The following is a 53,351-nucleotide window of genomic DNA, read 5'->3' as shown; positions in this document are numbered from 1 at the left end:
GAACTCACTAAGTACATCAAATTTTTTAATAAAGAAAGAATTTCATTAAAAATGGCTGCGCTTATTCAAGCGCAGCCGAGTAACTGATTTTATTTTTTTACGTGTCTACTTGACGGGGTGATGTTCACCTCTTTAATCTTATTCTTTGGATACTTGAACAGATGGATGTGTCGCTTCCTTGATCAGCTGCTCGAGTTCCGCTGTGTATTCATTCACCTGCTGGTCATTATAGTGAAGCAGTTCCGTCATCGCCGCAATAACCGCTTCTTTGTACTGGTTGACAAAATGAATGTCGAAGTAAAGTGCACCGGTACGACGGACAAAGAAGTCAGATGGTGTCTGCAGCATTTCGTTCTGGATGCTGTATACAAGCTGGCTGTACACTTTGAGCGGCAGACCTTTAGTATCTCCGCGCTGAGCTTGCGCAATGTTCAGGATAAGCGGTGTATTTGAACCGTAGTGGTCAATCAGCGAAATCACTTCTTCGCGGGTTAGACCGACGTCTGGCATCGACTGCAGCAGTTCTTTCTTGTAGAGTTCAAAACCTTTCGATCCACCGACACTACCACCGGAAATCGTCGTATTTTTAGTGCGGCATTCCGCAAACTTGAGACCATGCTCTTCTTTTAATCTCAGCGCTACACGGTCCACAATTTCTTCAGCCATATGACGGTAACCTGTTAATTTACCACCGGCAATCGTCAGGAGACCTGATTTACCTTCCCAGATTTCATCTTTACGGGAGATTTCAGAAGGATCTTTCCCTTCTTCCAGAATAAGCGGACGGATACCTGCCCAGGTTGACTCGATGTCCTTATCTGTTACTTTGACAGTCGGGAACATGTAGTTAATCGCATCGATGACATAGTCTCTGTCTTCCTGAGTGACTTTCGGATGCGCTTTTTCACGATTGTAGAATGTATCAGTCGTACCGACATAAGTCTTGCCGTCACGTGGAATCGCGAAAATCATCCGTTTGTCTTTCTCGGTATCGAAATAGACGGCCTGTCTTAACGGGAAGACACTCTGATCAAATACGAGGTGAACCCCTTTAGTCAAGCGGAGCTGCTTATTATTTTTACTGTAATCGTCCTCGCGTACTGAGTCTACCCATGGACCCGCTGCATTGACGACTTTCTTGCCGAGAATTTCAAACTTCTCATGAGTGAGCAGATCCTCAGCATTGATGCCGATGACTTTCTTATTCTTGTCATAGATGAAGCCGGTTGATTTTGTGTAGTTGATGACTTCAGCACCCATTTCAACGGCACGTTTCATGACTTCAATCGTCATGCGGGCATCATCTGTACGATATTCAACGTAGTAGCCGCCACCTTTAAGGCCGTCTCTTTTGACAAGCGGTTCACGTTCGATCGTCTGTTCACGGCTCAGCATTTTTCTGGTCTCTTCTTTTTTGACGTCTGCCAGAAAATCATACACTTTTAAGGCAATTGAAGTAGTGGCAGGACCGAAAGTGCCGCCTTTATGCATCGGTAAGAGCATAAATTCAGGCGTGGTGACATGCGGACCGTTTTCATAGACGATGGCACGCTCACGGCCTGTCTCAGCCACAACCCCGATCTGCAGCTGCTTCAGATAACGCAGTCCACCGTGGACAAGTTTAGTCGAACGTGAGCTTGTACCAGCAGCAAAGTCCTGCATCTCAACCAGGGCCACTTTCATGCCGCGCTGCGTCGCATCAAGCGCAATACCTGCACCGGTGATCCCACCGCCGATAACGACTAAATCATATTCATTGTTCTTCAGATTGTGGATAATCTGCTTACGATAAAGATTTGAAAATGTCATTTTATTTCCTCCTGTTTAAAAAAATAGAGACTTCGCCTACATTACTGTATTCAAAGTCTCGTATCTCTTGTAATTATTAACTTGTAATCATTATACCACTTTTCAGATATCTAAACCCTTATTTTGCCTGCTTTTTTCTTTTAAACACTTGAGTCGCTTTCACCGCTGTCTGCCAGCCTTCATAGAGTTCTTCACGTTCTGTTTCTTCCATTGCTGGAGAGAACTCTTTTTCCAGTTTCCAGCGGTCGCGGATCTCTTCTTTAGACGTCCAGTAATCCACGGCAATTCCTGCCAAATAAGCTGCACCGAGTGCCGTCGTTTCGTTGACTTCCGGTCGCTGAACAGGCACATTAAGCAGATCTGACTGGAACTGCATCAGGAAGTTATTTTTAACAGCGCCTCCGTCAACACGCAGTCCCTTCAGCTGAATACCGGAGTCTTTCTCCATCGCATCCAGTACATCGCGTGTCTGGTAGGCAAGTGATTCCAGGGTTGCACGGATAAAGTGCTCTTTCTCTGTGCCACGTGTCAGACCAAAGACAGCGCCGCGTGCTTCAGAATCCCAGTAGGGTGTCCCGAGCCCTACAAAGGCAGGCACCACATAGACGCCTTCAGTAGAAGTGACGCGGTTGGCATAGTTTTCTGATTCAGGGGCATTTCTGACCATGCGCATCCCATCACGTAACCACTGAATAGCACTTCCTGCGACAAAGATTGAACCCTCAAGTGCATAATTCACTTTGCCGTCTAATCCGTAAGCAAGAGTCGTCAACAGCCCGCTTTCTGATTTCACAGCTTTCTCGCCTGTATTCATCAGCATGAAGCAGCCTGTGCCGTAAGTATTCTTAGCTTCCCCTGCTTCAAAGCAAGCCTGGCCGAAGAGTGCAGCCTGCTGGTCTCCTGCGATACCGGCAATCGGAATATTCTGGCCGAAGAAATGATGAGCCACTGTCTCACCGTACACTTCACTTGAAGCTTTAACTTCCGGCAGCATTTGTTTCGGCACTGTCAGATAGTCGAGTAACTGGTCATCCCACTCAAGATCGTAAATATTGTACATCAGCGTCCGGCTTGCATTGGAGTAATCTGTCACATGGGCCTTGCCGCCGGAAAGCTTCCAGACGAGCCAAGTATCAATGGTACCGAAGAGCAGATCGCCTTTTTCCGCTTTTTCACGTGCACCTTCCACATGATCTAAAAGCCATTTCACTTTTGTCCCTGAGAAATAAGGGTCAAGTAACAGCCCTGTTTTATCCCGAAATTCCTGTTCCAGGCCGCGCGCCTTTAAATCATCACAGATTTCCTGCGTCTGACGTGACTGCCAGACAATGGCGTTATGAATAGGACGCTCCGTGTTCTTATCCCAGACTACAGCCGTCTCACGTTGATTCGTGATGCCGATCGCGGCGATCTGATTCGCTTTAATATCTGTAGACACCAGGACGTCTGACATAGTAGAAAGGACGGTCTGCCAGATTTCATTGGCATTATGTTCTACCCAGCCCGCTTTCGGGAAATACTGTTTGAATTCACGCTGAGCGACGCCTACTACTTCGCCTGCTTTGTTGAAGATCATTGAACGTGTACTTGTTGTGCCTTGGTCAATTGATAAAATATATTGTTCCATATCATACACTCCTTATAATAGTTTGGATTGCTGGCCGCGTAAAACAGTCTTATTCATGATAAAACCAAGTACAATGGTCAGTATCGTCACGATAATTGACACCCAGCCGATCATCTCAATCTCGCCTTTAAACAGCAGATGATAAAGGGTCGCACCGAGCATCCCGCCTGCAATCGGTCCGATCACTGGCACGATTGCATACGCCCAGTTAGAAGGTCCTTTTCCTGGAATCGGCAGAATAGCATGGGCCAGACGTGGACCGAGGTCACGCGCCGGATTGATGGCGTAACCTGTCGTACCACCGAGACTCAGACCAATCGCGACGATCAACGCGCCGACAATAAGCGGATTAAGTCCATCTGTAAACTTATTGGCACCGATAAAGAGCAGACCCATCACCAGGATCATCGTCCCGATAATCTCTGACATTAAGTTCGCGACATAGTTCGGATAGGCAGGACCTGTACTGAAGACGCCAAGCTTGGTGCCTGGATCTTCCTCTGCTTTAAAGTGCGGCATGAAATGCAGCCAGACAATCAGTGCACCGAGCATAGCTCCAAGCATCTGTGCCAGAATATACATCGGCACTTTACCCCAGTCGAATGCACCGTCAACCGCTAAGCCAATCGTTACAGCAGGATTCAGGTGAGCCCCTGTAATACTGCCGACCGCGTACACCCCCATGACAACTGCCAGTCCCCAGCCAAGAGCGATGACAATCCAGCCGCTGTCCTTAGCATAAGAACCTCTTAAATTCACATTCGCACAAACACCTGCACCAAACAGAATGAGTATGGCTGTACCAACCAGTTCAGCTAAAAATTCACTCATTTTTTCCACTCCCTTCGTTTTGTGTCAATAATAAGACAAAAAGAGACCCTTTACTTGGCAGAAGGGTCTCAAGTCTCACGTCTTTTATTAACTTGTCTTATATGTTACAGAATTGTGAAACCGCTGTCAATTCCTAAACTCAAATTTTTCCCATAATTCACGTCGACTGGTGGTGACGGCAAAAGCGCCATGTGCTAATGCCTGCTCAACTTCTTCTTCCTGATCAATCAGTCCGCCTGCAATAATCGGCTTGCCTGTCTTCTGTCTGACTTCCTGAATGACTTTTGAGGCGATGCCCGGGAGCACCTCCACATAATCAGCGTCACACTGCTCGATGATGCCGATTGAACGTTTTAATGCGCTTGAATCAATGATAAAAACACGCAGAATCGTTTTCACTCCGAGCTGACTTGCTCTTTTGATGATTTTCGTCTTGGTCGAGATGATACCGTAAGGTTTATATTTCTGGAAGATATACTCGACGGCCGCTTCTTCCCCGGATAAACCTTTGATCAGGTCTAGATGGATAAAGACCTGCTTATCTTTCAGCATGGCTAATATGTTCCCCAGGTGGCCGATATGGGTATCAAGAATGACACATTGCTTATAATTGGACTTGCTCAGTTTTTCAATATCTTTGAAATCTCTCACTGCCGGTAATATCATTTACATCACTCGCTTAAACATTTTTTCCAGTTCATAGGTCGTATATTTGATGGTGATGGGACGCCCATGCGGACAAGTGTAAGGTTCACTTGTGTATGCCAGTTCTTCCAGAAGTCTTGCCATATCTTCCTGACGAAGATAATGGTTCGCTTTGATTGATTTCTTACAGCTCATCATAATGGCAGTGTCTTCTCTAAATTTATTGAGATTGAGAGACTGATGCGTCAGACAGTACTCGATAATATCCTTGATGGTCTCTTCAGCGTCAGCTGGAAACCATGTCGGCACGGCCTGGACCAGATAATCGCTGCCACCGAAAGATTCCAGCTCCAGACCGACTGCAGCCAGTTCATCCCGGTATTTCTCAATACGCAGTGCCTCGTCACGTGTATAACTGAGGGCGATCGGCACGAGCAGCGGCTGGACCTGATGTTCCACGTGACCGATGCGCTCTCTGTAATATTCATACTTGATACGCTCCTGGGCTGCATGCTGGTCAATCATATACATCCCCTCCTCATTCTGGGCGATGATGTAGGTCCCGTGTACCTGACCGACCACCTCCATCATCGGCAGTTTACGTTCAGGATGGACGCTCTCAGCAGCAGGGCTGGTGGCAGTTACCGGCTTATCATTTTTGTCAGGTACTTCCGGCGCCTCATCCTGCCGAGTCATCTCCTGGTAGACGATAAAGGGCTGAGACGGTTTCTCTTCGGAGCTGTCTGCACGCTCTGTACTTTCCGGGAAAAAGGGCTTATCTTCCTGCACGACCGGCTTATCGAGCGACTGAACGGGTCTTGTCTGCTCATAGATAAACCGCTGCTGTTCAAATTTCTCCAGCACCTTATTTTTCTTCGGCACTGTAATTTCTGGTATCAGACTCTGGCCGAGTAAGGCCTCCTTGATCAGCCGCGTGATCAGCGTCATCAGCTCCGGCTCCTTAGACAGGCGGACTTCCTGCTTGGTCGGATGGACATTGACATCCACCAGTCCCGGATCCATTTTTATCTGAATCGCGACCACTGGATAGCGGCCGATAGGCAGCAATGTGTGATAGCCTTCCAGAATGGCTTTCGTCAGCATAAAGTTTTTAATATAGCGGCCATTAATAAATAGCGACATATAATGACGGTTCGCCCGTGTGTGCTCAGGACGCGCTATTTCACCCGTCACTTCATAATCGCCCGTTTGTCCCTCTATCGCAATCAAGTCGCGGGCAATCGTCATACCATAGACTTGGGCCATCACTTCATTCAGACGCCCGCTGCCTGTTGTCTGCAGCAGCACCTTGCCATCCGCCTCCAGTTTAAAACGGATGTGGCTATGGCTCATCGCAAAACGGTTCATAATATCGGTGATCTTGCCCAGCTCTGTATGCAGGCTTTTTACATATTTCAGACGTGCCGGCGTATTATAAAATAAATCTTTGACGATGATTTCCGTCCCTTTTTTGGCTCTAGTCAATGTCTGGTCTATAATCTCACTGTTTTCGACTTTGACCTCATGACCGACTGTATGGTCGGCGCAGGTCCGGAGGATGACGCGGCTGACTGAGGTGATACTTGCGAGTGCCTCGCCGCGGAAGCCCAGCGTCCGGATATGAAAGAGATCGTGGTTGTCATGTATTTTACTGGTGGCATGCCGGCCGAAAGCAAGCGGAATATCCTCCTCCAGAATGCCGCTGCCGTTATCTGTCACAGCAATCGACTCGAGTCCCGCTTCCCTGACTTTCACTGTTATCTCGGTCGCCCCTGCATCTATCGCATTCTCTACGAGCTCCTTGACGACCGATGCCGGGCGCTCAACCACTTCACCTGCCGCGATTTTATTGGCCAGCTGTCTATCCAGCTCCTGAATTTTACCCATATTCTCACCTACTTCAGTTGATCCTGTAATGCTTGTAATTTAAGGAGTGCTTCTATTGGCGTCATACGCGCAATATCAAGCTGCTTCAGTTCTTCTTCCACACTGCTGCCAAACAGGTCAAATGACAGCTGCGGTTCTTTAACCTGTTCAGCAGATACCGGCTGCACGGCTGCCTCTGCCTTTTCGAAGCGGTCAAGAAGAGCGCTGGCGCGGCTGATGACTTCTGCCGGCAGATCCGCGAGCTGCGCGACATGGATGCCGTAGCTATTCTCAACAGCCCCCGGCATGACTTTATGCAGGAAGATGAGCTCACCCTTATATTCTTTGGCTGCAACGTGAATATTCTCAAGTGCCGGCAATGTGTCTTCCAGCTGTACGAGTTCATGATAATGGGTTGAAAAAAGCGTTTTGGCTTTAATATGGTCATGCACATACTCAATCATGGCCTGTGCCAGGCTGAGACCATCATACGTAGATGTGCCGCGGCCGATCTCATCAAAGATGATCAGGCTGTCAGCCGTGGCGTTCTTCAGCGCATTGCGTGCTTCAAGCATCTCAACCATAAAAGTACTCTGTCCGGATACCAGGTCATCCGCTGCGCCTATCCGAGTGAAAATCTGATCGAAAATCGGCATCTCTGCAGCGGCACAAGGGACAAATGACCCCATCTGCGCCATGATGCTGATCAGGGCGACTTGCCGCATATAGGTGCTCTTACCCGACATGTTCGGGCCGGTAATCAGATCGATATACTGCTCGTCGTCCAGCTGACAGTCATTCGGGACATAGTCTTCTTTCGACATCACCTGCTCGACAACGGGGTGTCTTGACTCAGTCAGCTGCAGTGTCCGCGCACTGAATACAGGTCTTACGTAGTCGTTCTCCATGGCGACCTGACTGAAATTCTGCAGACAGTCCAGTTCAGCTATTCTTCTCGCGATACGCTTCAGGGCCACCGTATAGGTTCTGACCTGATTGCGCAGTTCGATGAAGAGCTGGTACTCCAGATCGATCATCTTCTCCTCGGCACCAAGAATCAGAGCCTCCTTGTCCTTTAAGTCTTCCGTGATAAATCGTTCGGCATTCGTCAGCGTCTGTTTACGCATATAGCCGAAGTCGTCAGCGTTGAACTGATGTAAGTTGGCTTTTGAGATTTCAATGTAATAGCCGAACACCTTGTTAAAGGCGACTTTCAAGGAACGAATCCCCGTCCGTTCCCGTTCTGTCTGCTGCATCTGACTCAGCCACTGTTTTCCGTTCCTGGCTGCATCACGATAGCCGTCGAGCTCTGCGTGATAACCTGTCTTAAAGATACCGCCATCCTTAATAGAGATCGGCGCTTCTTCTTCCAATGATTCAAGGAGCTGGACCAGGCTCATCACTTCACGGTCGTCTACCTCCGTCAGCCCGATTGACTGAAGCACCTGATTGATCTTCGGCAGCTGCTCAATAGAATATTTCAGCTGAATCAAGTCCTTCGCATTGGCATTGCCGAAGCTGACACGTCCGACTAAGCGCTCGATATCATAGACTTCTGCCAGATGTTCACGCAGTGCATCGCGCTCTATGAACCGCTCATTCAGAAGCGCCACCTGGTCGTGGCGATGCGTGATCGCCTCCTGATTGATCAGCGGCCGCTCTATCCACTCTTTCTGCAGGCGATGCCCCATCGGCGTCTTCGTTTCATTGAATATGGATAAGAGCGTCCCCTTTTTGGTCTTCAGACGGATGCTTTCTGTCAGTTCAAGGTTACGTTTGGCATAGAGATCAAGCCGCATATAATCAATCGCCTGATAGCTGACCGCCTGTTCAATATGAGCGAGATCCCGTTTTTGTGTTTCAGTGACATAAGCAAACAGCAGCGCCGTGACGGCCTGTGCTGAAGGCGACAGTTCCGCTGCCTGCGCTGGCACAGTCCCTGTCGCCTCGTAGACTGATACCACAGTGGTGATCTGATGGACCTTCGCCAGCAGTTCCGGGGCCAGGGGCTCTCTTAGAATGATCTCACTCGGCTTGATGCTCGCCAGTTCACTCAGCAATATTTCCTCTGTGCAGGTGGTCACTTTCAGTTCACCGGTTGAGATATCGGCATAAGCGATATGGTAGTCGAGGTCCTGCAGAATCGCCATCAAGTAATTATTCGATGATTCATCCAGGGAACCATCCATGACTGTCCCAGGCGTAATGATCTGGACGACTTCACGCTTGACCATCCCCTTCACTGCACGCGGATTCTCCATCTGTTCACAGATTGCGACTTTATATCCTTTATCGATCAGTCTCTCAATATAGCCTTTTGCTGAATGATACGGCACACCGCACATCGGAATCGGGTTCTTCTTATCGCGGCGGGTCAATGTGATTTCCAGTTCCCGGGCGGCCGTGACGGCATCGTCGTAGAACATCTCATAGAAGTCACCCAGTCTGAAAAAAAGTATAGAGTCAGCGTGCTGCGCTTTGATTTCAAGATATTGAGCCATCATAGGTGTCGGTTTCATACAATCAATCCTTTATTTCAATAGATTTCGTCTAGTAAGTGCGATTAAAAGTCCGTATGCAGTCAGACTGCCGACGACAGTACTGGCCAGGAAGAGAGGGGTAATCACATAGAACTTGCTGAAGTCAAGGTTCATCATATAGATCAGCGGTATAGTGGCAAGACTGCCGACAATACCGGTGCCGATGACTTCTCCTATAACGGCGAAGCCCACTTTACGGCTGCGCTGATAGATGAGTCCTGCTAATAATACACCGATCATACTGCCGGGGAAGGCAAAAGGTGTCGCAGTCCCGAAGATCAGTCTGATGACTGAGGTCAGAAATGCCTGGGCTAAACCGTACCAAGGGCCGACAAGAACAGCGCATAGTACATTGACGAAGTGCTGGACCGGAAAGGCTTTGATAGGGCCGAGCGGAATATAGATCATCTGGCTCAGCACTACATTGATTGCCGTGATAATCGCCGTTAAAGTCAGTTTACGGGTCTGATTGTTTTGCATCTTAACCGTCCTTTCGTTAAAAAAAGTCGATTCATCCAAGAACCGACTTTTGTCTATTAGTTACCGCAACCAGGTGCACTATTTGCTATTTGAGCGCCCGTCTCACCTTTTAGGACGTCTCCACCGGTAGAGACAATGATCTCATCCGTCACAGTCTGGCTGATCGCATGAGAGACCATCTGCAGAAGTGAGTTGACTTCACCTTGCGCCTCCTTGAACTGATCCACTAAAGGCATGTCATCCAGTTCAGCTTCCACTTTCGCAATTTTCTCTTCTGTCATCTGCAGGGCTTTCTCTTTGCCGTATTGTTCAAAGTTCACCGCTTGTTTCTGCAGGGACTTCAATGAAGCCATTTTCTCGCGCACAGTCTGATTCTCGTGAATCTGAGCTTCAGCACGCTTAAAGAATTCTACCGCATCCGTCTCAGCCATCATCCGGCCGAGCTGTTTCGCATGTTCTAAGATCTGATCGTTTGTATACATTAATGGCTCACTCCTACTTGGTCTAAAATAGCGATTAATTCACCATTCATTGAATAGCGCATAGTCTCTGTTACTCTTACTTTGACAAATTGCCCGATGGCTTCCTTAGGTGCACGGAAATTGACGAGCTTGTTCTTATCGGTATAGCCTGCAAGAATCTCGTCATTCTTTTTCGATGGTCCTTCACAGAGGACGATGACCTCCTGACCTAAATAATTCTGCAGCGTCTTCTCAGAATATTTCTCCACTATCTTATTCAGACGCTGCAGACGGTCTTTCTTGTCACGCATCGGCACATTATCCCTCATTTTGGCTGCCGGCGTCCCTTCACGCGGGGAATAGATATACGTATAGGCGTGTTCAAAGCCGACTTGTTCGTACAAGTCCATTGTATCTAAAAATTGTGCTTCTGTCTCATTGGGATAACCGACGATGATGTCTGTTGTCAGCGCGACATCCGGCATCTGCTCACGGATCTTAGCGACGAGTTCCAGATAGCTCTCCCGTGTATATTTACGGCCCATGATCTTCAGGACATCGTTATTACCTGATTGCACAGGCAGATGAATATGCGGCACGATATTGCCGCCCTCAGCCAGCACTTCAATCAGACGGTCGTCAAAGTCCCACGGATGGCTTGTCGTGAAACGGACGCGCGGGATATCAATCTTCTGGATATCTGCCATTAAATCGCCGAGTCCGTAATGGATGCCTAAGTCCTTACCGTAGGCATTGACATTCTGTCCGAGCAGGCAGATCTCTTTATACCCGCGTCGTGCGAGGTCTCTTACCTCCTGGATGATTTCCTCCGGCATGCGGCTTCGTTCCTTGCCGCGGGTGAACGGTACAATACAGTAGGTACAGAATTTATCACAGCCATACATGATATTGACCCATGCCTTCGTTGCACCGAGTCGTGACTTCGGCAGATTCTCGATGACATCGCCCTCTTTAGACCAGACCTCAACGACCATCGCTTTAGATAAATAAGCTTCCTCTAAAATAGCCGGCAGGCGGTGAATGTTGTGCGTCCCGAAGATCATATCGACGTTCTGATAGGATTTCAGGATCTTGTTGACGACAGATTCCTCCTGACTCATACAGCCACAGACACCGATCAGTACATCCGGCTTCTCAAGCTTCAGATGCTTTAAGTTACCGATCTCACCGAATACTTTGTTCTCAGCATTCTCCCGGATGGCACAAGTGTTCAGCAAAATGACATCCGCATCGTTGACATCATTCGTTGCTGTATAATCCAGTGCCTCAAATATCCCGGCCATCACTTCTGTATCATGTTCATTCATCTGACAGCCATATGTTCTGATGTAATATTTACGGCCTTTACCCAGACCCTGATATTTTTCCTCAATCGTAAAGTCATGGTGATAGTTCACCGCTTCTTTTCCACGTTTTTTAGCGTCTATCAGGCTTGGCGGCTGATAGACATGCTCAAAATATTTGCTGTAATCCTTCTCAGGCTTCTTCTCTGTCTTGGCCTGAGAACCTAGGATCCGACTTTCTTCGTTCATTTCAAAACCCTCTCCAGTCATTTATCATCTATTTAGTATATTACTTATACCAGACATTTTCAAAGGTTTTTATCAGTCGAGAAGCTCATCAAAATCACCATTTGAAGAATGAACCATCTGGCTGTAGAGGCCGTTCCGTTCAAGCAGCTCATGCTGATAACCCTGCTCAATAATCTCGCCCTGTGCGAGCACGATGACTTTATCTGTTTTCTTCACGGTGTTCAGGCGATGGGCGATCACGATGCTTGTACGTCCTGCCATCAGACGATCCACCGCTTCCTGCAGCTGCATCTCTGTCACCGTATCAATCGAACTTGTCGCTTCATCCAGCAGGAGAATCTTAGGGTTCTGGACGAGCGCACGTGCGATGGATAACAGCTGACGTTCACCTTGAGAAAGTCTTGATTCCTCACCGGAGATCACCGTGTCATAGCCCTCTTCAAGACGCATGATAAAGTCATGGGCATTGGCATCTTTCGCCGCCTGCACCACCTCTTCATCTGTCGCTTCATGATTGCCGTACTTTATATTATCCCGGACGGTGCCGTCAAAAAGAATCGGATCCTGCAGCACATAGGCGATCTGACGTCTTAATGTACGTCGTGGCATGCGCGATACTGAAACGCCGTCAATCAGAATCTCGCCTCCATTGATATCATAGAAGCGGTTCAGCAGCTGAATGATCGTCGTCTTACCGGCACCCGTTGCGCCGACCAGTGCGAGTGACTCTCCTGCAGCCAGATCAAATGAGACGTGATTGATCACATTTTTCTGCTGACTGTCATTATATTTGAAGGTGACATCATTGAACTGAATATGACCTTGAATCACCCTTTCCCCGTGATTCGTGTCCGGTTCTTCTTCCTCATCGATAATCGCGAAGACACGTTCCGCTCCTGCCAGCGCTGACAGCACTTCATTGAACTGATTGGCGAGGTCAGATAACGGTCTTGTGAACTGGCGCGCATATTCAGCGAAGATCACGATTGTGCCGACAGTTACCGCCTGACCGTTCAATGCAAGGAGGCCGCCGATACCGACGACGATGGCAAATGAAAGGTTGTTCAAGGTGTTCATGACTTTAGGAATGGTACCGGAATAACTGATAGACCAGAACCCCCGTTCACGGACCGAACGGTTCTTCTCTTCGAAGCCTTGTATCACAACTTCTTCCTGTGAGAAGACTTTGACTACTGACTGGCCGGAAACAATCTCTTCAATATAGGCATTCATATCCCCGAGCGCCTGCTGACGCATCTTATAAAGGGGACCTGTGCGGTTGGTGATCCAGCGCGTCGCAAAGAACATCACGGGTATAATCGTCATCGTCAGTAGTGTCAGTAACGGGCTCAGGGTCAGCATCACGATGACTGTTCCCACCAGTGTCACAATACTGGAGGTGAACTGGATAAATGATGAGTTCAGAACTTTTGAGATATTTTCAATATCGTTTGTCATTCTGCTCATGATATCACCGTGCTGACGTTCATCAAAGAAGCGGATCGGCAACTGCTGCATATGACTGAAGAGCTGCATGCGAAGCTTGTAGACTGTCTCCTGTGCGATATCGACCATGAGATAGGCAGCGAGATAGGTCAGAAGCGATAAGGCAGCAAAAATAATGAGCAGCCAGCCGATCTTCTGCGGCAAGGAGCTGAAGCGCTTCGTCATAATATTATGGTCGATGATATGACCGATCAGATACGGGCCGACCAGACTCAGGAGAGAGGTGATGATGACGAGTATAATGACAAAGAAAACCATCCATCTGCGGTGGGCCATCAGCTGCCATATTCTGCTGACTGTATGTTGCCAGTCATCTGCCCGCTTTTTATCTTTTTTCCGACCGATATCTTCTTTTTTCAAGACCGGCGGATGAGAGAATACATCTTTAATCATGTGTCTCCTCCTGACTGCGTGCTATATCCTGATATAGCGGGCTTGAATTCATCAATTCTTCATGGGTGCCGAGCGCGACGATTCGTCCTTGATCCAGCAGCAGGATCTGATCGGCCGTTTTAGCGGTATGTATCTTCTGAGTGACGATGATACGTGTCATATCGAGATTTTTCAGCGCATCAAACAGACGGCCTTCAGTATGGATATCCAGTGCTGATGTACTGTCATCCAGAATCAGAATGCCCGGTTTTTTGATCAGTGCACGTGCGATGGCAAGCCGCTGTTTCTGACCGCCAGATAAATTCACACCCTGCTGGCCGACTTTCGTGCTGTATGCATCATCAAAATTCATGATCGAATCATGAATCTGGGCGATCTGCGCTGCACGGAAGACTTCCTCGGCACTTGCTTCACTGTCGCCCCAGCGAACATTATCAATAATCGAGCCTGTAAAGAGCGTCGTCTTCTGCGGCACATAGCCGATCCATTCGCGCAGTGTTCTAATATCCCAGTCACGGACATTCTGGCCGTTGATAAGGACTTCGCCGGACGATGTTTCATACATCTTAGGGATAAGCGATAATAATGCAGATTTTCCGGCACCTGTCTGACCCATGATGACGAACTTTTCTCCGCCCTTCACTTTAAAGGAGATATCTTGCAGGACATAGTTCTGTGCAGACGGATATTTGAAATAGACATGCTTAAACTCAACCGTGTTGTTCAGCTTCTCAGCCGCATTGTCATCTGCGACCTGAATCTCATCCTCCGGCGTAGTCAGAACCTCGCTGATACGGTCAGCGCTGGCTTTTGCACGTGAAAAGGCAATGATAATAAAGGCGAACATTGAGAAACCACCTTGCATCCGCAGTGCATAGTTGATGACCGCCACTAAAGAGCCCACTTCAAGTGAGTCAGACTGTATAAGGTCACTGCCGAACCAGATGACGAGCAGCATTGATAAATTCATGATGATGAGGAGCACCGGCATAATGCTCTCCATCAGTCTGAGCGCATAGACCGTATCCTGTCTGATAGGTGTCGCCACTTCATCGAATCGTTCAGCTTCATAGGGGCCGTTCAATGTCGACTTAATCAGTCGCACCCCTTCTAGGTTCTGCTGCACAAAGCGATTCAGATGATCAGTCCGCTTCTGGATACGCAAAAAGAGCTTCATCCCGCTGCGTGCAGTGATAAAGAGAAAGACAGCTAAGAGCGGTGTCCCTATCACCAGATAGAGGGCGATTTCCGGGGCGACGATGAAACTCATGATGATACTACCGACGACCGATAATGGCGCTTTCAGCATGATGCGCAGACTCATGAAGAGTACCATTTCGTTCGCAATAATATCGCTGGTCAGCCGGGTGATCAGACTGGACGTTTTAAACCGGCCGAGTGTTTCGAGGGAGAAACCTTGAATCCTGCGGAAAATAGCATTACGTAGATCGTAGGAAAACATATGACAGACGTGAGAAGAAATAAATGAGTTCAGCACACCCGCAAAGAAAGCAGCCAGACTGATGCCGAGCATGATCAGCAGATAAGTCTGAATGTAGCGGGTGTCATTCTGCAGGATGCCGTTATCAATTATATTCTTCATGAGGATAGGCGCATACATATCGACAAAAAGTTCTGACAGCATCAGCAGAAGTGCAAATAACATCAGTCCGAGATAAGGACGTGTATACTTGATGACGGTCTGCAAGGTAAAAACCCCTTTCTTTCGTATTCCGAATTAGTTTAATTATGCCATATCTCTCTCAGAAATATTCAATAGTTTGCCTGAAACTATGCGGCCGATTATAATATAAGAGTTACTAAATCAGATAGGAGCACAAAATGAACTTTCTTTCTCAGCTCATGGATTTCATCCTGCATATTGATAAGCATTTAATCAGCATTGTCAGTCAGTACGGCACGCTGACTTATGGTATTTTGTTTTTAATTATTTTTATTGAGACCGGACTGGTCATCATGCCTTTTCTGCCGGGTGATTCCATGCTGTTTGCAGCCGCTGCACTTGCCCCGCAAGGTGCCCTTAATATATGGTTATTGTTTTTAGTCTGCTTGATTGCGGCCGTGTTAGGCGATACCCTCAATTATCATATCGGTAAATGGGCCGGCCTCGGCATTACGAACCATCCGCGTTTCGGGCGCTTCATCAAGGAAGAACATCTGCTGAAAGCCACGCGCTTTTTTAATCAATACGGCGGAAAAACCATTGTCATGGCTCGCTTCATGCCATTCATCCGGACCTTCATTCCCTTTGTAGCTGGTGCCAGTCGCATGCATTACAGTTATTTCATTCTCTATAATGTGATCGGCGCATTTCTCTGGGTTGCTATCTGTCTGGGTCTCGGCTATTTCTTCGGTAACATTCCAGTCGTGAAAGATAACTTTGAGATTGTCTTGATCCTCATCATCGTCGTCTCTGTCTTACCTGCTGTCTTCAGTGCCTTCAAAGCCTGGAGAGAAAATAGAAGTCATTCGTAATGAATGACTTCTATTTTTTCACGCTATAGGCATCTAGCATTCTTGCCGTTCTATATAAAATGCTGTTCAATTTTTAAATTGAACAGCATTTTTCATATTCCTGTCAACATCTCCAGCAGCTGCTGCTTTAACAGGTGTCTCTCCTCTTCAGTCATCTGCTTCACTTCGATCATATGCTGAATACTCGCCGGCTTGCCTGCGAGCACCACAATGCGGTCAGACAGTCTGATCGCTTCCTCAATACTGTGCGTGATCATCAGCACCGTCCTTTTTTCTGCCGCCAGTATCTCCTGCAGCCATTTCTGCATATCGAACCTGGTGATCTCATCCAGCGCGGAAAAAGGTTCATCCAGCAGCATCAGATCCCCCGGTGTATTTAGTGTGCGTAGAAAGGAGACACGCTGTTTCATGCCACCGCTTAAACGGTCCGGATATTGATGACGAATATCTTCGAAGCCACTTCGCTCTAAAAGTTCATCCAGCCTGCCGGTCGTACCCTCTTTGATCTCACTGCCCAGTGCGATATTGGCGGCAACGGTGCGCCACGGCATCAGTGAAGGTGACTGCGGCATATAGGCGACGTGGCCCGTGTGTCCTACTACCTGCCTGCAGTCTAATATGACGTCACCTGCGACAGGGGTTAACAGCCCGCCGATAATGTTGAAGATCGTCGATTTCCCGCTGCCGGAAGGTCCAAGAATCGTCACAAACTCCTGGTCTTTCACCTCGAGATTCACGTGCTCTAGAACAGGGTTCATGCCAAAGGAATGGCTGATATTCTGCAGTTTTAATTTAATCATGTTTCCACCTCACGGTCAGCTTCTCCAAGACCTTGATCACACTGAAGATGACCAGCGCAAAAATCACGATCCATACAAGTGCTACAAAGACACGGTCCACCTGGAAGGCACGCTGGGCAATGATCATATATTTGCCGAGACCTTTGTCACTGCCCAGCCACTCTGAAATAATGGCGCCCATGACAGAGTAAGTCCCGGCAATCTTCAATCCATTGAACAGAAAAGGCATGCTGCCCGGCCATTCTAATTTTCTGAAGATCTGCATACGACTTGCCCCGGCTATCAGCATATATTTCCTTAAATCCTGATCCACTGATCTGAATCCTTCCAGCAGACTGACCGTCACCGGGAAGAAACAGACGAGTGTGATCACGATCAGCTTCGGCAGCAGGCCGAAACCAAACCAGATGACAAGAAGCGGTGCAATCACGATGACCGGTACATTCTGGCTGACGACAAGTAATGGATAGATAAACGGCTCAAGTGCAGGGATCAGATGCAGCATCACGGCCATCCCTACACCGACAACTATAGAGACCAGCAAGCCTGCCAGCACAAGCAGGATGGTCGGCACCAGGTCATCCTTATAGTCCGGGAATGCTGTGATAAATGCCGTTGCAATAGCACTCGGTGCAGGTAGCGTATAGCTATCGACATGAAGCAGGCGAACGAGCATCTCCCAGAGCAGCAGCAGGACGGCGATGAAGAGACCAAACTTCAGAGAGTATCTCATCGGTATTTCTTGACGAGTTCTGCCATAGAAGCCTCTTCAGCATGATAGAACTTCACTTGAGAAATAACGCTGACCACGCCTTCAGCCATCATTTTCTTGTTCATATCCTCAATGAGTTGAAGAAGTTCCGGCATATTTCCTTCTATCGTTGTATCCAGCGGGTTTACAACATAAGGCAGGCCACTCGCCTGAATGACTTCAATCGCCTTGTCGACATATGGAATCACATCTTCACCGTTAGGCGTCTTCGGTATGATCTGAATGCTCATCAAAGTATCTGCCATCAGTTTCCCTCCACAAATTCGTTTGTAAATGCATCGTCAGCATTGAAGTCGTTGTTGATGATATCATTTTCCTTCATAAAGTGCGCAAAATTCTCCCAGACCTTCTTGTCCTGCAGGCCCCATTCCTTCGCGTCATCCTGATATTTATCCTTCAGGTATTCCTGACTCTTATAGACCAGTTCCTTACTCTCTTTTAATTCCGGCGCCTCGGTCAGCAGGATATCAGCGGCTGCTTTCGGCTTATCAATCGCAAATTCATAGCCTTCCTGTACAGCCGCCATGAAGGCATCAACCGTCTCTTTATCTGACTGGATATATTTTTCGTTCGCAATGATCAGCGGCGTATAATAGTCAAGATTTTTATCGTAATCTGTTAAGTACTGCATGTTGACTTTCTCGCCGCGTGTCTCCGCTTCAATACCCGTCCAGCCGTAGAATACCCAGGCGAAATCTATATTCTTCTTGGAGGCTGTGAAGAAGTCCGTATTGCCCATATTGACGACTTTAACATCCTTGACATCTGCTCCGTCTTTTTTCATGACCGCATCAATAAATGGTCGCTCAATAGGTGCGCCCCAGCCCCCGTAAGTTTTTCCTGCGTAGTCCTTAGGTGAATGGATGTTTTTAGAAGCAAGGCTCATAAAACCGCTCGTATTGTGCTGGATAATAGCCCCGATCGATTTGACCGGCACACCTTCTGTCCGTTCCTGCGTGACCTGCTCCTGTGCACTGATTCCAAACTGAACTTTATTGGCAGCGACAAGCTGGTCCGCTGTCACATCGCCTGGTGTCTTAATAGTCACGTCCAGACCATGCGCTTTGAAATAGCCTTTTTCTTTCGCCACAAAGATTCCTGTATGGTTGGTATTGGGCGTCCAGTCAAGCATCAGTGTGACTTTCTTCAGTTCCTTAGCCTCTTTCTTGTCTTCTTTCTTCGTCCCTTGCTCACTGCAGCCCGCCAGTAGAATCAGACAGCTTGCACCTATCAAAAGTTTTTTCATCAGTTATCCTCCATTAAAAAAACACAACCTGCAGAAGGTTGTGTTTGAGACACTTCCCTCCGTCAGCATTATCTGACCAGGTTAAAAGGGTTTAGGATTCCTCCAGTCTCAGCAAAAAGCTCCCCTAGTGTTTTTATGATTTATTTAAATTGTAACATAAGTTCATTGAATTCAGGCTGTGTAATTTTCATCTCGGCCTGCGATAAGTTCTGACTGTAGCCGTCTATCTGTTCTGCGTAGCTTGGTGTTGCCGTATCCTGATAGATAATCCCCGTCACCAGGCCGTCATGCTCAATGACAGTGGATAACGCCTGCGCTTTATTTGAAGGGTCATAGCCTTCGATGTCAGCGATCTTAGTCAGATTTTCTTTGAACCAGTCATACGTATTGATTTTATTATAGGTGACACAAGGTGAGAAGACATTGATGAACGAGAAGCCCTTATGCTGAATACCCGCTTCAATGATAGCCGTCAGTTCCTTGATATCTGATGAGAAGCTCTGGGCGATGAATGTAGCGCCACTTGTAATCGCCAGTTCAAGCGGTGAAACGTTCTTCTCGATTGAACCTTTAGGCGTGGTCTTCGTCACAAATCCATGCGCTGAACTAGGTGACGTCTGACCTTTTGTCAGCCCATAGATCTGATTATCCATGACAATATAGGTGAGATCGATGTTACGGCGCAGCGCATGAATCGTATGGCCCATACCGATCGCAAAGCCGTCGCCGTCCCCACCTGAAGCAATGACGGTCAGTTCCTGGTTTGCCATCTTCACACCTTGAGCAAGCGGCAGTGCACGACCATGGATGCTGTGGAAGCCGTAAGAGTTGATATAACCTGATAAACGGCCTGAACAGCCGATACCCGTAATGACGGCGAGGTTCTCCGGTTCAAGTCCGACACCCGCTGCTGCTTTTTGAATCGCAGCCTGGACGGAGAAATCACCGCAGCCTGGACACCAGTTCGGTTTAACAGTATTTCTGAAATCTTTGAATGTTGCCATTATTTCTCGACTCCTTCATCCACCACTGTATTGATCTTTTCTTCAATATCATGTGGCAGGAATGGTGTTCCGTCATATTTGACGAAACTTGTGATTTTATTGTGATGCAGTGTATTCATCTTGATGATCTGTGCAAGCTGACCCTGATAATTATTTTCAGCGACGATCACTTTCTTCGCTTTATCAAGTGCAGCCTGGACCTCTTCAGCCGGGAACGGATGCAGCTGTCTGATCTGCATGTGGTTGACTTTAAGATCTGTTCGCGTCATTGCTTCCTCAATGGCCCCGTGCGTTGAGATAAAGCCGATGACAAGGACGTCTGCTTCATCGTGGCCGCCGCTTTCAACTACAGGCTGCTCAATCTTCAGCGCCTCAATCTTGCGCATCCTTTTCTCCATCTGTTTAATACGGTTGACAGGTGATTCTGACGGCTTACCGTCTTCAGCATGTTCAACACCCGTCACATGATGGATGCCGTTCTTAGTGCCAGGTAATGTACGCGGCGAAACGCCTGTCTCTGTCACTGCATAACGTTTGAAATAGTCTTTCGTATCTGAGTCAGGCACATCACTGACAATGTTGCCGCGGCGGATCTCAATGCGGCTGTAATCAAGTTCAGGTACCGTCTGTTTGCCGAGGGAGAGCTGCAGGTCACTTAACAGAATAACCGGACACTGATATTCTTCTGCGAGATTAAAAGCCTCCATCGTTAAGTAAAAAGCATCCTCCACGGTCGTCGGCGCGATAACAATCTTCGGTATATCGCCGTGCGTCCCGTAGATCATCTGCATCAAGTCTGACTGCTCCTGTTTTGTCGGCAGCCCAGTTGAAGGACCTCCGCGCATCGTGTTGACGATGACGAGCGGCTGTTCTGTCATGCCGGACAGACCGATTGCTTCCATCATGAGGGAAAGCCCCGGACCTGCTGAAGCTGTGAATGCCCGGACACCGGCATAGTTGACGCCGATAGCCATGACGGCTGCCGCTATCTCATCTTCAGTCTGTATCACTGTACCGCCGAAACGAGGCAGCTTATCAATCATATACTCCATGATTTCTGATGCCGGTGTAATCGGATAGGCCGCCATAAAACGGGCACCGCCCGCTAATGCACCGAGTGAAATGGCTTCATTACCGATCATGAAGAGGTGACCTATCCCGTCACTATCCGCCAGATTGAAACGGTCACCAATCTCTGCACCGTATTTCAATATTTCAGCGATACCGCTCTTCAATGCCTCTTTATTCAGTTCAACGATCTTATCGCCTTTTTTCTTGAACATCGATTCTACTAGTTCTTCAAAAGGTTCAAGAGACAGACCGAGAAGCTGCACAGTCGCACCGACTGCGACCATATTCTTCATCAGTGCAGTCCCTAGTTCTTTAGCGATCTCCGTAAAGTTGATTTCAATCAGCAGACCTTCAAAATCTGCCGGTCTCTCAGGCGCAAATTTACCGTCTGCTAAGATGACCCCTTCTGCTGTCAGCTCATGATAGTTAAGGTCAATCGTCTCCTGGTCAAACGCCACGAGAATATCTAAATCGTCACTGATTGCGTAGACAGGGGTGGTTGAGACACGGATCTTATTGTTGGTGTGCCCCCCTTTAATACGACTTGAGAAATGACGATAGCCATATAAATAATACCCTTGTCTGTTTAAGGCAGTAGAGAATATCTCACCTGTTGATTCTATCCCTTCTCCCTGCTGTCCACCGACTTTCCATGAAATTTGTGATTTCAAAGTTTCATCCTCCTACAATTTATCTCATCAACCAATATAACAAAAAAACCGCACAGTCACATGACTTGTGCGGGTATTTCCGTTAAATTCATACTAATGGCCGATAAAAGGATGATCAGGATTGATTAATATCCGCTCCATTTTCTTGGTTTTGCCTGCTTTATCAAGTTCAATATAGACGCCTGATAAGACCCCTCGCCCTGTTTCATGCAGCACATGTCTGACAGGCAGACCTGTTATAAAGCGGTGAATCACTTCGTCCTTATTGATGCCGAGAATGCCGTCATAGTCACCCGTCATCCCCACATCAGTGATAAAGCCGGTCCCCTGCGGCAGAATACGGTCATCCGTTGTCTGAATATGAGTATGAGTACCGACAACCGCACTGACGCGGCCGTCCAGATAATAGCCCATCGCGCCTTTTTCGGATGTCGTTTCAGCGTGAAAATCAACAAAGATATGATCTGTCTCCTTACGTGCCACTTCAATCAGCTCATCTGCTTTCTTGAAAGGGTCATCGATGGCCGGCAGAAACGCTCTCCCCTGCAGATTAATAATGGCCAGTTTATCCTGATTGAAGCGGACAATTTTCATGCCGACGCCTGGTGCTTCTGCCGGGTAATTCGCTGGACGGATCATCTTGATATCCTGATCGAGAAAATCATACACTTCCCGCTGTCCGTACGTATGGTTGCCGAGTGTGACAAAATCCACGCCTTGAGTCATAAAAGATTTATAGATTTTTTCAGTGATACCTCTGCCGTGTGCCGCATTCTCACCGTTGACTATCGTGAAATTAGGCTGATATTTCTTCTTTAAGTGAGGCAAATATTCGCTGAGCATATCCCGGCCAATGGCTCCCACTATATCTCCGATAAATAATATTCTCATCATCTACTCCTTTAATTTTTCATTCTTAGTTATTGTACCAAAAAGAAGACGCGGGTAGTTCAATAATGAACAGGATAAAAAGACTGGAATCGTATTCCAGATAAAGACTAAAAGCATGTAAAAAATGAATAAGGATATGATAAACTAATGATAAATCCAAGAAAAAGAGGTTGAAGCATGTCACTTAATAAAATGTCAGTTATTTTATGTACTTCAGTGGCCCTCCTTGCCGCGTGCGGCACAAAAGAAGAACCTGCAGAAACTACAACCACTGCGACAAGCCAGATTTCAAGTGATGCAAAAAAAGCGATTGAAGAAAGTAAAAAACGCGGGCAAGCGAAAGCTGAAAAAAATAAGAAGGAAAATCAGACATCAAGAGAACCTGAGACATCAGAGACAGGCCGTGATACAACCGAGGACGTAACAACTGAACAGCCAGTGACCGAGTCAGCATCGACGGAGAACCCTGTCACACCTGTTCCAGCAACAGAGGCACCGACGACAGAAGCATTGACAACAGAAGCAATCACAACAGAGTCTGTCAGCACAGAAAATCCAGCTGACAACGTGACATCTGCAGACCAGCTTCAGCAGATCATGTTCGGTGATTATACGGAGGCGGAAAAAGGACAAGCCTACAATGCAGCAGTAGCAAATGGCATCATTCCACCCGGACATATGGACGGCGGGACAACGATGCAGGCCTATCAGAGTTCAATCAACGTTCAGCAAGGCTTGGAGTAAAAATAAGGTCACTACTATAGTGACCTTAAATGATTAACTTATAAGTTTACATAATATAGTTATATTAATTTTAAGATAAATAATGTATTCTTTGGTTGTGTGAGCCACGAAAAGCTAAATCAGCTTTAAGCCTTTTGACAAACGGTCCGTCAACTAATACATCCGCCGCACTTAGAATCCATTTTAACTGATCATCGCGTTCAATATATTCTTTCATATAACCTGTCCATAGCCAGATATCCTTGCTGCTGCCGAAATGGAATTGAACAGCATCGATTAAACGCTTCAAGACAAGCTGATTCTCTAGTGGTTCCCCACCCAGTATAGACAGACCTTTGACGTAGTCCGGCTTTAGAAAGTAAATGATTCTGTCAAGCAGTTCTTCTGTAAGTTCTTCTCCCGCATCAAAATTCCATAATGAAGCGTTAAAACAGCCAGAACATTTAAAGTGACAGCCTGCTAAATACACGCTCACTCTAACACCTTCACCGTCTGTTACGCAATCCGGTATAATTCTAGCGACTCTGTTCCCTCCGTCATAGTTCATAGATGCTTCACTCGACTCGCTATCTCCTGATGGCGTCCTTTCACCATCGGCCGTTTAAGTGGATTGCCGAGATAGCCACATGTTCGTTTGACCACATCTGCTCGTGAAGGGTCATGATTACCACATTCAGGACAGACAAATCCTTCAGCTGTCGGTGTGAACTCTCCTTCAAAGCCGCAGTCATAACAATGATCAATCGGCAGATTTGTGCCAAGGTAGCCAATTTTGTCATATGCATAATCCCACACCGCTTCAAGCGCTTGAGGATTATGGTGCAGCGAAGGATACTCACAATAATGGATAAAGCCACCTGTCGAATATTGAGCAAAAGACTGCTCGAAACGAATCTTCTTGAACGGTGATATTTTCTTGCGTACATCATAGTGAAACGAATTTGTATAGTAACCCTTATCTGTAACATCCTTTATGTCACCAAACTGTGCTCTATCCAGCTGACAGAAACGGTCAGTCAGCGACTCGCTAGGTGTGCCGTAAACACTGAACTGTACATCATACTGACGGCTCCAGGCTTCTGTCTGATTATGCATGAATTTAAGAATAGAGACCAGGCTTCTGACCGCTTCGTCATCACTCTCCCAGTCACTATCAAACAATAGAACACCTACCTCATAAAGCCCGATATAACCTACACTCACTGTACATCTTCTGTTGTAGAATAACTGGTCTATTTTTTCACCTTTATCAAGTCTGCTAAGTGCACCATGCTGATAAAGGATAGGCGCATTCTCAGGACGTGCTTCTTTCACTCTTTTGATTCTATATAGACATGCGACTTTCACTATTTCCATTCTCTCTTCTAGTATCGTCTTAAAGACTTCTAAACTTCCTCCGCTTTCGATGGCGATTCTGGGCAAGTTGATAGTGGTGACACCTAAATTAAAGCGTCCGCTATTGATGTATTCACCGTCTTGTACAAAACTGTTAAGAAAACTGCGACAGCCCATAGGAACTTTAAAGTCGCCAATCAGCTCGGTCAGCACCTTGTAATTAAGCACATCCGGATACATTCTTTTTGTCGAACACTCAATAGCCAGCTTTTTGATATCATAATTAGGGTCGTCATGCGTCAGGTTAATCCCTTTCTTCAAAGAGAAAACCAGTTTCGGAAAAATAGCTGTCGCTGCCTCTTTTCCCAATCCCTTTATTCTGATATCAAGTATAGCCTGCTGAATCAGTCTACTATAATCATCAGTGCCGAGGCCGAATCCAAATGTCACAAAAGGTGTCTGGCCGTTCGAAGAATAGAGTGTATTTATTTCATACTCAAGCGACTGCATAGCGCTGTAGATGTCGCGTCGGGTCATGTGCATCACGTATGCATCAATCTCAGTGATATTAAAAGTGATGGCATCTTGATGATGTCTGTCAGCATTTAGGGCAGCATATTTACTGAGTATCTCATCAATACGATCAACCGAGCATCCGCCGTACTGACTACTGGCGACGTTGGCTATAATCTGAGCAATCTGGGCAGCAGCTGTCTGAATTGATTTTGGGGGTTCTACTTGTGCATTACCTATCTTAAAACCATTTGTCAGCATATCTTCAATATTGATTAAACAGCAGTTTGTCATAGGCATATAGGGATGATAATCAAGATCATGAAAATGAATTTCACCTTTAATATGAGCCTCTCTGATATGTGCGGGCAACCATTGCAATCCATAATATTTAGCAACAGTACCTGCAGTTAAATCTCTAAGCGTATTAAACACATTTGAATCTTTATTAGCATTCTCATTGATAATGGACTTCTCTTTATTCTGTAATCTTTCCATCTGCGTTTCCAGCGACATCCAACCACTTCTTTCACAATATATAGTGTTGATAACGATATTATACATCTATATATAGTATTTTAAAGAAATACTGAGAGACTGTGCTGAAACGTTCAAATTAGGCAGCATAATGTGATTTATATTACATTATAGCTCCAGATTATTAAATCGTTCATGAGAAGTCAGCCATTTCAGTATGATAGCTTCATCTTCACTGATCCTCGCATTATATTTGCTGGAAAATAATGCCCCGTCAAGTTCAATGATGATATCAATGCGCTGAGTCTCATTGGTCACAGGATCAATCGAGATGATATTCACACTACCTGACTCATTCATTGACAGCTGATAGTAGACACCGAGCCATTCAATTAAACCGCCTTCCACATTGATTTTAACTGCTTCACTGTGATTGACGTTTTCACTGATTTCCTGGTTAAGTTGCTCGATATAGGCTGTTATTGTCTGAAATAATCGGAGCGCCGCCTCATTATAACCTGTATAGATCGTCACTTTCTGAACTCGTTTATCGAGCATCTTGAATAGATTCGTCTTAATGATGTCCATTTATTTTCCTCCTCAAAAAAACACAGAGCCTCGGCTCTGTGTCTATTTGTTTAGATAATGTTTTTCAATGACCTTCTGCACAAACTTATATTCAGTAATCGGTTCATCGAACTCATAAAACTTCGTCTCGTTGTCCTTGGTTGTAATCGCGATATATTTCACAACGGACAGTCCACCACGGATATCATTCTTCAGAAACTCTACACGAAACCATTCATTGCCATGCGTAAAGTATGAAGTACTCATCACTGAATAATTGTCTAACATAACCTTCGCCCCCTTGCTCTTTGTATCCATCATAACAGAAGCACTCATCCATATAAATAAAAACCGATAAATATGCACCTTTAAAATCTTATCAGCATAAAAAAACTTCAGTGAACCTGCGCTCACTGAAGTTCTGTTATTTGGCATATTCTACCGCACGCATTTCACGTACGACTGTTACTTTAATATGACCTGGATACTGCAGTTCTTCTTCGATCTGATTCTTGATATCACGCGCTAATCGATGGGCCTTCAGATCATCCACTTCCTCAGGAGAGACGATAATTCTGATTTCTCGTCCCGCCTGGATCGCAAATGATTTCTCGACGCCGTCATAGCTCTCTGAAATCTGTTCAAGTCGTTCCAGACGTCTGACGTAATTTTCCAAAGTCTCGCGTCTAGCCCCTGGTCTAGCTGCACTCAGTGCATCGGCAGCCGCCACTAAGACTGAAATGACCGAATTAGGTTCGATGTCACCATGATGAGAATGGATTGCATTGATAACAACCGGATGCTCCTTGTATTTCTTCGCAAGGTCTACACCGATTTCAACATGACTGCCTTCCACCTCATGGTCAATGGCTTTACCGATATCATGAAGAAGTCCTGCCCGCTTAGCGAGTGTCACATCTTCACCGAGTTCTGCTGCCATCATGCCTGCTAAATGCGCCACCTCTACCGAGTGTTTCAGCACATTCTGGCCGTAGCTCGTTCTGAACTTCATACGGCCGAGTATTTTCACTAAGTCCGGATGAAGATTGTGGATACCCAGTTCAAATGTCGCCGCCTCACCTGCTTCGCGGATACTTTCATCCACTGATTTTTTCGCTTTTTCAACCATTTCTTCGATACGACCTGGATGAATACGACCATCAGAAACCAGGTTCTGCAGCGCGATTTTCGCCACTTCCCGTCTGATTGGATCAAAGCCCGACAGTATCACTGCCTCCGGTGTATCGTCAATAATCAGATCAATACCCGTTAATGTTTCAAGTGTTCTGATATTTCGTCCTTCCCGACCAATAATACGACCTTTCATCTCATCATTCGGCAGATTGATCACTGATACCGTTGATTCTGAAGTATGATCAGCGGCTAAGCGCTGAACAGTAGTCGCAAGTAACATTTTGGCTTTCTTATCGACTGTGTCTTTGACTTCTTGCTCTTTCTCTTTGATCAGCACGGCTATATCATGAGAAAGTTCATCTTCAACCTGGTCGATAATTTCCTGTTTCGCTTCTTCTTGAGTCAGTCCGGAGATGCGTATTAATTCCTGTTCATGTCTGGCGATAATATCTTGAACACTTTGCTCCAGCGCATCAACTTGCTGTTGTTTAGCTTCAATTTTAGATTCTTTTTGTTCTAAAAGATCATCTTTTTTATCTAAGAGTTCACTTTTTCGATCTAAGTTTTCTTCTTTTTGAAGTAATCGTGCTTCTTGTCTTGAAAGATCTGCTCGTCTATGGCGATATTCATCTTCCAGACGATCACTGCGCAGCTGATGTTCTTCTTTAGCTTCTAGCAGTTTTTCTTTTTTAAGACTTTCGGCTTCTTTTCTAGCTTCTTTCACAATATGCTCACCAGTTTGCCGTGCCTGAATCTGCTGGTTCGTCAAATTCGTTTTTGCTAGATAATAACCTGCAGCAACACCTACAAGGATGCCAAGCAAAATGTATAAGAGGATAACCATACATAAACACCTCCTTTTTGCTTATTATCTAGTTAAAGTATTAAAATAAAGAATATATAATTAAAATCATATACATTTCAATTGTACGTTTTCTGTCATATTAAAGTCAAGGCGTCATCTAGTATATGGAATAGAAAAACTGAAGTCCGGAGACTTCAGTTCTCTGTGATTAGACTAATTCGTCATCAAATAAAGTATCTGCTTCTTCTTTCTGAGGTTCTGCAGATTCTTTTTCTGCTGTCTCAGTCACTTCATCCGGCGCGATGATTCCCATTTCCTGACGTATTTTACGGTCAATCTCTGCCATGACTTCAGGATTCTCTTTCATGAAGTTCTTCACGTTCTCTTTACCCTGACCTAAGCGCTCGCCATTATAAGAATACCAAGCACCTGATTTATCAATCACTTCAAACTCAGTACCGAGGTCTACAATCTCACCTTCACGGGAGATACCTTTACCGTACATGATATCAACTTCAGCTACTTTGAAAGGTGGCGCTACTTTGTTCTTCACGACTTTAATCTTTGTACGGTTACCTACCACGTCCATGCCTTGTTTCAGCTGTTCCGCACGACGGACTTCCAGACGGACTGAACTATAGAATTTAAGCGCACGGCCGCCCGGTGTCGTTTCAGGGTTACCGAACATCACACCGATTTTTTCACGGACCTGGTTGATAAAGATGGCGATCGTATTAGATTTCGCAATGGCACCGGAAAGTTTACGCAGTGCCTGTGACATCAGACGCGCCTGCAGACCCATATGAGAGTCACCCATCTCTCCTTCGATCTCCGCTTTTGGTGTCAGGGCAGCCACTGAATCGATAACGATGATATCAATCGCACCGCTTCTAACAAATGCTTCAGCGATTTCCAGACCTTGTTCACCATGGTCAGGCTGTGATAAATAAAGATTCTCAGTATCCACACCCAGATTCTTCGCATAAACAGGATCTAATGCGTGCTCAGCATCGATGAACGCAGCTGTTCCGCCCTGAGCCTGTACTTCAGCGATCGCGTGCAGGGCCACGGTCGTTTTACCGGAACTTTCAGGTCCGTAAATCTCAATGATACGCCCTTTAGGATAGCCCCCTACTCCTAATGCATTATCGATGGTAATAGAACCACTTGAAACAGTGGAAACATTGCGGGCTGTGCTTTCGCCGAGCTTCATGACCGCGCCTTTACCGAATGATTTCTCCATATTTTTGATGACTGTATCGAGTGCTTTTTGACGTTCGCTCAAATGTATATCCTCCTTAAACGTTGCCGTTTATTCGTTAATTTTATTTGTTTTACATCTCTTACTATACTGATTTCGGGCCCAAATAGCAAGCAAAAAGCAAACGTCTGTTCGTATTTTTTAACGACAGTTTTTGATGACAAACAGACAGTTTTTCATGAAAACAGTCCCATTCACCAGCTGTTTTTCATAAAAAAATAACAGGTTATGACAACCTGTTATTTAGAGCCACGGAACACATCTCTGCCGTGATAGAAGTATTCAATGCCTGATAGAATGGTGAAGAAAACAGCAGCATACATCAGCCAGTAGCCGAGGTTCATGCCGAATGGTTCTGCAAGAAGCAGTAAAATCATGGCGACCATCGTTACAGCTGTCTTGATCTTGCCGAGCTGACCCGCTGCTGAGACAAATCCCTGTTCTATCTGCAGAAGACGAAGACCCGTCACCGCAAACTCACGTGCAACGATGATGATGGCCATCCAGGATGGTATGACATCCAGTTCAACTAACGCTATAAGACCGGATGCAACGAGCAGCTTATCTGCTAATGGATCCAGGAATTTCCCCATATTTGTGACAAGCTGCCATTTTCGCGCCAGATAGCCATCTACCCAGTCAGTCAGAGAGGCAAAGATAAAGATGACTGCTGCAATCAACTGTTCGATGCGCATATCCATGCTGTTCAAGAATTGAATATTCCCCATATGGAAGTCGGCCAGCAGAAAGACAAGAAAAATCGGAATCAGCACCACGCGTGCCACTGTAATCTGATTTGGAATGTTCATTTGTAGACTCCTTTCTATTTTGAAATATTGAACTGATAGGTTCGTGTAATTAAAGCATCTGCGCTGGTCGGGACCTCCGCTTTCTCCCCATTGCAATACACCGTCAGGTCAGCTGTTGATCCCGCAATCAGTGTGACAGTGCGTGCCCCTTTACCTATCTTTAATGTCCGGTCATTGACATTCCGATAGTTCTCTGACCGGTCATCACTACGCAGCTGGAGCCACGTCGGTGTCTTCGATGTCACACGAATGACAACAGGCTCTTTCGTCTTGACTGTGTAGCTGAGTGTAGCACCGTCAAATGATTTATAACTGACCCTCGTTTTTTCCTCTTTTTTAGCCGGTTCTTCTTTTTCTTTCTTCTTATCCGACTTCTGCGCTTCTTTCTTAGGCTCTATCGCCACATCTCTACTCGGATTAATCGTCGCAGCATGCCACTGCCGGGGATGCGGAAATAAATAGACCGAGACGATCCACAGTAACGTACAGACAGCAGAGACGAGCAGAATCAGCCTGAACAAAGGTAATAACTTCTGATTTTCCTGGACATCAGGTGTCTTAAGTGATTTCTTCGCTTCTTTGGCAGTCATCTTATGTACCGGAAGCTCCGACTGATGTTCTTCTATGAGTTTATCCGCGTTCAGATTGACACTCTCCGCATACTTTCTAATAAAACCTACTGCATAATCGGGATTCGGCAGCTGATCAAACTCATTTTTTTCAAGCATCGAGATATATTCTCTCTTGATCCTGATGCGTTTCTCCATATCCAGAAGCGTCATGCCGAGCCTTTCCCGTTTACTTTTCAAAATTTCACCAATGGGTTTCATTGAAACGCCTCCCATTATTCAAAAAATCCGAATCCATCTGTGTCAAATAGATTATTCTTGTGCACCTGCTCATAAGTGATTTCCTGATCATCGCTCTCACGCAGCTCGATAATGTAATCAAAGTCCTCTAATGTAAAGTCGCTATTCGCCACAAATAAATCCGGATGCTCTATCACTTTTACAGCAGGTAAATTCATCACTTCTTTGACGAGCTGCATATGCCGCATATCCTGCTGCTTGGATGTCAGCGCGCCGTCGATGATGTAGATGTAGCTGCTGTCATATTCACCTTTGAACAGCGAGTTGCGCACAGTCTGCTTAATCATGGTTGATGATATGAACAACCATTTCTTATGGGCACAGACACTAGCGGCCACTACTGATTCAGTTTTACCGACACGAGGCATACCTCGTATACCGACCAGACAATGCCCTTCCTCCTTGAAGAGCTCAGCCATGAAATCAACCAGTATACCTAAATCATTTCTGACAAAGCGGAAGGTCTTCCGGTCTGTCACATCGCGCTGAATATAGCGCCCATGTCTGACGGCCAGTCTATCCTGAAGAAGGGGTGTCCGAATCTTGATGATGCGAATTTCATCCAGTTCACGGACAATATTTTCAAAGCGGATGATTTTCTCGTCATTATCCACTCGCAGGAGCATGCCGCGGCGCCCTTCATCGACGCCATTGATCGTAATAATGCTGATACCTAGTGTACCCAGCAGACTGGAGACATCCCCGAGCAGACCCGGCCGGTTCACTTTGATTTCATATTCAAGATAACACTCTCTCATCATAAGCCCCCTAAATGAGCCATCCTGCATTCAGACGTAAGACTTGTCCTGTCATATGCTGAGCTCTCTTATGTAGTAAATAACTGACTAAGTATGCGATTTCGTCCACTTCCACAAGCTCCCCCTGCGGAATATCTTCCAGCAGAGCATCTACATCCAGCTGATCGGTCATTCGCCCGCGTACGACACCCGGTGTAATGGCATTGACTGTCACGCCGCTCAGGGCGAGTTCCTTAGCCATAGACTTCACAAATCCGATCTGAGCTGCTTTCATCGCAGAATAGACACTCTCCATGCTTGCCCCTGTCTCGCCCCAGATTGAACTGATCACGACTATTCTACCATACTGCTTTCTACAGAGAACAGGCACGAGCCACTGCACGAGCTGAATCAAGCCCTTCAAGTGAAGCTGATACTGCTGATCAATCTCTTCTGCAGTAAAATCCTGCACAAGGCCGAAGCTCTCTGTTCCAGCGGCATAGATCAAGCCGTCAATGTCTTCAAGAAATGCAGGTCTTGTGTCCAGTCTTGTTAAATCACATTGCCAGAAAGTCACATCGCCAGACATCGAGCCTTTCAGCGACTCGACATCAGCTTTAAAATACTGACAGATGACCGAATGTCCTGCTGCTAATAGTTCTGTGACAATCGCACGTCCAATATCGCCGCTGCCGCCTGTCACTAAATAACTAGCCACGAGGCACCAGTCTGCTGTCAGTCATATGGGACATATCAACCGCATGCCGGAATGTGGTCACAGCCTCTTCAAGGCTGATCTGCTGAAGGACATGCATGATATCAAAGAGAATAGCCCCGTTGAAATAGTAACGTGTAAACTGATTCGCGATGTATTCAACCGAATTAAAGCTTGCGATATATTCACCCGTTGTCTGTTTCACTAATCTTCTGAAGGCGTTCTCATCAAATTCTGCCGTTTCAAAGCGTTCCATAATCCGTTTTTTCAGCGTGTCCGGTTCAGATGTCGCCCCTGCTATCAGCATATGGGAGAAGGTCGGCTCCAGAATAAAGCTATAGCCAAATGAATCATCTATTAAGCCGTCAGCTAACAGTTCATGATAAAAATCACTCTGCTCACCTAAAAGAAGTTCCAAGATAAACATCATCTCAAACTCTGTCTGGATCAAGGGACGATTCTGCAGATGACAGTCGCTTTTAATACCGAGCATCAGCTTCGGCCGTGAGACATCTGTAGGCGTTGTTACCTGCTTGTCCTTCACTTCCTGCGGTTCACTGATGTCAGCGATCACCGGCAGATAAGCAGGCTGGTCTGTCGTGAGCTGCTGTTCACTGATCAGGTCAGCGATAGCAGCAGGCTCCACATTGCCGACCACAAACATGACCATATTCTCAGGACGGTAGAACGTGTGATAGCACGTGTAGAGAGTTTCTGCTGTAATCTCATTAATCGAACTGATGGTGCCTGCTATATCCTGGCGCACAGGATGATGATGATACATCGCCTGTAACGTCTGGTTATACAGCCTGTAATTCGGCTGCTCCTGGTACATCTTGATTTCTTCAGCGATGATACCGATTTCTTTCTGCACAGATTGCTCTGAGAAATACGGCTTCTGAACCATCTCAATCAGTGACTTAATATTATCCTCGACACGGTCGACAGCAGTAAACAGGTAACTGGTGCGGTCATAAGACGTAAAGGCATTGACAGAAGCCCCTTGCTCAGAGAAGACATTGAACATATCACCCGCTTCCTTCTCGAACAGCTTATGTTCTAGAAAGTGAGCCACACCTGCCGGGGTACTGACCATATTTGAACGGTCTGCAGGTATGAAATCAGTATGTAAGGAACCGTATTTCGTCGTCATGGTCACATAGGTTTTCTGGAATCCTGCTTTTGGGATGATGAAAAGCTGCAAGCCATTTTCCAGTCTGGTTTCATAGAGTGTCTCATCTATTTCCGGATAGTATTGTTTTTTCATGCTGTCACCTCTTCTGCAAGACAATAGATTGTCTGAACGTTGACTTGTGCTGCAATCGCCATCACTTCTTCTTTTATCACGCTTTCAATGCCCTTTATCCACTCATCAGTCGACAGCTTTACAGCGTCGAAAGTCGAAGCATAACTGGTCTCAATCCATCCTCTCGGGCGGTCAAAGTTTTCCCGTCTATGACTGACAAGCATTTTCTTGGCGATGGCCAGCAGCTCCTCAGAGAACTGCCCCTCCTTCATCATCTCAAGCTGGCTGAGAATCATATCAACTGCCTGCTGATAAGTCGCATTCTGAACGCCTGCAACGACATACAATAGACCGAGCCTTGCATCTATCTGCGAGTGAATCTGGTAAGCAAGACTCATTTTTTCACGGATATTCATAAACAGGAGACTCGTTGCATCACCACCGTAAATCTGATTCATGACGATAAAGGCAAAGTAGTCACGTGTCCCGTATTCAACCGGGACGGTCATCCCCATATTGATACGGGCCTGTGAAGTATGCGTATACTCAGTGACATAGACCGGTTTATCCTTCGGTTCCAGTTTAAGGGGCTCTAAAGCAGCCTCATTCGACAGAAAATCAAAGTAATATTCAAGCTTAGCACGAACGTCCTCTGTTACATCACCGATGATGTATAAAGCCTTCTCATCTTGCAGCATCGAATCATAGGCCGCATATAAAGACTCAGGTGTAACAGCAGGCAGATGTGATTCAATCCCGATGCTCGGGTAACGGTAGCTCGTCTGAAACATCTCCTGCAGCATGCGCTGGAAGCTTGCTTGTGCTTTATTGTCTTTGATAGCGTCAAAGCGTGCAGCCAGAAGCTGTTTCTCCTGGGCGACTTTCTGCGCGTCAAAGGCACCCTCCCTGATATCAGGATTCTTAATGACATCGCTGAGCAGCTGGCAGCACGCGTCAAACAGCGGCTCATCGACAAACTTATCATGGATGAACTCCATGCTGAAAGTCATGACATGTGCGGTCTTCTGCTTCGTCACATAGCTTGATAGATGTGCCCCGTATAGATCCGACAGATGATCATAGAGTTTCTGTTCACTCGGAAAACGAGCTGTCGACTTGGTCAGCAGTTTGGCGAGCAGTGACCGTTCTGTCAGACGCTCAGCCTCAATAGGTGCTTTAAATTTAAGCGTCAGGGTGATGGTCTTAAACTTCTTCTCATTCTTGATGTAAATAGGTATCATAAAATCACTTCAACTCTCGCTTAATTTGGAATTTAATCTGACTGGACTTAAAATAATTCAGCGAATAAAGGACCGGTCTATCATCCTTATTCTTATGAATCTGACGGACAAGAACCAGACTTTCCTCCGGTGCACATTCCAGCATATTGGAAATATAGGGTTCATAGCTGATCGATTCAATTTCACATGTGGCAGACGTAATCTGAAATTCCGGACGATTCTTCAGCACCTCAAACAAAGAGACCTTCATAGAATGGTCGAGTATCAATGATTCGTCAACCATCTTGTCAAGACAGTAGGCAATCGGTTCGTTATCAGCTGTACGGATACGCTCAAGGACAATGATATTACGGTCATCAGTGATCTCGAGAACCCGCTTGTCATCAATCGACGGGGTCTCCGGGTCCTGACTGATGATGATAGAGCCTGCCTTATATCCCTTTTCCTCAATCATTGACGTAATACTTTTCAGGTTATGGACAGGATAGAAGAAAGTCGGCTCATGTTTGACAAAGTAGCCTTGATGGAAACGTTCTGATAACAGCTGCTCTGTGACAAGCTCCTGGAGAGCTTCTTCTACATCATCCTGAACCACATCCAGAGTTCGTGAAATCTCATATTCGCTCGGCAGGGGTCGGTCGGTCGTAAACGCCCCGTCCTGAATGCGTTCGATAATCCAGTCTTTGATTTCTACTACCGTTTGTTTGGCAGACATTATTCTCCTCCTTCTTCAGGTGCTATTAATACTTGTCTCGGTTTACTGCCCTGGGCGGGTCCGATTACCTGATTAAGTTCTAAATCATCCACAAGTCTTGCAGCCCTATTATAGCCTATTCTGAACTGGCGCTGCAGAAGTGAAGCACTTGCCTTCTGCTCTCTCACCACAAATTCATAGGCCTGATAATAGAGTTCGTCGTCTGAGGGTGAATCAGACTGTACGATATCTTCCGGCTCCATTTCCTTCATATAGTTCGCTGATTGCTGAGACGTCACATAATTGACAACCGCCTCCACCTCGCTGTCCGACAAGAAAGCTCCCTGTACGCGGGTCGGCTTAGACTGCCCGGAAGGTAAGAACAGCATGTCGCCTCGACCGAGCAATTTTTCTGCACCTTGTGAATCCAGTATTGTTCTTGAATCTACCTGGGAGCTCACGGCAAACGCGATACGTGAAGGGATGTTCGCCTTGATCAACCCCGTGATGACATCCACCGAAGGACGCTGCGTCGCAATAATCAGATGGATACCGGCCGCACGTGCCATCTGTGCGATTCGCATGATGGCACTCTCAACGTCTTTACTCGCGACCATCATCAAGTCGGCAAGTTCATCGACAATCACAACGATGTAAGGCAGCAGGCTATTCTTTTCATCCAGTTCCTGGTTCTGACGCTTCAAGTACTCATTATATCCTTCGATATTACGTGTCCCTGTATGACTGAACAGATCATATCTCCGTTCCATTTCCCCGACAATTTTCTGCAGGGCCTGGCTCGCCTTCTGCGGGTTGGTCACGACCGGTGTGAGGAGGTGCGGAATGCCGTTATAGACATTCAGCTCCACCATCTTCGGGTCGATCATCATCAGTTTGACTTCATGCGGTTTCGCATTCATCAGGATACTCGTGATAATGCCGTTGATACAGACTGATTTACCGCTGCCAGTAGACCCGGCGACAAGCAGATGGGGCATCTTGTTAAGCTCAGCAGTGATCGCTTCCCCGGAGATATTCCGCCCCAGGACGACTTTCAGTTTATTGGTCGCTGCCGGCTCCTCTTCCAGCACTTCACGCAATGTCACCATAGACGTCGTGGCATTCGGGACTTCTATTCCGACTGCGGATTTACCGGGTATAGGTGCCTCGATCCGGATATCTTTCGCCGCCAAGGCAAGGGCGATATCACTAGACAGATTGACGATACGGCTGACTTTGACACCCAGCGCCGGATGGACTTCGTACTGGGTGACGGCTGGACCGATACGAATCTGACTCACTTTTGCATCCACCCCGAAGTTTCTCAGTGTATTCTCAAGAAGCTGTCCTCTTTGCTTCACTGACTTCGTGTCCGACTGCGCAGCATGGGCAGGCGGATTCAATAAGGTAATAGGCGGCAGCTGATAGGCTGAGTCTTCGTCATTGACTGTTTCTATATCAGCCGGCTCCAGGTCAGCATTTTCCAGGTCAGCCGTCTCTGTGACAGCCGGCTGCTTACGCTTATTTTCTTCATAGACAGGTATATCTTCCTGTTCGTGTGCCGGCTCTATCTTCTCAGGCACCGGCATAGTCTCTGGTGCTTCCTCTTTGATTTCGACGAGTGCTGAGACATCTTTAGGCTGCGGTTTCTCACGCTCCTGCCATTTCCGTCTGACTGCAGCCATACTTGACATCAAGGTCATGAACAGTGTCCTTGCTTCCTGTCTGATAGAACGTCCTGCTATCAGAATGCCTGTCAAACCGAATAAAGCGATGATTAAGATGAAAGTACCGACCGGACTGATCAGGGCTGAGGTCATACTCTCTAAATAATAACCGGCAGCACCTCCGCCCTGGTAATGAAAATGGGAATCGGATTCCAGTTCATAGATATGATTAAACCTCGGCCGGTGCTTATTCTCTATCAGCCGGTTACCGAACTCAAACAGCAGACTCAATGCCACTTGAAGCGTCAGCCAGCCTGTCAGCCGTCGGTTCAGAGGCATGAATTTCTGGTTGATAGTGACGTAGATGACTGTTAAAAATAACAGCAGATATGTATAGTAGCGGGCTGTCCCCGTGAAAAGTATCATCAGACAGTCGATGCCAAGCCCGATCAGGCCGAACTGAAATAACCCGAGCAAAAGCAGACACAGCAGAATGAGCGCCACAAGATAAATATAAGGCGGGTCTTTCCGCTTCGCTGTTTTTTGGGTCCGTCTTTTCTTCGTACTCTTTTTTTTAGTGATTGCCATGTCTTCACCTCATAAAACTAAATAAACAAGCTTTAAAAAGCTTGTTTATAGGTCATTCATTAAATTTCAGAAATGACAGGGATAATCATCGGACGGCGTTTAGTTGACTCATAGAGAAATTTCCCGAGCTTGTCTCTCATATCCTGTTTGATCTCTGACCATTCGATACGATTCTGCATCAGGCCTTCTTCAACGATCGCACGTACTTTGTCTTCCGCTTCTTTCAGCAGCTCTTCACTTTCACGGACATAGACGAAGCCGCGTGACTGTATCTGCGGGCCTGCAACAATTCGTTTGTTCTTAGCGTCAAGCGTCACCACCGCGATAAAGATACCATCTTCCGCTAACAGTCTGCGGTCACGCAGAACGATATTGCCGACATCCCCTACACCGATACCATCGATTAAGACGTTGCCTGCAACGACTTTATCATTGGCATGCATTTCTTGGCCGTCGTAGGTCACCACATCACCTTTTTCCAGCAGGAAGATATGTTCCGGCAGTACACCTGTCTCAGCTGCGAGCTTGGCATGCGCAATCTGCATCTTGAATTCACCTTGTACAGGGATGAAGTATTCAGGTTTCATGAAGTTCAGCATCATTTTCAGTTCTTCCATACAGCCGTGTCCGGATGCATGGATCTTCTTGTCAGGTGAGACGACGTGAGCACCTGCTTTAACAAGATGGTTAATCGTAGAACCGAGGATCACCTCCATGCCTGAAGACGGAGTTGTCGTAATGAAGACAGTATCGCCTTCCTCGATGTTCATGATATTGTGACGTTGCTGCGCCATCAGACCTAACGCTTCAATCGGCTCGCCTTGAGCACCCGTCGAGATGACCACCAGCTCATTTTTCGGATACTTCGCTACATCTTTGATCGGAATCAGTAACTGTTCAGGGATGTCGAAGTACCCCATTTTCCGCGCGATATTAAAGGAACTTTCAAGAGACTTGCCTAAGAAGGTCACTTTCCGGTTATTATTCGCTGCTGCATTGATGACCTGCTGGATACGGATAAAGTTAGACGCATAGCACGAGACGATAATACGGCCTTTCGCGCGGGCAAACTCATCATTGATATGACTCTCAATGACATTCTCAGGCGTATTATAGCCTGGTTTTTCTGCTTCTGTTGAATCGCTGATCAACGCCAGGACCCCAGCCTCACCGATTGCGGTCATCTTGCTGATGTCCGGTCGGTAAGCACCTTGCACGCTCTGATCGAACTTAAATTCTCCTGTGTAAACAATCGCACCATAGGAAGTATGGATACAGACCCCCAAGGCATCCGGAATGCTGTGCGTTGTATTAAAGAATGTGATATTAACCCCTTTAAAGCGCATGACGGAATCATTATTGACGGTATAGTACTTGATCTTCTTCTCCAGCTTGATATCTTTCATCTGGTCTTTCACCAGGGCAAGCGTCAGACGAGAGCCGTAGATCGGCACGTCCAGTTTTGGCATGATATATTTCAGTGCACCGATGGCATCGAGATGGCCGTGCGATAAGAATATGCCTTTTAGTCTGTGTTTATTTTCGATGACATACTGGATGTCAGGAATGACGACATCTATGCCCAGCATTTCATCTTCCGGAAACATCAGTCCGGCATCCAGCATGAACATTTCATCGTCTACCTCTACGATATACATGTTCTTGGCAATTTCACTGACACCGCCGAGCGGTGTGATTCTCACTTGATTATTTTCTTTTTTAACTAAATTCAAAATAGTTCCTCCTAAAATCTTTTCCCGTTCAATCCATATTGATTCTATTATAAGCTATTTGAAAGGAATAAGACAATAAAAAAAGGCGCCTGAGCGCCTTACCCTCTAGACAAGCTGTATGCGGTAATTGCCACCATCAACAGTAATATTGTCCAGTTGCAGTTCTTTTTCATTTAAACGTTCCTCATCATCTTTGAAAATCACCAGATTCACGGCTTCCCCAGATGATTCAAGCTGGTTGAAATACTGGCCGATACTGCCGGCAGATGTTGTCAGTCTAATGGCACTATCTTCCTGCGTAAACTGACCCTCTGCTTCAATAATATGATTGTTCACTGCAATTTTATCAAATACCATACAACCGCCTCCTACTCTTTATACTTGAATTTTATACCAACTTGGTTTGAAGTACAATTATTTAAATAGAATCTTTGCCGGCGACTGCAGCATGGCCTGCACCTGACCGATCTCCTCTAGTGTCACGGCCCTGATACGTGCTTCAAACTCTGCCAGTGTGATCAATCTGCCGTAATACATCAGACTTCTGCCATCTCGCGCCATGATGGAGCCCTCGTAATCATTATCCATATAGGCTGAAGTGATCAGATAATCCTGTGCCTTCTCCAGATTCTGTGGCGTCAGCGGTGCTGCCAGCAGCTGCAGGATCTCCTGTTCTGCAGCCGGTACGTGTTGTTCATCACAGGCGATATATACCGTGAACAATCCCCCGTCCACGAAAGATTCAAGTGAGGAGTAGACATTATAGCACAGGCTCAGTTCCTCACGCAGTCGTCTGAATAGCGGGGATGACATCGATTCACCGAAGTAAGCACTGAAGAGACTAAATGCATCGTAGAGCGGATGATGATAGCCGACAGCCTCAAAACCCATCAGGAAATGCGACTGCTCCAGTGACCGGTCCATCGTGAGTGTGACAGGTGTAAAGGCATAGACCGGTTCCGCTTTCACAGACGGGTGGCTGAAGGGCTTCAAAGACTGAATAAGTGACGGCTGCTGCCCCGCATAGGAAAGAATGATATTGTCTTCTGTATAATGCGCCTTGTAAAATCGCATCAAGTCGGTACGGTTCATCTCAGCAAGTGAAGAACGATAACCGAGTATAGGTGAGCGGCAGCTCTCTGAAAAGGTTCTTTCCTGCAGCAGGTCATAAATATAGTCCTCGGGATCGTCCTCAGTCATCTTGATTTCCTCTAAGATGACCTGTTTCTCCCTTTCGATTTCCTCAACGGGAAATGCAGCTTCAGTCAACATCTCCTGCAGCAGCTTGACAGCACGGTGCTCAAATCGCTTGAGCGTCTTGATTGAATAGCATGTATATTCTTTCGTCGTGTAGGCATTCACATCGCCTCCAATTGCATCTATCTCCTCACTGAAGGCTTGTGCGGAGAAGTTGGTGGTTCCTTTGAACAGCATATGTTCAACGAAATGTGCAATGCCTGCAGGATAACCTGCTTCGTGATTGCTGCCCGCTTTAACATAGACTGCGATATGGACAGTTTCATGTGGCGATGTTCTGGTTGTGATAGTCAGTTCATTTTTCAAATAGGCTCCTCTTTCTATTAAAAAAGACTGCATCAGCAGCCTTTAAGATTAATCTTCTTTTTTAGCTTCCGTTGCTGTCTGAGGTGTTTCTTCCGGCTTTTCAAGCAGCACCTTGCGCGATGCATTGACACGTCCTTGGCGGTCGATCTCGGTGACTTTGACGTCAAACTGATCGCCCATCTTGATCACGTCCTCCACTTTGTTCACACGTTCATGTGCGAGCTGGGAAATGTGCACAAGTGCGTCTTTACCCGGGAAGATCTCAACGAATGCACCGAACTTCTCAATACGTTTCACCGTCGCGTGATAAACTTCTCCGACAACCGCTTCACGTACGATATTTTCAATGATCTGTACCGCTTCTTTAATCATCGCCGCATCACTTGAACCGATGAAGACTGTACCATCTTGTTCAATATCAACTTTTACGCCCGTTGCATCAATGATCTCATTGATCTTCTTACCACCCGGTCCGATTACATCCCGGATTTTGTCCGGATTGATATGGATGACCTCGATTTTCGGCGCATAGGCACTTAATTCTTTGCGTGGCTCTGCTATTGTCTCTAGCATGTGCTCCATGATATGCATGCGTCCGATACGCGCTTGTTCCAATGCCTCGCGCAGGATCTCCTCAGAGAGACCATCGATTTTAATATCCATCTGAATGGCTGTGATCCCTTTGCTCGTACCGGCTACTTTAAAGTCCATATCTCCGAGAGCATCTTCCATCCCTTGAATATCGGACAGAATCGTATAGTCTTCGTCTTTTTTTACGAGGCCCATCGCAATACCCGCTACAGGTGCCTTGATCGGCACCCCTGCATCCATTAATGCGAGTGTGGAACCGCAGATAGAAGCCTGGGAAGAAGAACCATTCGACTCAAGCACTTCAGAAACGACACGGATGGTATAAGGGAAGTCCGCTTCATCAGGAATGACCTGCAGTAGCGCACGTTCACCGAGTGCGCCGTGACCGATCTCACGACGTCCCGGTGCACGGATCGGGCCAGTCTCACCGACAGAGAAGTTCGGGAAATTGTAATGGTGCATATAGCGCTTCTCTTCTTCAACGCCAAGACCATCGATCACCTGATGTTCACCGAGCGCGCCCAGTGTCGCGACAGATAATGCCTGCGTCTGGCCACGTGTGAAGAGACCTGACCCATGGGCACGGGGCAGCAGTCCAACTTCACTGTCGAGCGGACGGATTTCCTCTGGACGACGACCATCCGGACGGACTTTTTCTTCAGTGATCAAGCGGCGTACCTCTTCCTTGATCAGACTATCGAATGTCTTATTGACGACTGTCAGCGTCTCCTCAGGATGACCTTCATATTTCTCAATGATCTGCAGTTTGACTGCCGTAATATTCTCTTCACGTTGCAGTTTATCTTTCGTCTGAATGGCTTGGGAAAGTTCCAGCGCCTCAGCATGTTCTTTCACTTCATTCTCAAGGATGAGGTTCGGTGCGACCGGGACGAATTCTGTTTTCACAGGTTGAATGCCGGCAATGATTGTCTGCTGGAAATCCACCAGTTCCTTAATCGCTGCATGACCAAACATAATCGCTTCAAGCATCTTTTCCTCAGTGACTTCCTTGGCACCTGCTTCCACCATGTTGACAGCATCATGGTGACCCGCGACCTGTAAGTCAAGAAGTGAGGATTTACGCTGTTCGACAGTCGGATTGATGATCAGTTCATCATCGATCAAACCGACATTGACCCCTGCGATAGGGCCTTCAAACGGAATATCAGAGACAGATAATGCCACCGAAGAACCGAGCATCGCTGCCATTTCAGGTGAATTGTCCGGATCGACGCTCATGACGATGGAGACCACTTGGATGTCGTGACGATAGCCTTTCGGGAAAAGCGGACGGATAGGACGGTCAATTAGACGTGACGTCAAAGTCGCATCTTCACCCGGACGACCTTCACGCTTATTGAAGCCGCCTGGAATCTTACCCGCTGCATAGAGTTTCTCCTCATAGTTCACCATCAGCGGGAAGAAATCGACATCCCTCGGTTCTTTTGATGCAGTCGCTGTAGACAGGACGACCGTGTCGCCGTAGCGGACGAGCGCAGCGCCATTCGCCTGCTTAGCGAGCTGACCTACCTCAACCGTCAGCGGGCGGCCTGCCCATTCAGTTGTAAATACTTTTTTCTGAGACATTAAAATGCTCCTCTCAACTTTATATCTCTCATCATATCATTTATTAAAAAGTTAGTCATAAAAAAATCGAAAGAAACGTGAGTTCCTTTCGACTGTTATGATTATCGACGTAAACCTAATGATTTAATTAATTCACGGTAACGTTGAACATCGTTTTCACGAAGGTAAGTCAGTAAGTTTTTACGACGACCAACCATTTTTAAAAGTCCACGACGTGAATGGTGGTCTTTTTTGTGAGTACGTAAATGTTCGTTTAACGCATTGATTTCTGCAGTTAAGACTGCGATCTGTACTTCTGGTGATCCTGTGTCTGTATCATGTACACGGTACTGTGCAATGATTTCATTTTTACGTTCTTGTGAAATTGCCATAATTAAATGACCTCCTATTATAATTTACACCGTAACCCGAGCGCGTCGTCGGAGTGTCGACAAGCCAAGGAAAGGTACCCGAATATTATAGCACAGATGAACGATCGATGTCACGAAGAATTTCTTCTGCCTGTCCCTTGTCGAGATTGATCTGTGCGATCAACGCGTCAATCCCGCTGAACTTCTGTTCCGGACGCAGGAACTCATGCCAGAAGACTTCCACACGTTCCCCGTAGATGGACTCACTGAAATCAAAGATATGCACTTCTATTGAAACGGCGGATTTCGACGGGTCATGGAAGGTCGGTTTATAGCCGATATTACAGACCCCCTTAAACGTCTCGCCTGTCGCCACCTGCTTCAAGGTCACCGCATAGACGCCGAGCTTCGGCATGACGTAATCTTCATCAGGCATCACGTTCGCAGTCGGAAAACCGATCGTACGGCCGCGCTTTTCCCCCTGGACGACAATGCCGGCAATCTTATAAGGGCGTCCCAGCTGTTCATTCGCCTTGAGGACTTCGCCTTCAGTCAACATGCGGCGGATATCAGTCGTCGATATTTTTTCATTGTTCATCGCTTTCTTTGACACAGCCGTCACATTGAAGCCTTGCCGGTCTTCAGCAAGCTTCAGCATATTGCCCTTACCAAATTTACCGTAAGTAAAGTCAAAGCCGGCAATCACTTCCTTGACGTGATTATTGGTTAAGTAGTCGCGGATAAAATCTTTTTCTGCCATAGCCGCAAACTTGGAAGTGAACGGCACAATAAAGAGATAATCCACCCCTAATGATTCAAAGATACGTTTTTTTTCATTTAATGGTGTTAAATAATCCGTCCGTTTCTTTTCCGGATTAAGAACAACTGACGGATGCGGATCAAATGTCATCACTGCTTTTTTGAGCTTCTTCTCCTCAGCGATTTCAATCATCTTGTTGATGACAGTCAGATGACCCAGGTGGATGCCGTCGAAGAAACCGATGGCAAGGGCGATATCGGGATGTTGGTACATTTCTTCAATGCGGTTGACATGTATAGTATGCATTTACAGAGCTCCTTTTTAAGTTAGTTGAAGACTTTCCGTGCTTTGATGATACCGTCCTGCTCCGGGTGCGGCATGTAGATGGCGAGTGCCTTATTCTGATAAGTCAGCACCGTCTCTCCAGTCAGCGGCTCACTGAACTGCTTCAGTTTCTGGCCGTTTAATATACGGTCCTTTAGGGCTGCTGAGACTTCGATGTGCGGCAAGTCTTTTAAGCCCCGTTCCAGTGGCAGCAGATGAGCCTGTACCTGCTCAAGCGGCATCATCGCTAGCTGTTCCAGTGTCAGACTGTCATCCAGCTGAAAGCCGCCGGAAGACGTGCGGGTCAGTCTGGACATATGTCCGACTGTCGACAGACGTTCCGCTATCTGCGTGGCAAGCGTCCGGATATAAGTGCCCTTGCCGCATACGACCTCAATCTCGAAGGTGACTTTATGATCTTGAAAGACAGGCTGTGACAGCCGTCTTATAGCATCAATCTGGACTGTACGTGCCGGCCGTTCAATCACTTTACCTTCCCGCGCATATTCATAGAGCTTTCGACCGTTCACTTTAACGGCAGAATACATCGGCGGTATCTGCACAAGTGGGCCAGTCAAAGACTGCAGTACTGCATCTATTTCCTCAGCAGAAAAGGCATCAGGACTGATGGGTTCTTCAGCAATCACTTCACCTGTCTGATCTTCAGTCGTCGTCTGACTGCCGAGCGTTATTTCTGCGATGTACGTTTTTCCGCTGTCCATCATATAATCACTGACGCGGGTAGCACGACCGATACAGATCGGCAGCACACCGTCCACTGCAGGATCCAGCGTGCCTGTATGACCCACTTTCTTCGTCTTTAAAATTTTTCTCAGCTTAAAGACCACATCATGACTTGTCATACCCCGCGGTTTATTGATCGCTAAAATTCCATCCATAAAAAAACACCTTTCCAGTAAACTCATAATCGAGTTTACATGAAAAAGTGTCAGTCGTCTATTTAGTGGCCTTTATTCAGATCAGCAATCATACGTTCAATTTTGTTGCCGTAATCGATGGACTCATCATACTGAAATTTCAGTTCAGGTACAATACGTAGATCCATACGGTGCGCAATCTCAGAACGCATGAAACCTTTCGATTTCTCAAGCGCTTCAAGAGATTTCTTACGTTCTTTTTCATCACCAAGAACTGTCACATAAACAGTGGCCTGTGATAAATCACCTGTCACCTCAACTTCTGTGACCGTCACAAATCCAATATTAGGATTTTTCATCTTCTGGTTGATAATCTCACTGAGTTCTTTCTTCAGCTGTTCACCAACACGTTCACTTCTCATGCTCATACTATTCACCTCTGTCGGACTATATTCGTGATACTTATTATAAAATTTTTATCCAAGCCCTGTCAATTGAACGGGTTTTAGAGTGGACGGAGTTAAGCGGGCGTCGATATGTCCGCTATCTGCCGGATGACGGACTCTTCCTGTGCTTCCTTCCCTAGTTCGGGTCAGATGTGTCCGCTATCTGCTGGATGGCGGACTCTTCCTGTGCTTCCCTTCCTAGTTCGGGTCAGATGTGTCCGCTATCTGCTGAATGGCGGACTCTTCCTTAGCTTCCTTCCCTAGTTCGGGTCAGACGTGTCCGTTATCTACTAAATAACGGACTCTTCCTTAGCTTCTTATAGTGAAGGTTCTTGCTTTACCTTGACCATCTGCATTAAAATGTTCAACCAGACATCTCCGAACGACTCTTTCATGAAGACCTGTCCATTCGACAACTTCACGTGAACTGACGCCAGCCCGCTTCAAAATCATCATTTCCTCAATAGATTTTTTGAGTGTTTCAGCCTTGTCCAGTAAATGACCACATTCACATTGAAGTTTTTTTCTTTTCAACTGGTCCTTTATGCCGACTTTTCTGCAGTTCGGACATCTCATCCCTTTAGCCATCCTATTGAAATCATAATAATAGATGCGTTCGAAAATATTCTTGCTTTGATGAATAGACAACAGTCGTTCTCCTAATTTTTTCTCGGTTGAATCGGGTACATATTCAGGATCAAAATAGCCACTTATCTCCTTGATTCCATTCCTCATGATGATATCTTTTTGCTCAATACTGCCTCTTAAACGAAAATCTGCATTGATAAAAACGACTTTACTGACCACTTTAAAATCGAAACCATTTTTAATTAATATCTTTTGCAGATGATAATGTGCCCGGTTCAACTGACTCAGCACATCATGATGTACATGATCATGCTCACTTACAAACTGATTATTCAGTATTCTGTAATGTCCCGAAAAATTCTTAATCTCAAAATGGAAAAGTGTCCGGCCGTAAATAACCAGAAAATCATACTGTGAAAGAGCAGGCGTTCTTATGGAAAGGTCCCATAATTTGATACCGCCGCATGGCATAAGCAGGTTATAGAATACCTTTTCGCCCGCTATTCCTCTTGTATAGTTTCGTAAGTTCAAGTGGTCCACTTCATCTAAGATCCGTCGTCCTTCTACTGCCTGCAAATAATGATAGTAGTCACTTCTTAAGTGAGTTTTAATAAACATGGCTTCTCCTGGCATCAGTATTCTCACTTACCCCGTTACACTATAACACAGCCGACGTCAAATTATAAAATTTTCCAGTTCAAATAAACTTCCAAAATAAAAAAGCCCTGACAATCGTCAAGGCCTTTCATTTATAATTTTGATATAAAGCGGTTGAACATGACATCATTGTTTGAGTTGATCAGTTTCAGCTGGTCTCCGCGAATGGAAATATCCACTGACTCAATGACTAATGGGTCGATTGACTTGACATTGACGTTCATCTTTTCAACCGGTTCTTTATAAAATGTATGACTGATAGAGGAATCACTTTTTGTGCACGTGATGAAATGAAATTTATCATGTTCTTTGATATATGCATAAGCTTTATCATTATCATAAGCAAGCAGAACATTTTCATAGTCTCTTACAAGAATCTCTTCTCGGTAAATAGTCTCCAGATATTCTTTAAAAGTGTTTGCATAGACAAACTCACTTTTCATTTTCATCGTTGTATTCACATTGATTAACTCATCAATACGCATATGTGATAATTTTGCATCTCTAGCCATTATCAGCACCCCTTTAATTAATTGAATTTTCTGTTTCTATAATCTTATTATACAACTTTTCTGTTGTATCACAATCTTAATTGATATTTTTTTCAGAATGTTCAAACATCATTGGGTAAACATTTTTTCCGCATTTTCAAAACTAACGATAAAAGACTTTTCCTTCTTCAGATAAATGACCTTATTAGCAGAATCGATTTTTTCGATTTGTAGCCAATCATTAATACTGACATCCTGCTCAGATAAATAAGCCAGCAGATTGTATTCATCTCGTACTTTTTTCAGAATAAACGAAGTCCCCTCGCTCAGATCAATGACTGTTGTCATCTTTTCTTCAGTGATTTCTCCTCGCGGTATCAGACTGCCATGTGGACAATATTTTGGATACTCGAGCATCTCATCCAGCCTTTCGATAAACTGGTCCGAAACCCGATGCTCCAGTACTTCCGCTTCAGCATGAACTTCATTCCAGCTATAGTTCAGGCTTTGTATCAGAAAGCATTCAATCAGACGATGTCTTTTAATTAAATTCAGCGTGAGAACCTTGCTCTGACGAGTCAACTTGACTCCTTTATATGCTTTTAATTCGACTAAATCTTCTTTTTGCATCCTGCTCATCATCTCTGACACGGATGGCGGCTTTATTTTTAAGTACTCAGCTAATTGTTTATTGGAAACATATTCAGTAGCTCCACCTAGAGCATATATCGCTTTTAAATAATCTTCTTTTTCTTCTGTCAGCATAAGCTACCTCCTCTTATCTATCATACTATATTTCATCTCATCCTAACATTTTAATTGACCTTATTATATTTTTAGGTTAACCTAATTTATAAATTAAGGAGGTTAAAACTATGATTCATCTTAATCATCTGACTGTTACTATTGATGGACAGCGGCTGCTCGATGATATCTGCTATCAACAGCGCAACTCTGGCATCATCGGCATCATGGGTCCGAACGGCGCGGGCAAATCAACACTCATCAAAAGCATGCTCGGATTCCTGAAACATCAAGGAACAGCGTGCTATCAGCATAAAGAGATGAAACAATGCAGACAGTACTGTTCATACATACCACAGCGGTCAAGTATTGATGTCACGTTTCCTATTACTGTTGAAGCAGTCGTTCGCTCAGGCGCATATCGAGAAAAAAATGATGTGAATCTTGAGCATCAACTCGAACAATTTCAGTTAACTGATTTAAAAAATCGTATGCTGGATACATTGAGCGGTGGTCAGCTGCAGCGGGTTCTGTTTGCACGAGCCCTTATGGCTGAGCGTGAAGTCTACTTTCTGGATGAACCTTTTGTGGGTATTGATTACAAAAGCACAGACATCATTAAAGATATGCTGTTCAAACTAAAGAATGACGGCAAAACAGTTTTCATCGTACATCATGATATTGAAAGTGCGCGTACACTTTTTGATGAAATCCTGCTGTTGAACAAAAAACTCATTCTGACTGGTGGACCTGAAATCCTGACAGACACCAACCTGAAAACAGTCTATTTCCCAGAGGAGGAAAGACGATGACCTTTCTTGATACGATTATGTCCTATCAGTTTTTAAGCCGCGCTCTTATAACAGCAGCGATCGTCGGCATTGTATCAGGTGCTGTCGGCTGTCTGATTGTACTCAGAAATTTGAGTCTGATGGGTGATGCTATGAGTCACGCAGTACTGCCGGGTGTTGCCATCAGCTACTTACTCGGTATTCCTACTTTTATCGGTGCCCTTGTAAGTGGCCTCCTGACCAGTACAGTGATCAGCACGCTTATTGAATATTCAAAAACAAAAAGAGATGCTGCAATCGGCATTACTTTTACGACTTTTTTCTCTGTCGGGGTCATCATCATCAGTATGGTCAATTCAGCAACCAATCTTTATCATCTGCTTTTCGGTAATATATTGACTGTCTCCAATCAGGATTTCTGGATGACGATGATTGTCAGTCTAATTGTACTTATCTTCATCATTGTATGTTACACACCGCTTAAACTGACAACTTTTGATCCTGTATTTGCTGAAATGAACGGCTTAAGCCCGAAACTCTGGCAGTACATCATCATGCTGATGCTGGCGCTTGTCACAGTTGTCAGCCTTCAGACAGTCGGCATCATCTTAGTCGTAGCAATGCTGATTACGCCCGCTTCAGCAGCCTACCTTATAACGAAATCACTCCACACGATGATGATAACCGCTTCAACTATCGGATTTATCAGCGCAGTCACCGGCATTTACATCAGTTTTATCTTTAACGTTCCAAGCGGTGCAGCTGTAGTCGTTGTGGCATGTTGCATCTACACGATTATCTTTATCACACAAACCATCAGGAGGAAATTTGCATGAAAAAAATAATCATAATGATCACTCTATTACTCACTCTGACAGCTTGCGGAAAACCCGCAGATCAAAAAATGACAATTACGACTACCAATTCTATACTCTATGATATGACAAAGCAGATAGCAGGACAGGCTGCAAATGTTAAATCAATCGTACCTGTCGGACAGGACCCGCATGAATATGAAGTCAAGCCACAGGATGTCGCAGCACTTGAAAAGGCAGATGTTATTATTTACAACGGCCTTAACCTGGAAACAGGCAACGGATGGTTCAATCAGGCGCTTGATCAGGCAGGAAAATCATTAAAAGACAACACAGTTGTTGCAGCAAGCCGAAATATCGATACGATCAGACTGGAACAAGGTAAGGAAGTCGACCCACATGCCTGGCTCAGTATTAAAAACGGTATTCGTTACGTAGATACGATAAAAGACGCATTAATCAAAAAAGATCCGACTCATCAGCAGGCGTACACTAAAAATGCAGAGCAGTATAAAGCGAAACTGATGTCACTTGATAAAAAATATGCCGCTAAGTTCAACGACATACCAGAAGACAAGCGGCAGCTGATTACGAGCGAAGGCGCATTCAAGTATTTCAGCCGTGATTATCATCTCCACCATCACTATATATGGGAAATCAACACTGAAAAACAGGGTACGCCAGAACAGATGAAGCAGGCCATCGACTACGTAAGGAAAAATCCAGTCAAACATCTTTTTGTTGAAACAAGCGTCGACAAACGCAGCATGAATGCTTTAAGTGATGAGACAGGTAAAAAAATATTTGGTGAAGTACTGACGGATTCTATCGGACAGGATAGTAAAACGAATTCCTACTATAAAATGATGGAACATAATATTGAGACCATTCATGACGGTATGAAATAACAGAACCCTCCATTCAAAGAATGGAGGGTTCATCATTTTTACTGTTGGTTCAGTTTCGTTTCCATATACATTCTGATCAATTTCGGTTCCTTAGATTTCTTGAATGTAAAAATACAGAACGCTAAAGGCTCAATTAATTCCTGTTGACTATTTTCACGTGTCACGTTCGATAAAATCAGTTCTTCATCGTTTCTATTGTATCTGTTAATAATATCAAACTGCCAGTCCTGTACATTCTGAAAACGAATATCCAGCAGATTGATAAACTGGTGATAATCATATTCAACCTGCTGATTATCGCTGTCCACGAAAAAGACTTTAAGGCCCGGATCACAAATCTCTTTCAGAACCTGAAGGTCCTGATTCTTCCATCCCATTATAAAGTTAATATATGCCATATGCCCTCCATCAAACACTACTTTACTCCATTATACTCTTTTTACATTTAAATGTATGTACTAAAAAAGCTATCTTCCATAAAGAAGATAGCTTTTGATTGATTAGACGCGTTTGATCTCTTCCATGACAAATGCTTCAAAGATGTCGCCTTCTTTGATATCGTTGAAGTTTTCGATTGTAATACCACATTCGTAGCCCGCTTCAAGTACTGATATATCAACATTCCTCAATGTCTATTTAATTAAATAGTAGCTTACACTCATGGAAGAAGTCAATTTTATACTCATTAAAAAAGTTAGTTATTCATTACTTTTAAAATTTGGATCATCTGTTGCATAGCCTTCTTCGTCAGGGTTAATTGTATTATATTTTTCAATACTAATATTTTCATCTAAACTATAATTATTTTGTCTACTTAAAGCATCTTGATAATCTTGAGAAGCGTCTATCACGTCTTGTTCTGCTCTAATCATAGCTTCTCTTTCTTCTGGTGTCATATATCTATATCGCTCTACTATTCTTTCATCGCCTGCTGGATAATTAGAAATTTCGCTATAATCATGTTGTTGTAAATTATCGTCTGTAACTTCTTCAGTTACTTCTATTATATTATTGTCTATAACTTCTTCGCTTTCTTCTAATGAATTGTTGTCGGTTTTTACTTCATTTGATAGATTATTGTTTTCTGTAACTTCTATGCTCTCAATATCACTTGAATCTTCTATGCTTTCTGTATCATATTCAAAAGAATTATCACTATTAAATTCATTTTCTTTATTTGTAGTTTCTTCTATACTATCTCTTTTTCTATCAAGTAATTCTTCAAATTCAGTCTCATTTTTAGCTTTATCAAATGTAATTGAATGTTCTGATCCGCTACTAAATTTCAATTCAAAAGATTCTTTACTAGAGTTTAAAGTAATGTAGTATGTCTTCATCTCGTTACCAAATGTCTGCTCTATCTTTATTTCGTTTTTCGAAGCACTAACTATTTCATATGTACCAACTTTACTTTCAACATAACCTTCTTTTTCAATGAATTTACCACCTTCTCTAAATTCAAACGATACAGTAGGTTTAGAACATATCCATTGACCTTTCAAGTCTTCTTCAACATGCTTCTTAAAATCTTCTTCTGTACTCACTTTCTCTACGTTCAATTCAGCATCTACATTATTTTTTTCACTAGATAATGAATTGCATCCAGTCAACAAAACTAAACTTGTTAGAGATAATAACGATATAGATGATAATATTTTCATTCTCATTCCCCTTTGCTTTTATATACAATTTCAGAATATCATAGAAATATCTGTTAGATAAACATAAATTTCAATAGTACATAATTGTATACTTTAAGTATAGATTTATAACAAATATATATAGAAAAAGGCTACTACCCTACTAATAGAGTAATAGCCTTATAATATGTATTAATCTTTATGCTGATCCTTAAACTTAATTATAATTGAATCAATTACATTACTGTATGTATTTGATGATATAGCTTGTATAAATTCTCTAGTGCTTTCTATTGTTAGTAACGGTGTTAAAATCCTCAATAATAACGTTTTAAAAATCCCCAAAATTAACGGATAATCTATATCAATTGATGTAGATTGGAAGTGATTTTGAAGATGACGTTATTAATGGAGGATTTTT

The 53,351-nt window shown here is 45.3% G+C and carries 50 protein-coding genes, 1 pseudogene and 1 riboswitch; of the genes and pseudogenes, 5 read left to right on the top strand and 46 right to left on the bottom strand.

Features of this window, described 5'->3' with window-relative positions; genetic code table 11:
• Positions 1 to 138: 138 nt before the first annotated feature.
• The 11 genes from ERX55_RS10295 to ERX55_RS10245 all read right to left on the bottom strand — a co-directional run bounded on the left by ERX55_RS10295 (position 139) and on the right by ERX55_RS10245 (position 15,419).
• Positions 139 to 1,809, bottom strand: coding sequence for a glycerol-3-phosphate dehydrogenase/oxidase (locus ERX55_RS10295; RefSeq protein ID WP_133452496.1), 1,671 nt, complete (start codon positions 1,807 to 1,809; stop codon positions 139 to 141).
• Between the two features lie 118 nt (positions 1,810 to 1,927).
• Positions 1,928 to 3,436 carry a glycerol kinase GlpK gene (gene glpK / locus ERX55_RS10290; protein ID WP_133452495.1) on the bottom strand — a complete coding sequence of 503 codons (1,509 nt, stop codon included), beginning with the start codon at positions 3,434 to 3,436 and terminating at the stop codon, positions 1,928 to 1,930.
• Positions 3,437 to 3,448: 12 nt separating this feature from the next.
• The gene (locus tag ERX55_RS10285) at positions 3,449 to 4,267 is read right to left on the bottom strand and encodes an MIP/aquaporin family protein (RefSeq protein ID WP_133452494.1); all 819 of its coding nucleotides are present in this window, start codon (positions 4,265 to 4,267) and stop codon (positions 3,449 to 3,451) included.
• A 126-nt stretch (positions 4,268 to 4,393) separates the two neighbouring features.
• The gene (locus ERX55_RS10280; RefSeq protein ID WP_133452492.1) at positions 4,394 to 4,933 is read right to left on the bottom strand and encodes a glycerol-3-phosphate responsive antiterminator; all 540 of its coding nucleotides are present in this window, start codon (positions 4,931 to 4,933) and stop codon (positions 4,394 to 4,396) included.
• Positions 4,934 to 6,799 carry a DNA mismatch repair endonuclease MutL gene (gene mutL / locus ERX55_RS10275; protein WP_133452491.1) on the bottom strand — a complete coding sequence of 622 codons (1,866 nt, stop codon included), beginning with the start codon at positions 6,797 to 6,799 and terminating at the stop codon, positions 4,934 to 4,936. It abuts the gene before it with no gap.
• 8 nt (positions 6,800 to 6,807) lie between these two features.
• Positions 6,808 to 9,297: a DNA mismatch repair protein MutS gene (gene mutS, locus ERX55_RS10270; protein ID WP_133452490.1), complete on the bottom strand. Its 2,490-nt coding sequence runs from the start codon at positions 9,295 to 9,297 to the stop codon at positions 6,808 to 6,810.
• A gap of 12 nt (positions 9,298 to 9,309) precedes the next feature.
• Complete coding sequence (gene thiW / locus ERX55_RS10265) at positions 9,310 to 9,798, bottom strand: energy coupling factor transporter S component ThiW (protein ID WP_133452489.1); 489 nt, start codon at positions 9,796 to 9,798, stop codon at positions 9,310 to 9,312.
• 56 nt (positions 9,799 to 9,854) lie between these two features.
• A complete protein-coding gene (locus tag ERX55_RS10260) occupies positions 9,855 to 10,280 on the bottom strand; it encodes a YlbF/YmcA family competence regulator (protein WP_133452488.1) in 426 nt (141 codons plus the stop codon).
• Positions 10,280 to 11,812 carry a tRNA (N6-isopentenyl adenosine(37)-C2)-methylthiotransferase MiaB gene (gene miaB, locus ERX55_RS10255; RefSeq protein ID WP_133452487.1) on the bottom strand — a complete coding sequence of 511 codons (1,533 nt, stop codon included), beginning with the start codon at positions 11,810 to 11,812 and terminating at the stop codon, positions 10,280 to 10,282. Before miaB ends, ERX55_RS10260 begins: the two co-directional genes overlap by 1 nt.
• A 72-nt stretch (positions 11,813 to 11,884) precedes the next feature.
• On the bottom strand, positions 11,885 to 13,711 hold the full coding sequence (locus ERX55_RS10250; RefSeq protein WP_133452486.1) for an ABC transporter ATP-binding protein: 1,827 nt from the start codon (positions 13,709 to 13,711) through the stop codon (positions 11,885 to 11,887).
• Positions 13,704 to 15,419: an ABC transporter ATP-binding protein gene (locus ERX55_RS10245; protein WP_208001530.1), complete on the bottom strand. Its 1,716-nt coding sequence runs from the start codon at positions 15,417 to 15,419 to the stop codon at positions 13,704 to 13,706. Before ERX55_RS10245 ends, ERX55_RS10250 begins: the two co-directional genes overlap by 8 nt.
• 134 nt (positions 15,420 to 15,553) lie before the next feature.
• Here ERX55_RS10245 and ERX55_RS10240 point away from each other — a divergent pair, with 134 nt between their 5' ends.
• Positions 15,554 to 16,207 carry a VTT domain-containing protein gene (locus ERX55_RS10240; protein WP_133452485.1) on the top strand — a complete coding sequence of 218 codons (654 nt, stop codon included), beginning with the start codon at positions 15,554 to 15,556 and terminating at the stop codon, positions 16,205 to 16,207.
• Positions 16,208 to 16,299: 92 nt separating this feature from the next.
• Here ERX55_RS10240 and ERX55_RS10235 read toward each other — a convergent pair whose 3' ends face one another.
• The 7 genes from ERX55_RS10235 to ERX55_RS10205 all read right to left on the bottom strand — a co-directional run bounded on the left by ERX55_RS10235 (position 16,300) and on the right by ERX55_RS10205 (position 22,662).
• On the bottom strand, positions 16,300 to 17,007 hold the full coding sequence (locus ERX55_RS10235; protein WP_243721499.1) for an ABC transporter ATP-binding protein: 708 nt from the start codon (positions 17,005 to 17,007) through the stop codon (positions 16,300 to 16,302).
• Positions 17,000 to 17,740: an ABC transporter permease gene (locus ERX55_RS10230; protein WP_133452483.1), complete on the bottom strand. Its 741-nt coding sequence runs from the start codon at positions 17,738 to 17,740 to the stop codon at positions 17,000 to 17,002. Before ERX55_RS10230 ends, ERX55_RS10235 begins: the two co-directional genes overlap by 8 nt.
• Positions 17,737 to 18,024, bottom strand: coding sequence for a thiamine-binding protein (locus tag ERX55_RS10225; RefSeq protein WP_133452482.1), 288 nt, complete (start codon positions 18,022 to 18,024; stop codon positions 17,737 to 17,739). The genes ERX55_RS10230 and ERX55_RS10225 overlap by 4 nt, the downstream gene beginning before the upstream one ends.
• Complete coding sequence (locus tag ERX55_RS10220; protein WP_133452481.1) at positions 18,024 to 19,025, bottom strand: ABC transporter substrate-binding protein; 1,002 nt, start codon at positions 19,023 to 19,025, stop codon at positions 18,024 to 18,026. The genes ERX55_RS10225 and ERX55_RS10220 overlap by 1 nt, the downstream gene beginning before the upstream one ends.
• Before the next feature lie 37 nt (positions 19,026 to 19,062).
• Positions 19,063 to 19,161, bottom strand: a riboswitch (TPP riboswitch).
• 4 nt (positions 19,162 to 19,165) lie between these two features.
• Entirely contained in the window at positions 19,166 to 20,029 is an 864-nt protein-coding gene (locus ERX55_RS10215; protein ID WP_133452480.1) for a 2-oxoacid:ferredoxin oxidoreductase subunit beta, read from the bottom strand.
• The gene (locus ERX55_RS10210; protein ID WP_133452479.1) at positions 20,029 to 21,771 is read right to left on the bottom strand and encodes a 2-oxoacid:acceptor oxidoreductase subunit alpha; all 1,743 of its coding nucleotides are present in this window, start codon (positions 21,769 to 21,771) and stop codon (positions 20,029 to 20,031) included. The genes ERX55_RS10215 and ERX55_RS10210 overlap by 1 nt, the downstream gene beginning before the upstream one ends.
• Positions 21,772 to 21,864: 93 nt before the next feature.
• Entirely contained in the window at positions 21,865 to 22,662 is a 798-nt protein-coding gene (locus ERX55_RS10205) for a TIGR00282 family metallophosphoesterase (protein WP_133452478.1), read from the bottom strand.
• A 177-nt stretch (positions 22,663 to 22,839) separates the two neighbouring features.
• Between ERX55_RS10205 and ERX55_RS10200 the strand changes: the two genes are divergently transcribed.
• Positions 22,840 to 23,406: a hypothetical protein gene (locus ERX55_RS10200; protein ID WP_133452477.1), complete on the top strand. Its 567-nt coding sequence runs from the start codon at positions 22,840 to 22,842 to the stop codon at positions 23,404 to 23,406.
• Between the two features lie 70 nt (positions 23,407 to 23,476).
• Here ERX55_RS10200 and nrdG read toward each other — a convergent pair whose 3' ends face one another.
• The 25 genes and pseudogenes from nrdG to ERX55_RS10075 all read right to left on the bottom strand — a co-directional run bounded on the left by nrdG (position 23,477) and on the right by ERX55_RS10075 (position 48,797).
• Complete coding sequence (gene nrdG, locus ERX55_RS10195; RefSeq protein ID WP_133452476.1) at positions 23,477 to 23,953, bottom strand: anaerobic ribonucleoside-triphosphate reductase activating protein; 477 nt, start codon at positions 23,951 to 23,953, stop codon at positions 23,477 to 23,479.
• Positions 23,950 to 25,818 (bottom strand): anaerobic ribonucleoside-triphosphate reductase, encoded by a 1,869-nt coding sequence (gene nrdD, locus ERX55_RS10190; RefSeq protein ID WP_133452475.1) that lies wholly within the window; start codon positions 25,816 to 25,818, stop codon positions 23,950 to 23,952. The genes nrdG and nrdD overlap by 4 nt, the downstream gene beginning before the upstream one ends.
• A gap of 81 nt (positions 25,819 to 25,899) precedes the next feature.
• A complete protein-coding gene (locus tag ERX55_RS10185) occupies positions 25,900 to 26,319 on the bottom strand; it encodes a hypothetical protein (protein WP_133452474.1) in 420 nt (139 codons plus the stop codon).
• A gap of 42 nt (positions 26,320 to 26,361) precedes the next feature.
• Positions 26,362 to 26,586, bottom strand: a complete 225-nt coding sequence (locus ERX55_RS10180) for a hypothetical protein (protein ID WP_133452473.1) — start codon at positions 26,584 to 26,586, stop codon at positions 26,362 to 26,364.
• Positions 26,587 to 26,722: 136 nt separating this feature from the next.
• Positions 26,723 to 28,276, bottom strand: coding sequence for a ribonuclease Y (gene rny, locus ERX55_RS10175; protein ID WP_133452472.1), 1,554 nt, complete (start codon positions 28,274 to 28,276; stop codon positions 26,723 to 26,725).
• Positions 28,277 to 28,445: 169 nt separating this feature from the next.
• On the bottom strand, positions 28,446 to 29,480 hold the full coding sequence (recA, locus tag ERX55_RS10170) for a recombinase RecA (protein WP_243721500.1): 1,035 nt from the start codon (positions 29,478 to 29,480) through the stop codon (positions 28,446 to 28,448).
• A 257-nt stretch (positions 29,481 to 29,737) separates the two neighbouring features.
• Entirely contained in the window at positions 29,738 to 30,307 is a 570-nt protein-coding gene (gene pgsA, locus ERX55_RS10165; protein WP_133452470.1) for a CDP-diacylglycerol--glycerol-3-phosphate 3-phosphatidyltransferase, read from the bottom strand.
• 14 nt (positions 30,308 to 30,321) lie between these two features.
• Positions 30,322 to 31,137 (bottom strand): helix-turn-helix domain-containing protein, encoded by an 816-nt coding sequence (locus tag ERX55_RS10160; protein WP_165983776.1) that lies wholly within the window; start codon positions 31,135 to 31,137, stop codon positions 30,322 to 30,324.
• A gap of 14 nt (positions 31,138 to 31,151) precedes the next feature.
• Positions 31,152 to 31,937: a YmfK family protein gene (locus tag ERX55_RS10155; protein ID WP_208001529.1), complete on the bottom strand. Its 786-nt coding sequence runs from the start codon at positions 31,935 to 31,937 to the stop codon at positions 31,152 to 31,154.
• A gap of 7 nt (positions 31,938 to 31,944) precedes the next feature.
• A complete protein-coding gene (gene ymfI / locus ERX55_RS10150) occupies positions 31,945 to 32,631 on the bottom strand; it encodes an elongation factor P 5-aminopentanone reductase (protein ID WP_133452467.1) in 687 nt (228 codons plus the stop codon).
• Positions 32,624 to 33,895, bottom strand: a complete 1,272-nt coding sequence (gene yfmH / locus ERX55_RS10145) for an EF-P 5-aminopentanol modification-associated protein YfmH (protein ID WP_133452466.1) — start codon at positions 33,893 to 33,895, stop codon at positions 32,624 to 32,626. Before yfmH ends, ymfI begins: the two co-directional genes overlap by 8 nt.
• Entirely contained in the window at positions 33,892 to 35,115 is a 1,224-nt protein-coding gene (gene yfmF, locus ERX55_RS10140) for an EF-P 5-aminopentanol modification-associated protein YfmF (RefSeq protein WP_133452465.1), read from the bottom strand. The genes yfmH and yfmF overlap by 4 nt, the downstream gene beginning before the upstream one ends.
• Before the next feature lie 4 nt (positions 35,116 to 35,119).
• A complete protein-coding gene (locus ERX55_RS10135; protein ID WP_133452464.1) occupies positions 35,120 to 35,830 on the bottom strand; it encodes a GntR family transcriptional regulator in 711 nt (236 codons plus the stop codon).
• Positions 35,830 to 37,236: pseudogene (locus ERX55_RS11715) on the bottom strand (DNA translocase FtsK); the annotation flags it as partial. The gene ERX55_RS10135 and the pseudogene ERX55_RS11715, both read right to left, overlap by 1 nt.
• A gap of 887 nt (positions 37,237 to 38,123) precedes the next feature.
• Positions 38,124 to 39,797 (bottom strand): ribonuclease J2, encoded by a 1,674-nt coding sequence (gene rnjB / locus ERX55_RS10125; RefSeq protein ID WP_133452462.1) that lies wholly within the window; start codon positions 39,795 to 39,797, stop codon positions 38,124 to 38,126.
• A gap of 105 nt (positions 39,798 to 39,902) precedes the next feature.
• Complete coding sequence (locus ERX55_RS10120; RefSeq protein WP_133452461.1) at positions 39,903 to 40,154, bottom strand: hypothetical protein; 252 nt, start codon at positions 40,152 to 40,154, stop codon at positions 39,903 to 39,905.
• A 57-nt stretch (positions 40,155 to 40,211) separates the two neighbouring features.
• Positions 40,212 to 41,360, bottom strand: coding sequence for a M16 family metallopeptidase (locus tag ERX55_RS10115; protein ID WP_165983775.1), 1,149 nt, complete (start codon positions 41,358 to 41,360; stop codon positions 40,212 to 40,214).
• Positions 41,361 to 41,408: 48 nt separating this feature from the next.
• The gene (pnp, locus tag ERX55_RS10110) at positions 41,409 to 43,538 is read right to left on the bottom strand and encodes a polyribonucleotide nucleotidyltransferase (protein WP_133452459.1); all 2,130 of its coding nucleotides are present in this window, start codon (positions 43,536 to 43,538) and stop codon (positions 41,409 to 41,411) included.
• A gap of 101 nt (positions 43,539 to 43,639) precedes the next feature.
• Positions 43,640 to 43,909 (bottom strand): 30S ribosomal protein S15, encoded by a 270-nt coding sequence (gene rpsO, locus ERX55_RS10105; protein ID WP_133452458.1) that lies wholly within the window; start codon positions 43,907 to 43,909, stop codon positions 43,640 to 43,642.
• An 85-nt stretch (positions 43,910 to 43,994) separates the two neighbouring features.
• Positions 43,995 to 44,954 carry a bifunctional riboflavin kinase/FAD synthetase gene (locus ERX55_RS10100; RefSeq protein WP_133452457.1) on the bottom strand — a complete coding sequence of 320 codons (960 nt, stop codon included), beginning with the start codon at positions 44,952 to 44,954 and terminating at the stop codon, positions 43,995 to 43,997.
• Positions 44,955 to 44,974: 20 nt separating this feature from the next.
• Positions 44,975 to 45,871, bottom strand: a complete 897-nt coding sequence (gene truB / locus ERX55_RS10095; RefSeq protein WP_133452456.1) for a tRNA pseudouridine(55) synthase TruB — start codon at positions 45,869 to 45,871, stop codon at positions 44,975 to 44,977.
• 62 nt (positions 45,872 to 45,933) lie between these two features.
• Entirely contained in the window at positions 45,934 to 46,278 is a 345-nt protein-coding gene (gene rbfA / locus ERX55_RS10090; protein WP_133452455.1) for a 30S ribosome-binding factor RbfA, read from the bottom strand.
• 327 nt (positions 46,279 to 46,605) lie between these two features.
• Complete coding sequence (locus ERX55_RS10085; protein WP_165983774.1) at positions 46,606 to 47,502, bottom strand: nuclease-related domain-containing protein; 897 nt, start codon at positions 47,500 to 47,502, stop codon at positions 46,606 to 46,608.
• A 131-nt stretch (positions 47,503 to 47,633) separates the two neighbouring features.
• Complete coding sequence (locus ERX55_RS10080; protein ID WP_133452453.1) at positions 47,634 to 48,053, bottom strand: hypothetical protein; 420 nt, start codon at positions 48,051 to 48,053, stop codon at positions 47,634 to 47,636.
• Positions 48,054 to 48,161: 108 nt separating this feature from the next.
• Positions 48,162 to 48,797 carry a metal-dependent transcriptional regulator gene (locus tag ERX55_RS10075; RefSeq protein WP_133452452.1) on the bottom strand — a complete coding sequence of 212 codons (636 nt, stop codon included), beginning with the start codon at positions 48,795 to 48,797 and terminating at the stop codon, positions 48,162 to 48,164.
• Positions 48,798 to 48,907: 110 nt separating this feature from the next.
• Between ERX55_RS10075 and ERX55_RS10070 the strand changes: the two genes are divergently transcribed.
• The 3 genes from ERX55_RS10070 to ERX55_RS10060 are packed head-to-tail and all read left to right on the top strand — an operon-like array spanning position 48,908 to position 51,290.
• Positions 48,908 to 49,588, top strand: coding sequence for a metal ABC transporter ATP-binding protein (locus ERX55_RS10070; protein WP_133452451.1), 681 nt, complete (start codon positions 48,908 to 48,910; stop codon positions 49,586 to 49,588).
• A complete protein-coding gene (locus ERX55_RS10065) occupies positions 49,585 to 50,403 on the top strand; it encodes a metal ABC transporter permease (protein ID WP_133452450.1) in 819 nt (272 codons plus the stop codon). Before ERX55_RS10070 ends, ERX55_RS10065 begins: the two co-directional genes overlap by 4 nt.
• On the top strand, positions 50,400 to 51,290 hold the full coding sequence (locus ERX55_RS10060; protein WP_133452449.1) for a metal ABC transporter solute-binding protein, Zn/Mn family: 891 nt from the start codon (positions 50,400 to 50,402) through the stop codon (positions 51,288 to 51,290). The genes ERX55_RS10065 and ERX55_RS10060 overlap by 4 nt, the downstream gene beginning before the upstream one ends.
• Positions 51,291 to 51,328: 38 nt before the next feature.
• Here ERX55_RS10060 and ERX55_RS10055 read toward each other — a convergent pair whose 3' ends face one another.
• The 3 genes from ERX55_RS10055 to ERX55_RS10050 all read right to left on the bottom strand — a co-directional run bounded on the left by ERX55_RS10055 (position 51,329) and on the right by ERX55_RS10050 (position 52,951).
• Positions 51,329 to 51,688, bottom strand: coding sequence for a hypothetical protein (locus tag ERX55_RS10055; RefSeq protein ID WP_165983773.1), 360 nt, complete (start codon positions 51,686 to 51,688; stop codon positions 51,329 to 51,331).
• Between the two features lie 102 nt (positions 51,689 to 51,790).
• On the bottom strand, positions 51,791 to 51,919 hold the full coding sequence (locus tag ERX55_RS11640; protein WP_279512561.1) for a hypothetical protein: 129 nt from the start codon (positions 51,917 to 51,919) through the stop codon (positions 51,791 to 51,793).
• A gap of 69 nt (positions 51,920 to 51,988) precedes the next feature.
• On the bottom strand, positions 51,989 to 52,951 hold the full coding sequence (locus ERX55_RS10050; protein WP_133452447.1) for a hypothetical protein: 963 nt from the start codon (positions 52,949 to 52,951) through the stop codon (positions 51,989 to 51,991).
• Positions 52,952 to 53,351 lie beyond the last annotated feature (400 nt).

It is taken from the genome of Macrococcus bovicus, assembly GCF_004359575.1.
GTDB classification, from domain to species: Bacteria; Bacillota; Bacilli; order Staphylococcales; family Staphylococcaceae; genus Macrococcus; species Macrococcus bovicus.
This window is presented reverse-complemented; position numbering and strand designations above follow the sequence as displayed.

What these genes read in the sequence shown, in the direction of transcription:
- ERX55_RS10295 (WP_133452496.1), bottom strand. Translation starts at nt 1,809, where the DNA reads ATGACATTTTCAAATCTTTATCGTAAGCAGATTATCCACAATCTGAAG.
- glpK (WP_133452495.1), bottom strand. Translation starts at nt 3,436, where the DNA reads ATGGAACAATATATTTTATCAATTGACCAAGGCACAACAAGTACACGT.
- ERX55_RS10285 (WP_133452494.1), bottom strand. Translation starts at nt 4,267, where the DNA reads ATGAGTGAATTTTTAGCTGAACTGGTTGGTACAGCCATACTCATTCTG.
- ERX55_RS10280 (WP_133452492.1), bottom strand. Translation starts at nt 4,933, where the DNA reads ATGATATTACCGGCAGTGAGAGATTTCAAAGATATTGAAAAACTGAGC.
- mutL (WP_133452491.1), bottom strand. Translation starts at nt 6,799, where the DNA reads ATGGGTAAAATTCAGGAGCTGGATAGACAGCTGGCCAATAAAATCGCG.
- mutS (WP_133452490.1), bottom strand. Translation starts at nt 9,297, where the DNA reads ATGAAACCGACACCTATGATGGCTCAATATCTTGAAATCAAAGCGCAG.
- thiW (WP_133452489.1), bottom strand. Translation starts at nt 9,798, where the DNA reads ATGCAAAACAATCAGACCCGTAAACTGACTTTAACGGCGATTATCACG.
- ERX55_RS10260 (WP_133452488.1), bottom strand. Translation starts at nt 10,280, where the DNA reads ATGTATACAAACGATCAGATCTTAGAACATGCGAAACAGCTCGGCCGG.
- miaB (WP_133452487.1), bottom strand. Translation starts at nt 11,812, where the DNA reads ATGAACGAAGAAAGTCGGATCCTAGGTTCTCAGGCCAAGACAGAGAAG.
- ERX55_RS10250 (WP_133452486.1), bottom strand. Translation starts at nt 13,711, where the DNA reads ATGATTAAAGATGTATTCTCTCATCCGCCGGTCTTGAAAAAAGAAGAT.
- ERX55_RS10240 (WP_133452485.1), top strand. Translation starts at nt 15,554, where the DNA reads ATGAACTTTCTTTCTCAGCTCATGGATTTCATCCTGCATATTGATAAG.
- ERX55_RS10235 (WP_243721499.1), bottom strand. Translation starts at nt 17,007, where the DNA reads ATGATTAAATTAAAACTGCAGAATATCAGCCATTCCTTTGGCATGAAC.
- ERX55_RS10230 (WP_133452483.1), bottom strand. Translation starts at nt 17,740, where the DNA reads ATGAGATACTCTCTGAAGTTTGGTCTCTTCATCGCCGTCCTGCTGCTG.
- ERX55_RS10225 (WP_133452482.1), bottom strand. Translation starts at nt 18,024, where the DNA reads ATGGCAGATACTTTGATGAGCATTCAGATCATACCGAAGACGCCTAAC.
- ERX55_RS10220 (WP_133452481.1), bottom strand. Translation starts at nt 19,025, where the DNA reads ATGAAAAAACTTTTGATAGGTGCAAGCTGTCTGATTCTACTGGCGGGC.
- ERX55_RS10215 (WP_133452480.1), bottom strand. Translation starts at nt 20,029, where the DNA reads ATGGCAACATTCAAAGATTTCAGAAATACTGTTAAACCGAACTGGTGT.
- ERX55_RS10205 (WP_133452478.1), bottom strand. Translation starts at nt 22,662, where the DNA reads ATGAGAATATTATTTATCGGAGATATAGTGGGAGCCATTGGCCGGGAT.
- ERX55_RS10200 (WP_133452477.1), top strand. Translation starts at nt 22,840, where the DNA reads ATGTCACTTAATAAAATGTCAGTTATTTTATGTACTTCAGTGGCCCTC.
- nrdG (WP_133452476.1), bottom strand. Translation starts at nt 23,953, where the DNA reads ATGAACTATGACGGAGGGAACAGAGTCGCTAGAATTATACCGGATTGC.
- nrdD (WP_133452475.1), bottom strand. Translation starts at nt 25,818, where the DNA reads ATGTATAATATCGTTATCAACACTATATATTGTGAAAGAAGTGGTTGG.
- ERX55_RS10185 (WP_133452474.1), bottom strand. Translation starts at nt 26,319, where the DNA reads ATGGACATCATTAAGACGAATCTATTCAAGATGCTCGATAAACGAGTT.
- ERX55_RS10180 (WP_133452473.1), bottom strand. Translation starts at nt 26,586, where the DNA reads ATGTTAGACAATTATTCAGTGATGAGTACTTCATACTTTACGCATGGC.
- rny (WP_133452472.1), bottom strand. Translation starts at nt 28,276, where the DNA reads ATGGTTATCCTCTTATACATTTTGCTTGGCATCCTTGTAGGTGTTGCT.
- recA (WP_243721500.1), bottom strand. Translation starts at nt 29,480, where the DNA reads ATGGAGAAATCATTCGGTAAAGGCGCGGTCATGAAGCTCGGCGAAAGC.
- pgsA (WP_133452470.1), bottom strand. Translation starts at nt 30,307, where the DNA reads ATGAACATTCCAAATCAGATTACAGTGGCACGCGTGGTGCTGATTCCG.
- ERX55_RS10160 (WP_165983776.1), bottom strand. Translation starts at nt 31,137, where the DNA reads ATGAAACCCATTGGTGAAATTTTGAAAAGTAAACGGGAAAGGCTCGGC.
- ERX55_RS10155 (WP_208001529.1), bottom strand. Translation starts at nt 31,937, where the DNA reads ATGATGAGAGAGTGTTATCTTGAATATGAAATCAAAGTGAACCGGCCG.
- yfmH (WP_133452466.1), bottom strand. Translation starts at nt 33,895, where the DNA reads ATGAAAAAACAATACTATCCGGAAATAGATGAGACACTCTATGAAACC.
- yfmF (WP_133452465.1), bottom strand. Translation starts at nt 35,115, where the DNA reads ATGATACCTATTTACATCAAGAATGAGAAGAAGTTTAAGACCATCACC.
- ERX55_RS10135 (WP_133452464.1), bottom strand. Translation starts at nt 35,830, where the DNA reads ATGTCTGCCAAACAAACGGTAGTAGAAATCAAAGACTGGATTATCGAA.
- ERX55_RS10120 (WP_133452461.1), bottom strand. Translation starts at nt 40,154, where the DNA reads ATGGTATTTGATAAAATTGCAGTGAACAATCATATTATTGAAGCAGAG.
- pnp (WP_133452459.1), bottom strand. Translation starts at nt 43,538, where the DNA reads ATGTCTCAGAAAAAAGTATTTACAACTGAATGGGCAGGCCGCCCGCTG.
- rpsO (WP_133452458.1), bottom strand. Translation starts at nt 43,909, where the DNA reads ATGGCAATTTCACAAGAACGTAAAAATGAAATCATTGCACAGTACCGT.
- ERX55_RS10100 (WP_133452457.1), bottom strand. Translation starts at nt 44,954, where the DNA reads ATGCATACTATACATGTCAACCGCATTGAAGAAATGTACCAACATCCC.
- truB (WP_133452456.1), bottom strand. Translation starts at nt 45,871, where the DNA reads ATGGATGGAATTTTAGCGATCAATAAACCGCGGGGTATGACAAGTCAT.
- rbfA (WP_133452455.1), bottom strand. Translation starts at nt 46,278, where the DNA reads ATGAGCATGAGAAGTGAACGTGTTGGTGAACAGCTGAAGAAAGAACTC.
- ERX55_RS10085 (WP_165983774.1), bottom strand. Translation starts at nt 47,502, where the DNA reads ATGTTTATTAAAACTCACTTAAGAAGTGACTACTATCATTATTTGCAG.
- ERX55_RS10080 (WP_133452453.1), bottom strand. Translation starts at nt 48,053, where the DNA reads ATGGCTAGAGATGCAAAATTATCACATATGCGTATTGATGAGTTAATC.
- ERX55_RS10075 (WP_133452452.1), bottom strand. Translation starts at nt 48,797, where the DNA reads ATGCTGACAGAAGAAAAAGAAGATTATTTAAAAGCGATATATGCTCTA.
- ERX55_RS10070 (WP_133452451.1), top strand. Translation starts at nt 48,908, where the DNA reads ATGATTCATCTTAATCATCTGACTGTTACTATTGATGGACAGCGGCTG.
- ERX55_RS10065 (WP_133452450.1), top strand. Translation starts at nt 49,585, where the DNA reads ATGACCTTTCTTGATACGATTATGTCCTATCAGTTTTTAAGCCGCGCT.
- ERX55_RS10060 (WP_133452449.1), top strand. Translation starts at nt 50,400, where the DNA reads ATGAAAAAAATAATCATAATGATCACTCTATTACTCACTCTGACAGCT.
- ERX55_RS10055 (WP_165983773.1), bottom strand. Translation starts at nt 51,688, where the DNA reads ATGGCATATATTAACTTTATAATGGGATGGAAGAATCAGGACCTTCAG.
- ERX55_RS10050 (WP_133452447.1), bottom strand. Translation starts at nt 52,951, where the DNA reads ATGAAAATATTATCATCTATATCGTTATTATCTCTAACAAGTTTAGTT.